Source organism: Achromobacter sp., from assembly GCF_050285585.1.
Taxonomy (GTDB): domain Bacteria; phylum Pseudomonadota; class Gammaproteobacteria; order Burkholderiales; family Burkholderiaceae_B; genus Achromobacter.
On the sequence record NZ_JBLZXF010000004.1, the window covers coordinates 277,311 to 326,559 of the forward strand.

Annotated in this window: 43 protein-coding genes (1 of these 43 running past the window's edge); 13 read left to right on the forward strand and 30 right to left on the reverse strand. The window is 67.1% G+C overall.

What is annotated here, in order from left to right; translation table 11 throughout:
• Positions 1 to 28, reverse strand: partial view of an iron donor protein CyaY gene (cyaY, locus tag ACN6PJ_RS08880; protein WP_043541608.1) — the start only. The gene continues 302 nt to the left of window position 1, outside the view; 28 of the gene's 330 nt are visible here — the first part of the coding sequence; the start codon lies at positions 26 to 28; its stop codon lies beyond the left edge, outside the window.
• A gap of 55 nt (positions 29 to 83) precedes the next feature.
• Between cyaY and lptM the strand changes: the two genes are divergently transcribed.
• Together lptM and lysA are read left to right on the forward strand one after the other, a co-directional pair.
• Positions 84 to 245, forward strand: a complete 162-nt coding sequence (gene lptM, locus ACN6PJ_RS08885; protein ID WP_255352843.1) for an LPS translocon maturation chaperone LptM — start codon at positions 84 to 86, stop codon at positions 243 to 245.
• A complete protein-coding gene (gene lysA, locus ACN6PJ_RS08890) occupies positions 242 to 1,534 on the forward strand; it encodes a diaminopimelate decarboxylase (RefSeq protein ID WP_427995495.1) in 1,293 nt (430 codons plus the stop codon). Before lptM ends, lysA begins: the two co-directional genes overlap by 4 nt.
• Before the next feature lie 36 nt (positions 1,535 to 1,570).
• On the opposite strand, the gene ACN6PJ_RS08895 is transcribed toward lysA, so the two are convergent.
• Genes ACN6PJ_RS08895 through tssJ form a run of 6 tightly spaced genes read right to left on the reverse strand, consistent with a single transcriptional unit; the run spans position 1,571 to position 10,532 of the window.
• Complete coding sequence (locus tag ACN6PJ_RS08895) at positions 1,571 to 2,905, reverse strand: hypothetical protein (RefSeq protein WP_427995496.1); 1,335 nt, start codon at positions 2,903 to 2,905, stop codon at positions 1,571 to 1,573.
• Between the two features lie 18 nt (positions 2,906 to 2,923).
• Positions 2,924 to 3,640 (reverse strand): type VI secretion system-associated protein TagF, encoded by a 717-nt coding sequence (gene tagF / locus ACN6PJ_RS08900; RefSeq protein ID WP_427995497.1) that lies wholly within the window; start codon positions 3,638 to 3,640, stop codon positions 2,924 to 2,926.
• 13 nt (positions 3,641 to 3,653) lie between these two features.
• A complete protein-coding gene (gene tssM, locus ACN6PJ_RS08905) occupies positions 3,654 to 7,283 on the reverse strand; it encodes a type VI secretion system membrane subunit TssM (RefSeq protein WP_427995498.1) in 3,630 nt (1,209 codons plus the stop codon).
• Positions 7,280 to 8,569, reverse strand: a complete 1,290-nt coding sequence (locus ACN6PJ_RS08910) for a DotU family type VI secretion system protein (RefSeq protein ID WP_427995499.1) — start codon at positions 8,567 to 8,569, stop codon at positions 7,280 to 7,282. Before ACN6PJ_RS08910 ends, tssM begins: the two co-directional genes overlap by 4 nt.
• A gap of 26 nt (positions 8,570 to 8,595) precedes the next feature.
• A complete protein-coding gene (gene tssK / locus ACN6PJ_RS08915) occupies positions 8,596 to 9,930 on the reverse strand; it encodes a type VI secretion system baseplate subunit TssK (protein WP_427995500.1) in 1,335 nt (444 codons plus the stop codon).
• 23 nt (positions 9,931 to 9,953) lie between these two features.
• Positions 9,954 to 10,532 carry a type VI secretion system lipoprotein TssJ gene (gene tssJ, locus ACN6PJ_RS08920; protein ID WP_427995501.1) on the reverse strand — a complete coding sequence of 193 codons (579 nt, stop codon included), beginning with the start codon at positions 10,530 to 10,532 and terminating at the stop codon, positions 9,954 to 9,956.
• A 119-nt stretch (positions 10,533 to 10,651) separates the two neighbouring features.
• Between tssJ and ACN6PJ_RS08925 the strand changes: the two genes are divergently transcribed.
• Positions 10,652 to 11,014: a TssQ family T6SS-associated lipoprotein gene (locus ACN6PJ_RS08925; protein WP_427995502.1), complete on the forward strand. Its 363-nt coding sequence runs from the start codon at positions 10,652 to 10,654 to the stop codon at positions 11,012 to 11,014.
• A gap of 27 nt (positions 11,015 to 11,041) precedes the next feature.
• A complete protein-coding gene (locus ACN6PJ_RS08930) occupies positions 11,042 to 11,809 on the forward strand; it encodes an FHA domain-containing protein (protein ID WP_427995503.1) in 768 nt (255 codons plus the stop codon).
• Between the two features lie 4 nt (positions 11,810 to 11,813).
• Here ACN6PJ_RS08930 and tssH read toward each other — a convergent pair whose 3' ends face one another.
• The 10 genes from tssH to tssA all read right to left on the reverse strand — a co-directional run bounded on the left by tssH (position 11,814) and on the right by tssA (position 23,274).
• Positions 11,814 to 14,426, reverse strand: a complete 2,613-nt coding sequence (gene tssH, locus ACN6PJ_RS08935) for a type VI secretion system ATPase TssH (RefSeq protein WP_427995504.1) — start codon at positions 14,424 to 14,426, stop codon at positions 11,814 to 11,816.
• 15 nt (positions 14,427 to 14,441) lie between these two features.
• Positions 14,442 to 15,545 carry a type VI secretion system baseplate subunit TssG gene (gene tssG / locus ACN6PJ_RS08940; RefSeq protein ID WP_427995505.1) on the reverse strand — a complete coding sequence of 368 codons (1,104 nt, stop codon included), beginning with the start codon at positions 15,543 to 15,545 and terminating at the stop codon, positions 14,442 to 14,444.
• A 4-nt stretch (positions 15,546 to 15,549) separates the two neighbouring features.
• The gene (locus ACN6PJ_RS08945; protein WP_427995506.1) at positions 15,550 to 16,206 is read right to left on the reverse strand and encodes a DUF3540 domain-containing protein; all 657 of its coding nucleotides are present in this window, start codon (positions 16,204 to 16,206) and stop codon (positions 15,550 to 15,552) included.
• A 25-nt stretch (positions 16,207 to 16,231) separates the two neighbouring features.
• Positions 16,232 to 18,136, reverse strand: a complete 1,905-nt coding sequence (gene tssF / locus ACN6PJ_RS08950; protein WP_427995507.1) for a type VI secretion system baseplate subunit TssF — start codon at positions 18,134 to 18,136, stop codon at positions 16,232 to 16,234.
• The gene (gene tssE, locus ACN6PJ_RS08955; protein ID WP_427995543.1) at positions 18,136 to 18,687 is read right to left on the reverse strand and encodes a type VI secretion system baseplate subunit TssE; all 552 of its coding nucleotides are present in this window, start codon (positions 18,685 to 18,687) and stop codon (positions 18,136 to 18,138) included. Before tssE ends, tssF begins: the two co-directional genes overlap by 1 nt.
• The gene (locus ACN6PJ_RS08960) at positions 18,687 to 19,502 is read right to left on the reverse strand and encodes a type VI secretion system accessory protein TagJ (RefSeq protein WP_427995508.1); all 816 of its coding nucleotides are present in this window, start codon (positions 19,500 to 19,502) and stop codon (positions 18,687 to 18,689) included. The genes tssE and ACN6PJ_RS08960 overlap by 1 nt, the downstream gene beginning before the upstream one ends.
• A gap of 12 nt (positions 19,503 to 19,514) precedes the next feature.
• Complete coding sequence (locus tag ACN6PJ_RS08965; protein ID WP_427995509.1) at positions 19,515 to 19,982, reverse strand: Hcp family type VI secretion system effector; 468 nt, start codon at positions 19,980 to 19,982, stop codon at positions 19,515 to 19,517.
• A gap of 70 nt (positions 19,983 to 20,052) precedes the next feature.
• Complete coding sequence (tssC, locus tag ACN6PJ_RS08970; RefSeq protein ID WP_427995510.1) at positions 20,053 to 21,555, reverse strand: type VI secretion system contractile sheath large subunit; 1,503 nt, start codon at positions 21,553 to 21,555, stop codon at positions 20,053 to 20,055.
• A 69-nt stretch (positions 21,556 to 21,624) separates the two neighbouring features.
• A complete protein-coding gene (gene tssB / locus ACN6PJ_RS08975; RefSeq protein WP_427995511.1) occupies positions 21,625 to 22,173 on the reverse strand; it encodes a type VI secretion system contractile sheath small subunit in 549 nt (182 codons plus the stop codon).
• A 42-nt stretch (positions 22,174 to 22,215) separates the two neighbouring features.
• The gene (gene tssA, locus ACN6PJ_RS08980) at positions 22,216 to 23,274 is read right to left on the reverse strand and encodes a type VI secretion system protein TssA (protein WP_427995512.1); all 1,059 of its coding nucleotides are present in this window, start codon (positions 23,272 to 23,274) and stop codon (positions 22,216 to 22,218) included.
• A gap of 512 nt (positions 23,275 to 23,786) precedes the next feature.
• On the opposite strand from tssA, the gene ACN6PJ_RS08985 reads away from it, so the two are divergent.
• From ACN6PJ_RS08985 to ACN6PJ_RS09005, 5 genes are read left to right on the forward strand one after another with little or no spacing between them, the layout of a single operon-like run.
• The gene (locus ACN6PJ_RS08985; protein WP_427995513.1) at positions 23,787 to 26,174 is read left to right on the forward strand and encodes a type VI secretion system Vgr family protein; all 2,388 of its coding nucleotides are present in this window, start codon (positions 23,787 to 23,789) and stop codon (positions 26,172 to 26,174) included.
• 7 nt (positions 26,175 to 26,181) lie between these two features.
• On the forward strand, positions 26,182 to 26,586 hold the full coding sequence (locus ACN6PJ_RS08990; protein WP_427995514.1) for a hypothetical protein: 405 nt from the start codon (positions 26,182 to 26,184) through the stop codon (positions 26,584 to 26,586).
• Positions 26,587 to 26,589: 3 nt separating this feature from the next.
• Positions 26,590 to 29,211, forward strand: coding sequence for a DUF2169 family type VI secretion system accessory protein (locus ACN6PJ_RS08995; protein ID WP_427995515.1), 2,622 nt, complete (start codon positions 26,590 to 26,592; stop codon positions 29,209 to 29,211).
• The gene (locus tag ACN6PJ_RS09000) at positions 29,208 to 30,266 is read left to right on the forward strand and encodes a pentapeptide repeat-containing protein (protein WP_427995516.1); all 1,059 of its coding nucleotides are present in this window, start codon (positions 29,208 to 29,210) and stop codon (positions 30,264 to 30,266) included. The genes ACN6PJ_RS08995 and ACN6PJ_RS09000 overlap by 4 nt, the downstream gene beginning before the upstream one ends.
• Positions 30,267 to 30,311: 45 nt before the next feature.
• The gene (locus tag ACN6PJ_RS09005) at positions 30,312 to 30,695 is read left to right on the forward strand and encodes a DUF4150 domain-containing protein (protein ID WP_427995517.1); all 384 of its coding nucleotides are present in this window, start codon (positions 30,312 to 30,314) and stop codon (positions 30,693 to 30,695) included.
• 14 nt (positions 30,696 to 30,709) lie between these two features.
• On the opposite strand, the gene ccsB is transcribed toward ACN6PJ_RS09005, so the two are convergent.
• The 3 genes from ccsB to ACN6PJ_RS09020 form a co-directional block, all read right to left on the reverse strand.
• Positions 30,710 to 32,077, reverse strand: coding sequence for a c-type cytochrome biogenesis protein CcsB (gene ccsB, locus ACN6PJ_RS09010; RefSeq protein WP_427995518.1), 1,368 nt, complete (start codon positions 32,075 to 32,077; stop codon positions 30,710 to 30,712).
• A gap of 9 nt (positions 32,078 to 32,086) precedes the next feature.
• Positions 32,087 to 34,165, reverse strand: a complete 2,079-nt coding sequence (locus ACN6PJ_RS09015) for a cytochrome c biogenesis protein ResB (protein WP_427995519.1) — start codon at positions 34,163 to 34,165, stop codon at positions 32,087 to 32,089.
• A gap of 117 nt (positions 34,166 to 34,282) precedes the next feature.
• On the reverse strand, positions 34,283 to 34,984 hold the full coding sequence (locus ACN6PJ_RS09020) for a c-type cytochrome (RefSeq protein WP_427995520.1): 702 nt from the start codon (positions 34,982 to 34,984) through the stop codon (positions 34,283 to 34,285).
• 221 nt (positions 34,985 to 35,205) lie between these two features.
• Between ACN6PJ_RS09020 and yihA the strand changes: the two genes are divergently transcribed.
• Both yihA and hemB read left to right on the forward strand, forming a co-directional pair.
• Positions 35,206 to 35,829, forward strand: coding sequence for a ribosome biogenesis GTP-binding protein YihA/YsxC (yihA, locus tag ACN6PJ_RS09025; RefSeq protein ID WP_427995521.1), 624 nt, complete (start codon positions 35,206 to 35,208; stop codon positions 35,827 to 35,829).
• Positions 35,826 to 36,842, forward strand: coding sequence for a porphobilinogen synthase (hemB, locus tag ACN6PJ_RS09030; protein WP_427995522.1), 1,017 nt, complete (start codon positions 35,826 to 35,828; stop codon positions 36,840 to 36,842). Before yihA ends, hemB begins: the two co-directional genes overlap by 4 nt.
• Positions 36,843 to 36,897: 55 nt before the next feature.
• Here the strand turns inward: hemB and ACN6PJ_RS09035 are convergent, their stop codons facing one another.
• From ACN6PJ_RS09035 to ACN6PJ_RS09065, 7 genes are all read right to left on the reverse strand, one after another.
• Positions 36,898 to 37,782: a DMT family transporter gene (locus tag ACN6PJ_RS09035; RefSeq protein ID WP_427995544.1), complete on the reverse strand. Its 885-nt coding sequence runs from the start codon at positions 37,780 to 37,782 to the stop codon at positions 36,898 to 36,900.
• A 133-nt stretch (positions 37,783 to 37,915) separates the two neighbouring features.
• On the reverse strand, positions 37,916 to 38,626 hold the full coding sequence (locus ACN6PJ_RS09040) for an ABC transporter ATP-binding protein (RefSeq protein WP_427995523.1): 711 nt from the start codon (positions 38,624 to 38,626) through the stop codon (positions 37,916 to 37,918).
• A gap of 37 nt (positions 38,627 to 38,663) precedes the next feature.
• Complete coding sequence (locus ACN6PJ_RS09045) at positions 38,664 to 40,436, reverse strand: ABC transporter permease subunit (protein WP_427995524.1); 1,773 nt, start codon at positions 40,434 to 40,436, stop codon at positions 38,664 to 38,666.
• On the reverse strand, positions 40,433 to 41,356 hold the full coding sequence (locus tag ACN6PJ_RS09050) for a branched-chain amino acid ABC transporter permease (protein WP_427995525.1): 924 nt from the start codon (positions 41,354 to 41,356) through the stop codon (positions 40,433 to 40,435). The genes ACN6PJ_RS09045 and ACN6PJ_RS09050 overlap by 4 nt, the downstream gene beginning before the upstream one ends.
• Positions 41,357 to 41,387: 31 nt before the next feature.
• The gene (locus tag ACN6PJ_RS09055) at positions 41,388 to 42,575 is read right to left on the reverse strand and encodes an ABC transporter substrate-binding protein (RefSeq protein ID WP_427995526.1); all 1,188 of its coding nucleotides are present in this window, start codon (positions 42,573 to 42,575) and stop codon (positions 41,388 to 41,390) included.
• Between the two features lie 69 nt (positions 42,576 to 42,644).
• A complete protein-coding gene (locus ACN6PJ_RS09060; RefSeq protein ID WP_427995527.1) occupies positions 42,645 to 43,412 on the reverse strand; it encodes an SDR family NAD(P)-dependent oxidoreductase in 768 nt (255 codons plus the stop codon).
• Positions 43,409 to 45,127 (reverse strand): FAD-dependent oxidoreductase, encoded by a 1,719-nt coding sequence (locus tag ACN6PJ_RS09065; RefSeq protein ID WP_427995528.1) that lies wholly within the window; start codon positions 45,125 to 45,127, stop codon positions 43,409 to 43,411. The genes ACN6PJ_RS09060 and ACN6PJ_RS09065 overlap by 4 nt, the downstream gene beginning before the upstream one ends.
• 153 nt (positions 45,128 to 45,280) lie before the next feature.
• Here ACN6PJ_RS09065 and ACN6PJ_RS09070 point away from each other — a divergent pair, with 153 nt between their 5' ends.
• Complete coding sequence (locus tag ACN6PJ_RS09070) at positions 45,281 to 46,132, forward strand: IclR family transcriptional regulator (protein ID WP_427995529.1); 852 nt, start codon at positions 45,281 to 45,283, stop codon at positions 46,130 to 46,132.
• Positions 46,133 to 46,216: 84 nt separating this feature from the next.
• On the opposite strand, the gene dsbD is transcribed toward ACN6PJ_RS09070, so the two are convergent.
• Positions 46,217 to 48,112 carry a protein-disulfide reductase DsbD gene (gene dsbD, locus ACN6PJ_RS09075; RefSeq protein WP_427995530.1) on the reverse strand — a complete coding sequence of 632 codons (1,896 nt, stop codon included), beginning with the start codon at positions 48,110 to 48,112 and terminating at the stop codon, positions 46,217 to 46,219.
• On the reverse strand, positions 48,112 to 48,459 hold the full coding sequence (cutA, locus tag ACN6PJ_RS09080) for a divalent-cation tolerance protein CutA (RefSeq protein WP_054457254.1): 348 nt from the start codon (positions 48,457 to 48,459) through the stop codon (positions 48,112 to 48,114). The genes dsbD and cutA overlap by 1 nt, the downstream gene beginning before the upstream one ends.
• A 122-nt stretch (positions 48,460 to 48,581) precedes the next feature.
• On the opposite strand from cutA, the gene ACN6PJ_RS09085 reads away from it, so the two are divergent.
• Positions 48,582 to 49,019: an HIT family protein gene (locus ACN6PJ_RS09085; RefSeq protein WP_427995531.1), complete on the forward strand. Its 438-nt coding sequence runs from the start codon at positions 48,582 to 48,584 to the stop codon at positions 49,017 to 49,019.
• Between the two features lie 107 nt (positions 49,020 to 49,126).
• Here the strand turns inward: ACN6PJ_RS09085 and ACN6PJ_RS09090 are convergent.
• A partial coding sequence (locus ACN6PJ_RS09090; protein WP_427995545.1) for a L17 family ribosomal protein occupies positions 49,127 to 49,249 on the reverse strand: 123 nt, incomplete at its 5' end.

Sequence of the window (49,249 nt, forward strand, 5' to 3'; positions counted from 1 at the left end):
TCAACGCAAGAAATTCGGTTTCGGTCATAATCGAGCCTGCAAGAATTACGGAGTTCCCAGTGTTCCAATTGGCATTTAGCCGCATGGCTCTTCGCATTGTAGCCACGCTAGTGACGACCGGCATGGTTGCGGCCTGCGGGTACAAGGGGCCGTTGTACATGCCGACGCCGGATGGCAAGCCGCCCTCGAGCTCACAGCCGCAGCAGAAATCGGTGCCGATACCGCCGGCGCCTCCGATTCTATGACCTCCCGATTCCCCGCGCAGCCTGAACTGGCCGGACATCCGTACTTCCAGTTCCGCAATAACGTCCTGTACGCCGAGGACGTGCCGCTGGACCACCTGGCCGAGCGGCTGGGCACGCCGCTGTACGTCTATTCGCGCGCCGCGCTCAAGGCCGCCTGGGAATCCTATCGCAGCGCCGTCGGGCGGCGCCCCGTGCTGGTGTGCTACGGCATGAAGGCCAACTCCAACCTGGCCGTCCTGAAGGAGTTCGCCCGCCTGGGCGCGGGCTTCGACATCGTTTCGGGCGGCGAGCTCAAACGCGCCCTCGCGGCAGGGGCCGATCCATCCAGGATCGTGTTTTCCGGCGTGGGCAAGCAGGCCTGGGAAATGCGCGATGCGCTCGCGGCCAAGGTCAAATGCTTCAACGTGGAGTCCGAGGCCGAATTGCGTCGGCTCTCCGAGGTCGCGGAGGACATGGGCGTGCGCGCCCCCGTTTCGCTCCGGGTGAACCCGGACGTGGATGCGCAGACCCACCCTTACATTTCCACCGGCCTGAAGGAAAACAAGTTCGGCATCGCCATCGGATCGGCGCTGGAGGCCTACCGTTGCGCGCGGTCGCTGCCGGCACTGGACATCGTGGGCGTGGATTGCCATATCGGCTCGCAGCTCACCGACATCAGCCCCTATTTCGACGCCCTGGAAAAACTGCTGGACCTGATCGAAAAGCTGGCCCAGGACGGCATCCGGATCAGCCATCTGGACCTGGGAGGCGGCCTGGGCATCCGCTATACGGATGAAACCCCGCCCTCGCCCAAGGCCCTGCTCGACCATGTCTTCACGCGCCTGGAAGCGCGCGGCCTGGGGGATCTGCACCTGGTGCTGGAGCCGGGCCGCTCGCTCGTCGGCAACGCCGGCGTGCTGCTCACGACGGTCCAGTACCTCAAGCACTCGGAAGCGCGCAATTTCGCAATCGTCGACGCAGCCATGAACGACCTGCTGCGCCCGGCCCTGTACGAGGCCTTCCACGGCGTGCGCGCGGTGCATCCCCGCGCCGGCGAAGAAACCCTGTACGACATCGTCGGTCCGGTCTGCGAAAGCGCCGACTGGCTGGCGAAGCAGCGCAAGCTGGCCATCGAGCAGGGCGACCTGCTGGCGGTGGAATCCGCGGGCGCCTACAGCATGGCCATGGCCAGCAATTACAACGCCCGTCCCCGCGCGGCCGAAGTCATGGTCGACGGCGACAAATACTACGTGGTGCGCCGGCGCGAAACGCTGGACGACCTGCTCAAGGGCGAATCCACCCTGCCCTGACCGGCGCCGTCCATGGGCGCCGCCGCCCCGGCCCGCTCATTCGAATTCGTGCGTAATCGCGGCGGGCCTGCCCGGCGCCACCGTCAAGGTCATGCGATGCTCTCCCGCAGAGGCGTTGCGCACCGTCACCTGATAGCGTCCCGGCGCCAGCGACAGCTGGCGCAGTGGCGGGCTCACGCCTCTCGAACGGCCATTGACCAGCACCTCGCCCCAGGGCCGCACCGCCACGCGCACCGTGACGGGCGCCGCCTTGGGCGGCTCCTGGGCCGCCGGCGCGGCTGGTTCGGCCGCGGCCGGGCCGGCCGCCTGCGGCGAGAGCGGGTCGGCAGCGGTTTCCGGATGGGCCGCGGCCTGCGGCGCGGCGCCGGGCGGATCGGCCGTGGCGCTGGCGTTGGTTTCTCCGGTAAGCGGAGCTGGCTCGGCGGCGGCGCCGGGCGGCGGCGCAACTGGCTCAACCGGCCGCTCGCCGGCAGGCGGGGCCGGGGGGGATTCGGGCGCGGCAGGAACCGCGGACGCGGGCGCAGCGGGAGCGGCGGGCGCCGGTTGCGCCGCCTGCGGCGCGGCGGCTAACTGCGCCGGCGGCTCGGTCCATTGGACCCAGCCATACGCTCCCGCCGCCAGCAGCAGGATCCCCGCCGCCGTCCAGGGCAGGACGCGCCTGCCGCCAGCGGGATGTTCCGGCCGCATCGCCGTCAGGCGCACCGCAAGCGCCGGGGAGGCCTCGCCGCCTGCGGGAACCTCCGCCATCAGCGAAGGCGTAGCCAGGCCCGGGTCCGCGACGGGAGCCTCCGGCGGCGGCAATGCCCCCATCGCCTCGGCCAGCGCCATCGCCGTCCGAGGCCGCGCGCGAAACGACATCGCGAGCCCCCTGTCGACGGCGGCGCCGAACGCTTCGCCGTACGCGCCGGGCATCCATTCCTCCAGCGGCTGGCTATCGTCCCGCACGCGGCGCGCCAGCGCGCTTGGCGGGGGGGTGCCCGTCGCCAGGAAATAGGCCAGCGCCGCCAGCCCGTAAACGTCGGTCCACGGGCCGCAGGGATAGGCGGGGTCGTCCGTGTACTGCTCGAACGCGGCATAACCGGCATGCCGGGGCGCGTCTTCGTCGTCCGGCCAGGCATCCGCCGGCGCGGCCACCATGGCCCCGCCGGATGCGTCCGGGCTCACGGCGTCCGGACCGATGCCACCGTGCGCCCGGCCCCTCTCATGCAGCGCCGCCAGGGACCTGGCCACGCTGGCGACGATCCCCAGGATCGCCTCCTGGCGCCGCGGCCCCGGCGGCAGGCGGAGAAGGTCGTCGAAGCGCGAGGCGCCGGAGCCGGAAGGAACGCCGGCCACGCCCGGGCCCGGCGGCACAGCGAAAGTTCGGAACATGCGTTTCTCCGACAGGGTTCAGGGGTGCCAGGTGGGCAGCGAGGAAAACAATCTGGCGAACAGGGTGGCGTTCAGCGCGCCTCCATGGACATAGGTCTGCAACGCCGCCCCGTCCGCCTGGTTGGTCCACCAATAGCTCGTATGCGAACTGGGATTGAAGCAGAACGGCAGGTCGGGCCAGGCGCCCAGCGCGCGCCGCGCCAGGGGCGCCGATTCCTGCTCCAGGCCCGCGCTCAGAATGTCCATGATGTCGCTGCCCGCGGGCCGCGGCGGCAGGCCGGACGCCGCGGTCGGCATGCGCACCTGCTGCAGGCTGCGGTCGAACTGTTCCGGCGGGCAGCCGTGGCGCACCGCAGCAAGCATGCTCGCGCCGATCTGCCGGTAGTAATCAGTGGCGCCGTCCAGGATACTGCTATGGTACTGCGCGGGCGGCAGCGCCATGACGACGCACAAGGGGTAGCCGCGGCCCACGCGGTCACGGCTTGGCGTGATGCACCCCAGTTGCGCAACGCCCGCGCCCGGCCCCGACGGAATGGCGAAGTTCCAGATCGGCGCCGACGCGAACCCGCGCGCCGCCGCGGCGTCCGGCGCCTGCTTGAGCGCCGCCAGCCCGAACTGCAGCCAGCGGTCCCACCAGGTGATCAGCTCGCGCGGCAGGCGCCGGTGCACGAAATCGCCCGCCGCGGGTATCTTGCCGTACCAGCCCACGCGTCCACGCTCCACTCCAAGCTCCATGTCCATGTCCTGTTCACGACGCGCCGGGGCAGGCAAAAGCCTGCATCTCGGCTAGATGAAACGGGCTTTTGACGCTGCTGGCGGTGATCTCCAGCACAACCTTGCGCCCGCCCAGATCGAAGGTGGCCAAGGTGACCTCCGGCGTTGCGCCGCGCTGCAGCTGCGCGCGGTCCAGCATGCGGTTCAGCGCCCATGGGCCCGACGTCGTCATGCCCGCCGCGCCCTCCTGCGGCGTCAGCTCGATGCGCACCTGGTTGCTGCCGCGCGGGCCCGGCCACTGTACGGTGGTGGCGACCTGCGGGCCATGCGCGTAGCGCACCGCCTGGCCGTCCACGTCCATCACGAACTGGGTGATACCCGCATCCATCTCCACGGGCCGGATGGCCACCCGGTACGACGGCATGGGATTGCCCGCCATGAAATACACATCGCGGATGACTCCCGCCCGCTGGAATGCATCCAGGGTGGCCGAATTCGCGCCCGACCGTCCGTCGATCCCCGGCTTGAAGCGCCAGCGCTGGCCGGACGCGTCGATCTGGGTCGCGAGGTTCTTCTGGAAAAAATCATCCATCAGGCCGTTGGGGCCGAACAGGCGCGCCATGTCGTTGGGCGCCACGTCGCGCGTCGACCTGCTGGAAAACGGATAGCGCCCGGCCACCGACTGGCCGCAGAACACCCCGATGGTGGCGGACACGGTTTCGCCCATGCGGGCCCTCGCCACGTCGGACACCTCGCCGGAGGCGTTGACGGACAGCGCATTGAGCACGTCGCGCAGCGGCCCCGGCAGACGCCCGGCCTCGGCGCGCAGCTTCGTCACGGCATCCGAACTGGGCGCGGGACTGCCGCTGCGCAGGGCCGCGTCCGCCGCGGTCAGATAGGTATAGAGCTCGTTGATGAAACCTGTCGTGGCCGCGATGGGCGCGGACGTTGCCGCGGCTCCGCCCTCTCCCTGCGCGAGCCGGCGATACGGTTCGAAATGCTGGTCCACGATACGCTCCAGCTTCTCGTCCGAGGCGTCCGCGCGCGTCGCGGCGCCCGGTCCCGTCGGGCCGAACATCTGCTCCAGTGCCTCGCGCGTGCTGCTGACGCGGTCGCGCGCCTGGTCGACCAGCGACCTGTCCTCCTTGCCCGAATCCCGCAGCAAGGAGGTTTCCCGCGCGACGCCCCGCACCAGCTGCACCAGGGGCGACTCCGGCGCCGACAAGGTGCGCGCCATCTGGATGTTCTGCAACAGCGACTTGCTGGGGGCCAGCTGCAAGTCGTTCAGGTAGCCGTCCCACTGCGTCACGTAATCGTTCATGTACAGGCGCTTGATGTCGATCACCAGCTGACGCTGCGCGGCCTGGTCCAGCCGTCCGCGCAGCGGGATGTTCAGTATCCACGCGTCATCCGAGCGCAGCACCTCCGCCACGCTCGCAACGCGCTTGTTGAACACGTCCCAGTAGCCGCGGTAGCTGTAGAGCGCCGGGATGCCCTGGCTCAGCGGCTTGCCGCTCTTGCGCACGAACACCGCGCTGGCCTGCGCGCCTCCAAGCGTCACCGCCGTGCTCTCGGCGGCGGCGTCGGTATTGGCCAGGGTGCGGCGCAACCGGCTGTAGGCCCGCTGCGCCAGCGTGTAGCGCGCCAGCTTCTCGCGCGCCTGCGCCACCAGTTCATCGTCCTTCGGAAACGGCGACGCCAGCACATGGCTTTGGGTCAGGTTGCGCAGGTGCAGCGACAGCTGTTCGTACTCGCGCCGCGTGTACCCTTCCGGCAAGGTTGCCTGCATGTCCGAAAGCAGCCACGCATGCATGAATTCCGCGTCGTAGCGGTCCGCCTCGTACAGCATCAGATAGGCCCGCAATGCCTCGTACGAGTACTCCAGGTCGCTGGCCGACGCATCCCGCAACGCGGCCTCGACGCGCCGCGCCACCTGCGGCAGCAGCACCTGGTCCAGGGTATTGCCGTACACGCCCTGGGCGGCCGCCTGCAGCTTCAGGCCCTGATAGAGGCCATAGCGGTAGCCCAGCGGCGGGCTCTCGATCTCGAAGCCCTCATGCTGCGGCAGGTACCAAAGACTGTTGAGGAAAGGCATCAGGCCCAGCAGATCGCCCGTGCGCGTGATCTTGATCTCGCGCGTCAGCGTCTCCACCGCCGGCACCCGCCGCGCGACCTCTTCGACATAGGCCGAGTTGTTGCGATAGCTCAGCGCCCAGCCCGCGATCAAGGCTACGAACGCCGCCGTGACCAGTCCGTATCCGGCCCAGTGCAGCTGCCGATAGCGGCGCTCCCACCGCAGATTCCGGCTGGCCAGGCCCGCTTCACGGAAGATGACGTCCTGCAACAGGTTCTTGAGGAAGTAGCTGCGGCCCTCCGCCTCGCCCGGCACGCTGGACGCCGGCATGGCGCCGCCGTCGATGCGCAGATAGCGCTTGAGATGGCCGGTCACCTGGTCGAAGGTCTCGCCTCCCTGCGTGCCGCTGGTGAAGTACACTCCGCGCGGAATGACCCGGGCCTCGAATTTCGACGTGGCGAAGACGTCGCTCAGGAAGTGGCCCAGGATGGCCTGCAGGCCGGCGAACTGCTGCGGCAGCATGTAGGCCAGCGCCCGCCGCGACGGATCGCTTTCGGCCGCCACCACTTCCGGCAAGGCATCGTCCAGGCGCCGCTGCAGCAAGGCGTATTCGGCATGAAAGGCCTCGTACAGGTCGAATCCCGGCTCCTGCGTATACGCGTATGGCAGGGTAAAGCCCCAGACCTGCGCCAGTTCATCGCGGCTGAACGAGGCGAAATACTCCTCGAAGCCCGACAGCAGATCGGTCTTCGTGACCAGGACATAGACCGGGAATGCGATGCCCAGTTGCTCGCGCAGTTCCTGAAGCCGGCGCCGCAGCACCGCGGCATGCTGCGCCCTTTCCGCGTCGGAGGCGGACAGCAGATCTTCCACGCTGACCGTCAGCATCGCGCCGTTGATCGGCTGGCGGCCGCGGTACTTGGCCAGCAGGCCGAGAAAGCCGCGCCATTCCTCCTCGTCGCCCGTGGGATCGCTTTCGTGCGTGGTGTAGCGCCCCGCCGTGTCCAGCAGCACCGCGTCGTCGGTAAACCACCAATCGCAGTTCCGGGTGCCGCCCACCCCGCGCAAGGCCACTTTCCCGTAGCGCTCGGCCAGCGGAAAGTTCAGGCCCGAATTCACCAGCGCGGTCGTCTTGCCCGCGCCCGGCGCGCCGATGATCACATACCACGGCAGCTGGTACAGGTACTGTTTGGAGAAACGGTCGAGCGCGCCGCGGCGGCCGCGATGCTCGAAGCGCGTCTTGCGCAGCAATTCCACGGCCTCGTCGAACCGCGTTTCCAGCTGGCGGATCTCGTCGTTCTCCGCCGCTTCCTCCTGCGGCTTATCAACGCTTGTCCGGGGCCTGCGCAATTGCCCCAGCAGCTGCGCATTCAACCGCCCTTCCCGCCACTTGCGCCACACGAGGCGCAGCAGCCAGATCGCGAACATCAGCACGATGACCGCAATGCGGACCGTCTCGCTTTCCAGCGGGCGCACCGCGCCGATCGCAATGAGCGGCCCCGCGATCCAGATCAGCACGGCCAGGGCGACCAGCCCCAGGAAGTTCCACACGCGCCGGCTGAAGAACCATCCGAACAGCTTGTAGATCATTCCTGGCCTCCCTGTCCGCCAAGCTCGTGCGGCGTGGGCGGCACGAGCACGGTAATTTCGACCCGCCGGTTCAACGCGCGGCCCGCGGCCGTATCGTTGGGCGCCACGGGATCGGCGTCTCCCCGGCCCTCGGCCCTGACTCGCGCCGTCTGCCCCAGACGCCGTTCCAGCATTTCCTTCACGGCGTCCGCGCGCGCCTGCGACAGATGCCAGTTGGACGGGAAGCGCGCGCTGCGCATCGGTGTGTTGTCGGAGTAGCCGCGCACCAGGATGCTGCCCTGGGTCTCGCGCAAGGCATCCGCCACCCGCGACAGGACGGGCAGGTACTGATCGCGCACGGAACTGGCGCCGGACTCGAACACGCCGTCGCCTCGCAGCACCACGACGCTGCGGTCCACCTCGTCGCGCACGCTCACCAGCTGATCGCGGATCTCGGGAGCCAGGAACACCGCCAGGCGCGGCGCTGGCGCCGGCCGCTTCACCACCGCCGGCGCGATCTGCACGGAGGGCGGTTTCAATTTGCCGATGGACGCGAATACGTCATCGGACTGGCCGCCGAGCCGCCAGCCCAGGCCCCAATACAGCGCCAGCGCGAGGACGGCCGCCAGCGCGCCGAATACCCACAGGGGCACGGGCAGGCGCCGCAAGGGCGTCTGCGCGGGCGCATCGCGCCAATGCGGCGAGAGCGCCAGCGGATAATCGCCGCGGGCGCCGCGCAGGATCCGGAGCAGCCGCTGGCGCAGCGTTTCCAGTTGCGAGCGGCCGTTGTCTATGACGCGATAACGACCCTCGAAACCCAGCAGCAGGCAGTAATACAGCAACTCCAGCAAATCCAGGTGCTGCGCAGGGTTCTGCGACAGCTTGGCCAGCAGCTGGAAGAATTTCTCTCCCCCCCACGTCTCGTTGTGGAACGTCACGAGGAGACTGTGCGCCGACCACACGCCGCCGCCGCCCCAGGGCGTAAGCGCCGCGGCCTCGTCCAGCGCGGTGCACAGGCAATAGCGCGCGCCCAGAATGGTTTCGTTGGCAATGCCCGCCTGCTGCGCGCGCAGCTCGAACTGGCGCACCTCGTCCAGCAGATGCTCGCGCAGTATGGCGGGCGACGGATGCGCCGCGGTCGCGCGGATCTGCGGGATCAGATCCAGCAAGGGGTTCGCCGCGGCCACGAGCGGGTTGGTCCCGCTGATCACGTAGTCGTGGGGCCGCAGCCTGCCCGCGCCCGGCGCGTTGCCTTCGCCCAGGCCGCCCGGCGGGGGGCCGGACAGGGTGTGATCCGAAGCATGCATAATCGTCTCCGCCTGGTTGGCTGCGCTCAGTCGCGCAACGCCCAGAACTCCATCGTCAGTCCGGGGAAGTCGCCCGCCAGATGCAGCGCCAGCGCGCCGGTGCGCTCCAGCTGCTTCCAGAATTCGCCGCCCTTATCGAGTTCGAAATACACGTGGCCGGCGCTGTAGGGAATCTGCCGCGGCGCCACCGGCAACGCCCGCACCGCCACGCCGGGCAGCTGCAGGTGCACCAAATCGCGGATGCGCTCGACCGGGCCGATCTTGACCTGGGCAGGAAAGCGCGTGCGCACCGTCTCGACCGCCAGGTCCGCGTGCACCGCCAGCACGAACCCGGCCGTGCGCAGCAGCTCGGCATCCTGGACCTGCGCCACGCGCACGCCCTGGCCCCGGTCCTGCAGCGGGATCTGCAAGGCGCGCTGCTCCAGCACGACCGACAGAGAACGGCGCAGTTCGTTCATCAACGGAGTGAAGCTGCCCTGCAGATCGTCGTGCACGTACTCGGGCAGCACGCCCGGACGGCGCGTTGCGGAGGTGAACGTAGCAAGATCGCAAGCCAGCATCAGCCAGTCGTGGAACAGGCGCTCCGGATGCTGCGCCGCGCTCTGGCGCGCATGCCAGAGCGCGCCCAGATAGCGGTTCACCGTCTCCAGGAGCATGAAATCCGACACCTCGGAAACGCCGCCGCGGCCGGGCTGCGAGAGGCGCGACGCCAGCGCCTCGCTGCGGGCGTCGAGCAGCCCCTGGAGTTCGTTGGCAAAACCCCGCAGCACGGGATGTTCGCCCGCCGCCAACCATGGCGCCACATAGCTCTCATCGAGCGCCACACGATTGTCCGCGCGGCGCTCGGCCACTTTCACGACGCCCAGGCCCAGCCAGTCCTCGGTCAGGTCGTCTTCCAGCATCAGGCGCAGCCGCAAGCGGCCCAGCTGCATCAAGGCCGGCTCCAGCGCCATCGAGCCGGTGTCTTCCACCTCCGCCTCATGCACCATGTAGCGGGCAAGCGTGTCCTCTTCGCCCTCGTAGATGACGTCGCTGGCGCCAGGCCGCACGCGGGGCACGGCAAGCATCACGCGCGCATCGTGGGTCTGCGGGGGCACCTCGAGCGCCGCGGGCGCCGCGTCCGGATGCGAGAAGTCGAAGGGCGTGCCATCGGGCATGATGCCCTGCGCCTGCGTCAACACCACTTTCCCGATCGCCAGGGCGTCCCGGTCCAGCGACAAATGGCTAAACCCCCAGAAGAACCCCTGGACGGCGGCGGCGCGCTGCTGCGCGGCATGCAGCATATGGCGCTCGAGCTGCTGGAAATGCTGAGGTCGCAGGAACATCCCCTCCGACCAGATCACTTTGTCTTTTGTCACCATGTCCGGTTCTCTTTCTTCCGCATCTAAAAGGGCCACCATGAACGGCTGCGATCCACTTCCTCCAGCCCGTCGCGCTTGACGGCGACCTTCACCGTCTCCTCGTTCGGCGAGAACTGCCAGACCTTGTAGATGTTGGTGTTCTGCGCCTCGGGCAGGGCCACCAGCAGGCGCCATTTGCTTTGTTCGAGATCCCGATAGGCCGCCACCACTCCCACGACGCGCGCCTCGGCATTGCCGGGGTACTGCACCACCTTTTTCTCGCCGGGCCGCAGGATCACCTGGTCCACGTTGAGCAACTCCGCGCCCAGCGCCGCATGCGCGTCGCCCTGCAAGGTGAAGAAATCGGTCGACTCGAAGATGCTGGACGACTTCAACTCGTAAATCGTCACCTGCACCGGCGACGGCCTGCCGCTGGCGTTCTGATTCACCTTCGGATCCGCGCGCAATTCAATGGCGTAGGGCACCGGAACCCGTTTGGCCGTCGACGAGCATCCCGCGAGCGCCACGGCGGCGGCCAGGCTCGCGACGATCGGCGCGATGCGCCGCAAGGGCCCACCCGCGCGGCGTCCCGCCAGGGCCGTTCGTTGAAATAGACCGCTCATAAGACCTCGGAAATAAAAACACACACGTCTGTTACGCCGCGACGCATACCTGCCGCGGCGGACCGCTATCATCGGCGGAATAAGCGCTTCCTCCTCTTTTCGAACGACACGCCCGTGCCATGAACAAGCCCGTCCGTATCAGCCTCATATCCAGCCTTGCGCTGCTCGCAGCCTGTGCTTCCACGCCCTCGCCGCAGGCCATCGACGCCTTGCAGCAGGTCCGCGACGAATATGCCGCCAGCCGTTTCGGCGCAGTGATCCGCACCGTGGCCACCTCCGACGCGCTCGCCACCGCGCCCAGACCCATGCGGGTCGAGGCGCTGAAACTGCAAGCCTTCAGCTACTGCGTCACCGACTATCGCGAGCTCTGCGAAGACAGCTTCATCCGCATCCTGCAGCTGCAACCCTCGTTCCAACTCGCACCCAACGAAATCGGGCACCCCCAATGGGGACCGGCATTCCAGGCGGCCCAGGCCCGCTGACGCGCCAACGGCGCCAAGGAGACAGGCGTGAAGCTCACCGTGTTCCAGCATGCCGGCGATCCGGCCTTCGAACCCATCCATGCCGTGTTCTCGGCACCGGGCGGCACGGTGGGCCGCAGCGCCGACAACCATCTGGCGCTGCCGGATCCCTCGCGCGCGATTTGCCGCGTGCAGGCGGTCATTCGCGTAAGCGGCCCGGATTCCGTGTTTCTCCTGAACCTGAGCGGCATGAGCACGGTCAGCGTCAACGGTCGGGCAGTGGCGCAGGATCAGGAAGTGCCGCTGAATCCAGGCGATGAGGTGGAAATCGGCGGCTACCGGCTGCGGGCGGAGGCCGCCGCGCCCAATGCCGAGGCTGCCGCTACCGCTGCGGCCGCTGTCGTCGACGATGATGTATTCGCCGACCTGATCGGGCCGGGCACCTTGCCCGTGGGCAGCGCGCCGGACGTGTCCTCGCACCCCTTCGATCTGGACTCCGCGCAGGCCCGCAACGCGGAAGATCCCTTGCAGCATCTGCCGCCGGGAGATGCGGAGGTGTCGCGTCCGGTCACCGATCCCCTGGCGCTTTTCGGCGCCCCCGGCGATGCCGCGCCCAGCATCTTCTCCGATGGCACGCCGTCCGCCCTGCCCGCCCACGACCCGCTGGCCGAGCACCGGGACCACCCGGTCGAAGAAACCCTTGCCGGCACCCGCCAGGCCCAGGAAAGCCGCAGCGCGCCCGATCATCTCCAGGAGATCGGCGGCTTCATGCGCCCGGCAGCCGTCAAGCGGACGCCTGACGGCCAGGACCGCTAGCGGCTCACGCGTAGTCATAGCGGAACTCCCCGTCGGCCGCGGACAGGCCTACCCGCCGCAGGCGGCGGTCCTGCATGGAGGCGCCCAACAATTCCCGGCCGATCTTCGGCAACACCGTATTCGTAAGCACGGCATCCACCATGCGGGCGCCGGACTCCACTTCCGCGCAGCGCGCGACAACCAGCGCGACGGCCTCCGGGGCCACCTCCAGCGCAATGCCGTGGTGCGCCGACAGGCGGCGGCGCACCCGCTCGAATTGCAGCGCCACGATGCGCTCCAGCATGGCGTCCGGCAACGGAAGGTAGGGAACGGCGACCAGCCTTCCCAGCAGGGCGGCGGGAAAGGCCTGCAGCAAGGGTTCGCGCAGCGCGGCCGCCAATCCCTGGGCATCCGGCATCAGCGCCGGATCCGAGCACAGGGCTGCGATCCGATCCGCGCCCACGTTGGAAGTCAGGATGATGATCGTGTTGCGGAAATCGATATACCGCCCCTCGCCGTCTTCCATCCAGCCCTTGTCGAAGACCTGGAAGAAAACCTCGTGCACGTCGGCATGGGCCTTCTCCACCTCGTCGAGCAACACCACGCTGTAGGGCCGCCTTCGCACGGCCTCGGTCAGCACGCCGCCCTCTCCATAGCCGACATACCCGGGCGGCGCCCCCTTCAGCGTGGACACCGTGTGCGATTCCTGGAACTCGCTCATGTTGATGGTGATCAGGTTCTGCTCCCCGCCATAGAGCGCCTCCGCCAGGGCCAGGGCGGTCTCCGTCTTGCCCACGCCGCTCGGACCGCAAAGCAGGAACACACCCACCGGCTTGTCGGGATCGGTCAGGCGCGCCCGCGACGTCTGGACCCGGCGCGCCACCGCCTCCAGTCCCTCGCGTTGGCCGATCACGCGCTTTTCCAGCGTATCGGCCAGGGCAAGCACCGCTTGCGCCTCGTCGCGCACCATGCGTCCCACCGGAATGCCGGTCCAATCGGCCACCACCGCCGCCACCGCCGCCGCGTCGACCGCGCAATGGATCATCGGAGCCTCCCGCTGGCTTCGCGCCAGCGCTTCCTGCGCCTGCGCCAGCGCCTGCCGCGGGTCTTCCTGTTCCTGATCCGATGCCTGGTCCAGCGCCTCGCGCATCGAAAGCACGCGCCCGGCCAGCGTCTTCTCGGCCTCCCAGCGCGCCGCCAGGATCTGCTCGCTTTCCGCTGCGGCGGCCAGCTCGGCCGCCAGGCGTTCGACCCGCTCCGCGTCGCCCGCGCCCAGGCGGCGCTCACGCTCGGCGATGCGTTGCGCGGTTTCCAGGGCCTGGATGCGCCTGCGGGCGTCTTCCAGGCTTGGGGGCACGGCGTGCTGGCTGACCGCGACGCGCGCGCAGGCCGTATCCAGCAGCGCGACGGCTTTGTCGGGCAGCTGGCGCGCCGGGATGTAGCGATGCGACAAGGTCACCGCCGCCTCGATCGCTTCGTCCAGCAGCAGCACGCCATGATGCGCCTGCAGGGTCTCGGCCAGCCCCCTCAGCATCCCGAATGCCCGCGTCTCGTCCGGCTCGTGGATCTGGATCACCTGGAAACGGCGGCTCAGCGCGGGATCTTTCTCGATGTACTTCTTGTATTCCGACCACGTCGTCGCGCCGATGGTGCGCAACTGGCCTCGCGCCAGCGCCGGCTTGAGCAGGTTGGCCGCGTCCCCCGTGCCCGCCGCCCCGCCGGCGCCGACCAATGTATGGATCTCGTCGATGAACAGCACGATCGGCCTCTCGCTGGCCTGCACCTCGTCGATGACGCTGCGCAGCCGCTGCTCGAACTCGCCCTTCACGCCCGCGCCCGCCTGCAACAATCCGATGTCCAGCAGATACAGGGAAACATCGCGCAGCTGCGGCGGCACGTCCCCGCCCGCCAGGCGCAGCGCCAGCCCCTCCACGACCGCGGTCTTGCCCACGCCCGCCTCGCCCGCCAGCAGCGGGTTGTTCTGGCGGCGCCGCATCAGCACGTCGATGATCTGGCGGATCTCTTCGTCGCGCCCGGAAATCGGATCGATCGCGCCCTCGCGCGCCCTGGCCGTCAGGTCTACGGCGAATCGCGCAAGGGCGGAAGCGCCCTCCCGATGCGTCGCTGCGTCGCCGGACGCCGCCTGCGTTTGCGCGGCGTCTTCCGGCGACCCGCGCACGATCTCGTCCATCTGCTCGAGCAGGGCGTCCGGCGGAATACGGGAGAACTGTGCCGACATGCCCAGCAGCACATGGCGCAAGGCGTACGTCCTCGCCAGCCCGGCCAGCAAGTGGGCGCTGCGGATGCGCGCCGCGCCGTAACGCAGCGAACCCAGCACCCAGGCCCGCTCGACCGCGTGATCGATGTGTTCGGACAGATCGGAAACCGAGCCCGCGCCAGCCGGCAGGCGATCCAGTTCCGCCGTGAGATCGGCTTGCAGCCGGGCCAGATCCAGGTCGAAATGCCGCCCGATCCTGTGCAGGTCGCTGTCCTGGGCGTGCAGGATCTGATGCAGCCAATGCACCAGTTCGACATAGGGATTGCCGCGCAGCTTGCAGAACGCGGTGGCGCCCTCCAGCGTCTGGTAGAGCAGCGGATTGAGCTTTCCGAAAAGATCGATGCGGCCGATATCCGACATGGTGTCAAGGCGCCTTCACGCGCGTGGGGTCGTTGAGGGTCCGGCCGATGGACGGCCACGCGCCGGGGTGCGTCCGCGGCGTTCATAATCCAGCAGCAGGTCGCGAGCGTCGCCTTGCGCGGGCCGGCGCTTGCCCAGCCACGCGGACAGCCCTAGCGGACGCTGCGCCCCCAGCGTCAGCCCGCGCGCGTCCTGCGAGCGCAGCACCGGCCTGAAGTCCCAGTCCAGCTCCATGCCGATGTAGTGCCTGACCCAATGCGTCAGTTGCCGGGCGCGGGAGCCGCCCGGAAGAAAACTCTGGTAGTCCTCCAGTTTCAACGGGCCGATCTCGATGCGGAACTTGTGCTGGGCGTCGCGCACCGCGATTCCGAGCACCGTGTCGCGCCCCAGGCCCACCGCGCTGCCCAGGCCCAGCTGCTGCGCGGGTTCCAGGCGTATCCACTGCGGCACGAACTCGTGAATGCGCACGGGCAGGCCGAAGAAGGATTGCAGGATGTGCTTCAGGCCTTCCGGATTGCGAGTCTGGCGCACGAGATGGCCGGCCATGAAATATTTGGCATGGTCCAGCACGGCATCGCGCCGCCGCATCGACGGCTCGCCCATGTGAAGCAGGCTGGCGACGTAGCGCGTGAAGCGTTCTTCCTTGCGGTCCAGGCTGACGGTGCTCTGGGCATCGGCCCAGGCCCTGTAGAAAAGCAGGATGAGCCGGTGATGGAACACATCGGCGAATGCCGACAACGTGCGGTCGCCGTGGTGCGCCAGCCGCTCGTGGACATGTTCGGTCAGGTGCAGGGGCAAGGGGCCGTTGGGGCCGAACAGGCCGAAGCTGTAGATCGACAGTTCCGCGGGCCGCCCTTCTCCGGCGGCGCGTGCGCGCGCAACGGTGGACGGCGCGAACGCCATCGACGGTTCCTGCCGCAGCCGCACAGGCTCATGGCGCGCCACGGTATCGCGTCCCAGCGGCTTGCGGGCGCCCGAATGCGCGTCTATCCAGCGCAGGGCATGGAACAGATCGTAGGCATAGGGCTCGCGCTCCAGGGCGCGCCACCATTGCGCAAGGGCGCCGGACGCGGCGAAGGGCGAAATCGCGGGAGCGGAGGCGGGCTGGGCGACGTCCACCGTCTTACCCCATGTGGATCTGCTTGGCGTCCACCTTGACCAGGTCTGCGCCGGTCACCAGCGTATAGGCCGCGTGCAGCCGCGCGCTCTGCTCGGCCTGGAAATCGATCGCCCCGGCGCGCATCTGGTCCATTTCGCTGACGCTGCGCATGGACAGGCGCGCCATCAGGGTGATGCGGTCCAGCGCCGCCTCGTAGCTTCGTCCCACCAGCCGCGTCTCGCCCACGGTGGCATGCAGCTGCCGCGCGACCACGCGCATGCTCCCGACGGCATGACGCGCCTCGTCCGCCTCCACGCTGTACTCCGGGGCCTGCACGCGCACGGCGGCCCGGCCCCGCAATGCCACGCTCCCGGCGCTTTCCAGCGACACGTCGCCCGTGCGCGACCGCAACACCAGCTCCCCCTGCGCTTCAAGCGTGGTGCGTCCCGGCTCTGCCTGCACCGTAACCGCGAGCAGGTAGACGCGGGCCGGATCGGGGCCGCTGATCAGCACCTCATCGCCCGGCATGGGTTCCAGCAGGCAGCTGGCGGCGCGCTGCGCGGTCCAGACGCGGCCGTCGCATGCGACCGCATAGCGGCCGTCGGATTCACGTTGCAACACCTCGCCCAGCAGATGGACGGGATCGTAGGCCATGCGGTTCGAATTTGCGGCGGATTTCATCGTGCGCTCCTGTTCGTGGCGGGACCTAGACGACGGGTCTGCGTCCCATGCGGGGCTTGAAACGGGCGACCTCGCCGCGCTGCAGGGTCGACAGGACCAGCTCCGACATCAGGTTGATCGATACATGGCGCGCAAAGAACTGTTCCAATACCGCGCCGAACAAATAGGGGCTGATGCCCGAGAAGGCGGTTTCATCCACCTGCAGCGCAATGCGCACGCCCCGCCCATGGACGATGGGGCCCGGCACGGGCAGGCGGTGGTGCACCGGCGTGGCGCTGACGTGGCGCAAGCCGGATATATGCCTGCGCGTGGCGGGATCCGCCAGATTTCCATAGACGTGTAGCATCTCCCGCAGCGTCTGCGCGCCCTGCTCGGCATCCAGGTCGGTCAGGCTCAGGTAATTCAGCCCCAGATGGCTGATCAGGTGCCAGGTGGCGGCGTTCTCGGCCAGGGCCGCGCAGGGCCGGGTGGGTCCGTGCAATACCTTCACGGCGCGGACGGGCGCCGACACCCGCAACGTCAGGTCGGTCTCGGCGCCCAGGGGCAACAGCATCGCCAGGTCGCGGTTCGTGCACAGCGCTTCCAGGGTCAGGTGCCGCAGGTCGCCGGAAAACGGCGCCTCGTGCCGGTCAACCAGAGACAGGAAAACCTCGCTTCCCGTATAGCCGGTGCGGGTACCGTTGCGCTGCGCCGTGTCGGAGATCAGGCGCGGCTCGCGGCGCATGGAAAAATACGCGCCGTAGTCGTCCGGGTCGCTGCCCAGCGATCCATAGAACGGACGGAACTCCTGCTCCTGCCGCTGCGCGGAGGCATGACCGGCAACGCGCGTTACGCTGAAGACTTCATAGTCCAGCGGACGGCTGCGATCAATGACCACGTGGTACTCGGACGTGCGCGGAGTAACCGCGACGCGATCCGCCCGCTTGGGGAACAGGTTGATGACCGGAACGCAATGCAAGGCCAGATTGCCGGCCGATATCGCCCCTTCCAGCTCCGGCGCCGCCACGGAAAACAGCAGGGTCAGGTCGAACGCGCGGGTATCGCGCTGCGCGCCTTGCGGTTGCGGCGGGGTGCGCAGCCCGCTCTTCAATCCGTTGACGCTGAAGAAAAGATATCGCTGCGCAAACGCGAAATACTCCTGCAGCAGGCGGTAGCCCTGGAATACGCGCGCGTCGCCGGGCAACAGCGCCTGATCGTCGGCAAAGCCCTCATGACGCACCGAGCCCGGGGGCAGCTTATTGATCCACGCGACCGGTCGCGCCGTGTCGTGCCCCAGGACCGCCACGGTGTGGCCCATGACCACTTCCAGCAGGCGCTGCATCTGCACGTCCTGGCCATTCAGGTGAAAGACCAGTTGATCTAGGTCCAGGTCTTCGAGCCTCTGGCCGCCACCCACCTCTATCCTGATGCGCAACGCGCTCAACACGCGTCCCGTCCGCCCCGCCAGCCCCAACCGCGCCAACGGCAGATCCTGCGGCGCGGCCGTGAACTCCGCCTGTGTGACCTGCAAGGGCCACAGGCGCAAGGCATGCCCCGTCGTGAAATCGCACGGCGTCTGTTCGCCACGCGCCACGCGCCCGCGCAGCAGCGTGCCGCGCGGCAGGTCGAAGCCTCCGGCCAGCGTGCCTTCATTCATGCTCGGAGAGAACTGCACGATCGCCATGGCGGGCGTGGGCGCCAGATAGTTCGGATACACCACCTCCAGCAGCCGTTGCGAAAAGCGCGGAAACTCCGCATCCATTTTCATATGGATGCGCGCCGTCAGGAAGCTGAAACCTTCCAGCAGGCGCTCGACATAGGGATCGGCCACTTCCGTGGCGTTCATGCCCAGCCGCCGCGCCACCTTGGGATGGGCCTGGGCGAATTCCGCTCCCAATTCCCGCAAATAGACCAGCTCGCGGTTGTAGTAGTCCAGCAATCGGTCGTCCATCAGACGCCACCCAGATCGCGCAGATCCATATGGCCGCTTTCCAGATCGATATCCGTGCGGAACAGGAATTCGAGCGGTTGCGGCACGCACCACAGCATGCCCCGTATCTCCAGGCTCAGGACGTTGTGATGCTCCAGCGTGCCGGCATCGGTCACGCAGCGGACCTCTACGGAAGAATCCAGTATGCGCGGCTCGAACGCCGAGATCGCGTCGCGGATCGACTCTTCCACATCGATCCAGTCGATCTCCGACATGCGCTTTCCCGCCATGGCGCGCACGCCGAAGTTCAGGGTGGAAAGCGCCACGGGCCGATGCGCCGACAGGTCCTGCGAAGCCTGCAGGTTCACCGTGTTGAGCAGCCAGCGCAGGTCGCGCAGCACCGCCGCGCGCAACGCTTCGTGCGTGAGCATGGCGTTCTCGCGCGGCTCTTCGCGCTTGGCGGGGTCGTTGTCCGTCAGGCGGTCCAGCAAGGACGGCTGCAGGCGGTCCCGCGCCGCGCGCTGGCTTCGCGCCAGCGGCTCCCATCCGCCGGGGCTGTCCGCGAGGCCCATCATTCGAGCTCCAGGCTGCGGACATCGAGCAGCGCGAACTCGCCGCTGTCGGTCAGCCACATTCTCTGCCCGACGCCAGCATAGGTGTCCCCGTGCAGCGCGCGCCAGTCGGTCATCCGTCCCAGCTTGGCCGGGTCGGACAGCTCGACCATGCGCTCTCCCGGCGCCGCCGGATAGCGGACCGGCACCAGGCCCTGCAGCACCCGGCCATCATTCAGCTCGATCTCGGCCTGGGCCCACACCAGATCGCACAGGCCATCCGGGCCGAGCAACCGCACCCGCTTGAGCGCCGCAAAGGGCAGCCACACATAGCGTCCGCCCGCCAGGAACTCGAAGACCGGGCCCAGCCGGCTGTCGCCGTCGCAAATCCACTGGAACGGCTGCGCCACATCCTGCGTGGCGAGGCCCAGGGCGCCCGCGCGCGCGCCGGCTTCCTGGAAGGCCAGGCCGCGCAGCTCCGCTGCCTGGGCCGCGGACTGCCCATCCAGGCGCAACGCCGAAACCAGGCGCCGCAGCCAATCCGCCGGCGCGTCCAGCAGCACCGGCTCGCCTCGCCCGCCCAGCACGGCTTCGCGTTCGCGCTCCGCCGCGATGGCGCTGGCGTAGAGCGCCTGCATGGGGCGCGCCTGGGCGTTGAGATGCGCGCAGACATTCAATTGCTCGGCCGCGCGCGCCCAATCGCCCTGCACCGCCAGCAACTGGAACAGCTGCGCGCGCAGGTCGGCGTCCGCTGGCCGCCGGCGCACCTGCGCCTGCACCTCGTCCAACTGGCCGGCAAGACTGATGGCGCCGAAAGGAACGGCTGCGATAGACATGGAGAGCCCGCCCTAGCCCACTTCCTTGTTCTGCTTGATGTCCCAGGCCACCAGGCTTTCGGCTCCCTTGCCGCCCTTGTCGGTCTGCTCCCAGTACTGCTGCTTGACCTTGGCCGCCTGGAACGCGAAGTTCACCACCACGCCTTCCGCGCCGCGGTCGCCCGAGATCTGCACCGAGGACACCAGCACGTCTTCAAGCGTGATCTTCGAATACTCGATCTGCTCGCCGCCCGCCTTGCACATGGACAGCTCGATCTTGCTGAGATGTTTGCCGCTGGCGCAGTGTTTCATCACGGCGGGCGCGGCCTTGTCGATGCGGGCCACCACGTGCAGGTCGTTGAAACTCGCCTTGCCCGCGCCCAGGCCGCCGCCGCTGGCCATATTGCCTGGCTGCGTGGCGCCCCACGAAAAGGACACGATGTCGGTCCAGTCCTTGTGGTTGGCATCCTTGGATTCGCCGTTGGCCCCATCGATTTTCATGAACATGTCCACTGCCACATCTGTCTCCTGGAGTTACCGGGCGCGGCTGCGCCCGTCTTGTCAGCTCCACTCAGCCTTCGTTCTGCTTGAGCGAAGGCAGCTTGGATACCAGCCGCAGCGACACCGTCAGCCCTTCCAGCTGATAGTGCGGCCGCAGGAAAAATTTGGCGGAGTAATAGCCCGGGTTGTCCTCGATCTCCTGCACCTGCACTTCGGCCGCCGCCAACGGCTTGCGCGCCTTGGTCTCCTGTGAGGAGTTCACGGGGTCGCCATCCACGTAATTCATGATCCAGTCGTTCAGCCAGCGCTCCATGTCGTCGCGCTCGCGGAACGAGCCGATCTTGTCCCGCACGATGCACTTCAGGTAATGCGCGAAGCGGCAGCATGCGAACAGATAGGGCAGGCGCGCGGCCAGCTTCGCGTTGGCGGAAGCGTCCGCTTCGTAGTAGTCGTGCGGCTTCTGCAGCGACTGCGCGCCGATGAAAGCGGCGAAATCGGAGTTCTTCCGGTGCACCAGCGGCATGAAACCGTTCTTGGCCAGTTCCGCCTCGCGCCGGTCGCTGATGGCGATCTCCGTCGGACATTTCAAGTCCACTCCGCCATCATCCGTGGGGAAGCTGTGGCACGGCAGGTTCTCCACCGCGCCGCCCGACTCCACGCCGCGGATCGACGTGCACCAGCCATAGAGCTTGAACGAGCGGTTCACGTTGGCCGCCATGGCATAGGCGGAATTGGTCCAGGTGTAGCGATCGTGGTTCGCGCCGTCGGTGTCCTCCTCGAAGTCGAACTCGTCGACGGGATTCGTGCGCGCCCCGTAGGGCAGGCGCGCAAGAAAGCGCGGCATCGCCAGCCCGATGTAGCGAGAGTCCTCGGACTCCCGCAGGCTGCGCCAGGCGGCATACTCGGTGTTGGTGAAAATCTTGGTGAGATCCCTCGGATTCGCCAGTTCCTGCCAGGAGTCCATCTGCATCACGTTCGGCGATGCGCCCGCGATGAAGGGGCAGTGCGCCGCCGAGGAGATCTTGGCGATCTCTCCCAGCAGTTCCACGTCTGGCGGACTATGGTCGAAGTAATAGTCGCCCACGAGGCAACCTATGGGCTCACCGCCGAACTGGCCGTATTCTTCCTCGTACACCCGCTTGAAGATCGGGCTCTGGTCCCAGCCCACGCCCTTGTGCCGTTTGAGCGTGCGGCCTAGTTCCGACTTCGACATGCACATCACGCGGATCTTCAGGAGCTCGTCCGTTTCGGTATTGGTGACGAGGTAGTGCAAGCCGCGCCACGCGCCTTCCAGCTGCTGGAAATCCGGATGGTGCATCACGCCGTTTATCTGTTCGGACAGTTTGCGGTCGATCTCGGCAATGATGGCCTGGATGGTGCGGTAGGCGTCCGACGACAGCCCCACGCCGCTGTTTTCCAGCGCCTGATGCGCCAGCGTCCGCACGGCATGCTCGACCGCTTCCTGCGCCTGTTCGGTCTTGGGTTTGAATTCCTTTTTCAGGAGCGCGGACAGGTCGTCCGCCTCCAGGGTCTCGACATCACGCGCGCCGGCGCGTTTGGCCACTACGGTCATGGCATTCTCCGAAAAGCGATTCGAGCGGAAGCTAGGGCCTATTCACCCTAAGGGGGTCTGATGCCGGCCCTAGGCGGCCGGAGCCGCGTCCGGGTCGTCGGAAGCGGGGGTTGCCTCCGGTTTCGGCGCGGCGGCCAGCGCATTCATCAACGCCGGATTCTTGAGCACGTTGCCGATCAGTTCCTCGGCGCCCGTCTTGCCGTCCATGTAGGTCAACAGATTCGCCAGCTGGGTGCGGGCGCTCAGCAATTCGTTCAAGGCGCCGACCTTGCGCGCGACCGTGGCCGGCGAAAAATCGTCGATGCTCTCGAACGTGATATCCACGTTCAGATTGCCTTCGCCGGTGAGCGTATTGGGCACCTGAAACGCCGCGCGGGGCTGGATGGAGCGCATGCGCTCATCGAAATTGTCGATATCGATATCCAGGAATTTGCGCTCGCCCACTTCCGGCTGGGGCGTCTCGGACTTGCCGGCCAGGTCCGCCAGCACGCCCATCACAAAGGGCAGCTGTATCTTGCGCTCCGCGCCGTAGATTTCGACGTCGTACTCGATCTGCACCCGCGGCGCGCGATTCCTCGCGATGAATTTCTGGCCGCTTCCCTTCAGGCTGGTCGCCATGGTGTCGTCTCCTCTTGTTGGTCCGGCGGCTGGTGGCCCGCCCTACGAGTCCTGCCGGCTTCCCGCTTCCCGCGGCAGCCATGCCTCGAATTGCTCCAATCCCTGGGGCGCCAGGTTCCTGATGATGTCGTGAAAGCTCATGGGGATGAGTTCCTGGGCGCGGCGGATGAGATAGGGCGCGGGATGGCCGGGCTCGTTGGCCTCGAAATACGCGCAGACCCTGGCCAGCATGGCCACGGCTTCCTCGCGCGATTGGATCGGCGTGTCCCGCCAACCCGTGCCCCCATCCGGGGAAATGGCATCGGCGCGCGCGCCCGGGGCGGGTGCCGCGCCCGCTTCCGCGTCGGCGGTGGAGGCTGCGGGCGACGATGCCGGCTGCGCGTCTCGCGTTGCATCCAGCACCACGTCCAGCGTGCGGAGGATGGCGGCATAATCGGGCGCCCACGCCGCGCCCAGCTTGTCTGTCACCAGTTTCTGCATGCGCCGCAGCGCTTGCGCGGCGGAGGCCAGCGCCATGACGTCGGCATTGCCCTGCGCCCAGGCCTGCCTCAGGCGCTCGACCAGGCGCGGGCGCCCTCCCGGATAGTTATCGGCATCCTGGCGGCTGCCATCGAGCAGCGCCTCGGTATCGCGCAACGTCAATTGCCCGTGCACCCCGCTGACCAGGTTCGCCGAGCGCACGCTGCGCGCGCAGCCCTGCATGTCGCCAAAGGCCGCCAGGGCGTTCATTCGAGGCATGGGGTCGTTTTCGCCGACGCTGTCCAGCCGGGGATGCACCGGCTCCCAGTAGCGTTCCAGGGTATCGACGGCAAGCGCCAGGCCATCGCTGTAGCCAGGCAGCCCGCGGATTTCGGTCCAGGCGGAGGTCAGAAGGCCGATGACGCGAAGGTCGCGCGTGCGTTCCAGCAGCGCGCGGGCCAGACGTTCGACTTCGCGCCAGTCTGGCGGCTGCGCGGCAATGATGGTCGAGCCGAACTGCTGTTCGTCCCGGCCCGCCGCGGCTTGCTGCAGCTGCAGGAAGTCTGCGTCGTATTCGAGGTCTTCCCCGCAGGGCAGACGTGAATCGAGTGTATTGAGGATATCGGCGAATTCCATAGTCATCACTTAAATGCCTGGGGATGCTGCCTTGATACAACCACTACGCTCCGCGCTGCGTCACGGAAGGGTGCATTCTAGGCATGTCTGTCCGCATGCAACGGCAACCTAACAACTACAGATTGTTCTTACAAACAGCTAACACCCACGTAAACAATTGAACACTTCGTCCCTCCTGTGTTGATCTTTTGACATATTTCTTACGCAACGCGGTTCGAGGGGCCCCGCGTGTTACCGAAGCGTAAAAAACACAAAAGCATGTGAGAGCGCTTCTCGGCCCTTTGGGGGCCTGCCTACAATCGGCGCTCACGCTGGCGGCAGACCGGCGCGCTTCCGATTCAGAGACAGACTTCCCCGGCGCCGGCACGCGCATTGCGACCGTGCCTGCCCTTTGCAAGCGGCCCCATTGCGTGGCCGATCATCCCTATGCAGTCATCGCGACCCGCCTTGTGCGCGGCCGCGAAACATCCAGAGCAGCAAGCGCAGCAACAGGCGAATTCTCATAAGGAGACGGTGAGATGGACCGCAACGTGCCAAGCGAACGCGTCGTCAAGGCGCATACGCCCCTGCCGCCCGAACAGCTGAAATTTCGCGGCATGCATGGCGCCGAGGGTCTTTCCCAGCTGTTCGAACTGGAGGTCGAACTGGTGTCGGAATCCTATTCGCTGGACATGAAATCGCTGCTGGGCAAGCCGCTCACGCTCGAGATCGAAACCTCGTCGGCCACGCCCCGCTACATCAGCGGACACATCACGCGCTGCGCGCTCGTCGGGCGCGAGAACAATACTTCACGCTACACCATCTATCGCGCCACGGTGCGCCCGTGGCTCTGGTACCTGACGCAGACCTCGGACAACAAGATCTTCCAGAACAAGAGCGTGCCGGACGTCATCCGCGAGGTGCTGAAGGACTATGACTATCCCGTCGAGTTCAAGCTCGTGGACAGCTACCGCAACTGGGAATACTGCGTGCAGTACCAGGAAACCGATTACGCCTTCATCTGCCGGCTGATGGAGCACGAAGGCATCTACTACTGGTTCAAGCACGACAAGGGCAAGCACACGCTGGTCCTTACCGACGACATCACCCAGCATGAACCCATGCCGGATTACGAGCAGATCCCCTATTACGGGCCCGATCGCATCACCACGCCGCGCGAGGATTACATCGATAAATGGGAAGTGGCCGAGCAGATCACGCCCGGCGCCTTCGCCACGACGGACTATCATCCGCTGACGCCGGCTGCCAGCCTGGAGGCGCGCCGCAACAATCCCGGCGCCCATGACCACGGCGACCTGGAAATGTATGAATGGCAAGGGGGCTACACCAACCCCGATGACGCCGAGCACTACACGCGGGTGCGGCTGGAAGACCTGCAATGCAGGAAGGAGCAGAACAGCGGCTCCTCCAACGCCCGGGGGCTTGCCCCGGGCCACCTCTTTACCCTGCGCAACCACCCGCGCCAGGCCGAGAACCGCGAGTACCTGGTCGTCAGCGCCTACTACCGGATCCGTGAATCGGGCTACGCCAGCGGCCAGCCCGATCCCGGCAGTTTCGAGCTGGAATTCGTCGTGCTCCCCTCCAGCACGCAGTTCCGCGCGCCGCGTCTCACGCCGGTCCCCCGCACGCACGGGCCCCAGACCGCCACGGTGGTGGGCAAGCAGGGAGAAGAGATCTGGACGGACAAGATGGGCCGGGTCAAGGTGCAGTTCCACTGGGACCGCTACGGCAAGAAGGACGAGAACAGTTCGTGCTGGGTGCGCGTGTCCAGCCCCTGGGCCGGCGGCGGCTTCGGCGGGATCCAGCTGCCGCGCGTTCGAGACGAGGTGATCGTCGACTTCATCGGCGGTCAGCCCGACCGTCCCATCGTGATCGGCCGGGTCTTCAACGCCAATAACCTGCCGCCCTGGGACCTGCCCGACAACGCGACGCAGAGCGGCTTCCTGAGCCGCTCCAAGAGCGGCACGCCCGCCACGGCGAACGCGCTCATGTTCGAAGACAAGAGCGGCAGCGAACGGATCTGGCTGCACGCCGAGCGCGAACTCTGCACCGAGGTCGAAGCCAACGAATTCCATTCGACGGACGAGAGCCGGACGACCACCATCGGCGACAATGACACCACCAAGATCGGCGGCAACCGCGACATCAAGGTCACGGGTACCGACAACCTGAGGGTCGAAAAGCGGCGCGACGTCTTCGTCAAGGGGCACGAGGAATACACCGTCAAGGCATCGCGCACCGTCAACGTGAAAGAAGGCCTGATGGACGAGAAGTTCGACAAGGGCTTGAAGACGACGGTCGCCGCGAAGGGCGAGGAGCGCGATATCACCGGGCCGTTCAAGGAAACGCTGAAGAACGGCGAGGAAGTCTACGTGGACGAAGGCGATTCGCTGCATCACGTAAAGACGGGCACCCTCACCGAGAAGGCCAAGGGCAAGGTCGAACTGCGTTCCACCGACGCGAACATGGACGTGAAGGCCAAGACCGCGATGCTGGTGCAATCGGAAACGGCCAATATGACGGCCAAGTCCAAGGGCGAGATGCATATCGAGTCGGAGTCCTCCTCTGCGAAGCTCAAGGCGAACGGGCAGATCACCCTTGAGACCCCCGCGGACATCGTGCTGGATGCGTCCAATGTCAAGGATCTGTCCAAGAGCAGCTGGCTGCAGGCGACGCCCTTTTCCGTCGGCTTGACCCTTGCCAAGGCGGAGTTTGGCGGATGGCGCGTCGCCTTGTTCCGGACCACCGTCATGCTGAACCTGTCGTTCACCAACTACGCCGTCGTCAGCAACATTGGACAAGTGACCTCGTTCCGGACCACGGGCCAGGGCTACCAGTTCGACGCGGTCGAGGCCAAAAAGGTGGGCCTGGGCGCGTCGATGGTGGGTCTCTGGAGCATACTCTGAGGCTGCCATGTCCGACTTCCTGGATGCCTGGCCGGGCTGGGCGAAATGGGTATGGCTAGTACTGCTGCTCTCCCTGGCGCAAGCGGCGTTCATGCTGTGGCGCGAGCGCCGGCGGCGCGCGGCGGGTCGCCGCGACGCGCAGCGACAGGCGTCCCTGCGCGGCAGCGGCCTGGCGAGCACGGCGCGCGTCGCCGCGGCGCGCGACACGCGCCGCCGCATCGGCGATACGCTGTACTTCATCATCGAACTGGACCTGGAGGTCGCCGCCACCGACGCCACTCCCGCGCTGACGCGCACGCTCAGCCTGCCGCTGTCGCCGCTGCATCTCGCCGACTTCAGCGCCGGAAAAACGATACGCGTGCGCGTGGATCCAGCGACGCATGACATCGCCGTGGACCAGGCCACCGGATAAGCCATGAAGACCCTCAAGCCGTTCCGCCTGGGCCTGCTCACCCGGCCCTACCGCTGGCAACGCCGCGACGTGCTGGGCGTGTCGGTATCCGCGCTGGTCGATATCGAGAAGTCGCCCATGCTGCTCATGGATCAGGAACTTTGGAAACTGGTAGGCGCGGAAGCCGGGGGCCTGCTGGATCTGGCCACCCCCAAGCGGCACCCGGAAGTGCTGGTCTCGGGCCATGCCTACCCGCATGATTCCAGCAACCCGGCAGCTTGCGCCGTGCGCCTGAAGGTCGGCGCCATAGACAAGTCGCTGCTGGTCTTCGGCGACCGCTATTGGCTCGATGGGCGGGCGACCGCCCCTCAGCCCTTTGAGCGCATGCGCCTGGACTGGAGCCGCGCCTATGGCGGCCCGGAGGTCGCCGAGAATCCGCTGGGCATCGGCGCCCGGGACGAAGACATCAACGGCGTGCGCGTGCGCCGCCTGCCCAATATCGAACACCCGCGGGAACGCATCCACGATCCGGCGCAGCGGGTGGCGCCGGCCAGCTTCGCGCCCTTGGCCATGGATTGGCCGCAACGAGCGGCGCACCTGGGCCGCGAGTACGGGCAACAATGGCTGGAGCATGATTTCCCCGGATTCGCGCCGGATATGGATTGGCGCTACTTCAACGCCGCCTCGCCCGACCAATGGGGGCCGGCGAACGCCGAGCTGGAAGGCGGCGCGGAGTATGGGCTGTGGAACATGCACCCCGAGCGTCCCGTGCTGCGCGGCCGGCTGCCCGGCTGGCGAGCCCGCTGCTTCGCCAGTCGAGAGGCAGACGGCGGCGCGCTTGAAGAAATTCCGCTGCGCCTCACCACGGCCTGGTTCTTCCCGGATCACTTGCGAATGGCGCTGATCTGGCATGGCGCCTTGTCCGTCCGCGAAGATGACGCCGCCGACATCCTGCACATCATGCCCGCCATGGAGCATGCCGGCCTGCCGCGCGACATGGCCCACTACGAGGCCGTGGTGCGGCAACGGCTCGATCCGGAGCTTGGCGCCGTCCACGCCCTTCAGGACGGGCAGCTCGTGCCGGAGGATATCTGCGGCGAACTGCCCCACGTCGATATGGACGCGGCGGTTCAGCGCCCTTCGAGCAAAAGAGTCTATGCAGGCGCGGCACGGCGCCATGCCAAGGAACGCGAGTCTTTACTCGCACAAGGACTGGATCCGGACTTATACATGCCGCCCCTGGAGCCGCCGCCCGCGTCGCCGAAACTGGCCGACATGCCGCAGACGGTCATGCGCTTGCGAGACGAGCTCGAAGAGGCCAAGCGCCTTGCCACCGGCCCCGCCGCGCGCGCGCTGGCCGATCCCAGCCTGCCGGCCATGGCTGAAGTGTCTGGCGTGGACGTCGACGCGCTGCGCAAGCTGGACGGCGAGGGCGAACCGTCTCCCGGTTTCGATCCCCGCAAGATAAGGCGGCATCTCGCCGAATTCGACGCCAGCCCCCACGCGCATGCCGGACCGGGCGCCGAAATCGGCTCGCCGCCTCCCCTTTCGCAGACGCTGACTCCCCAGGTTCATCAGGCCTACCAGCAGTCCGCGCACCATTTCGCCCCGCCCCCGCCCATGTCGCCGCTGCGCGCGCAACGCACCCGCCGCAAGCTGGAAGCACGCCTGAAAGGCGATCGGGACTGCAAGGACATGAATCTCACCGGTGCCGACCTGTCCGGCATGGATCTTTCCGGGGTCAACCTCCAACGCGCGATCCTGGCCGGCGCCAGGCTCATCGATGCCCGGCTGGACGGCAGCGACCTGACCGATGCCGTGCTGACCGGCGCCGACCTTACCCGCACGGGCATGCGCGGCGTCAACCTGACGCGCGCCAACCTGGGCCGGACCCGTTGCGTGCAGGCGGACTTTGCACAGAGCCAGGTCAAGGAGACGATCTGGGATAGTGCGGACTGCGAACGCTGCAGCTTCGTCGGCAGCACGTGGCAGCTGGGACGGCTGTACCAGGCGCGACTGCGCGATTGCGATTTTTCCCGCGCTTCGCTCGAACAATGGGCCGCCATGAGCGCCACGCTGGCGAGCTGCCGCTTCCAGCAGGCGCGGCTCGACCAATGCGTATTCATGCAGGGCGCGCTCGCCGACGCCGACTTCTCCCAAGCGGATCTGGTGCGCGTGAGTTTCATGGACGTGGATTTCTCGGGCCGCTTCAGCCTGGAAGACGCCACGCTCGACGGCTGCGCGTTTGCGGGGCGCGTCGAAATCCCCGGCGCCTGCCTGCGCCGCACGCGATTCAAGCAGGGCAGCGCGCGCGGCGCCATCCTCGATGGCGCCGACATGCGCGACGCCCAGCTGGACGCCAGCGACTTCTCGGCGTGCCGTCTGCGGGACGCCGACCTGACCGGCGTGACGGCGCCGAACACGCATTTCGTGCGCGCGGATTTCACGGGCGCCCGGCTGCGCAACGCCAACCTGATCAACAGCCTGCTCGGCAAGGCCGTCCTGTTGCACGCCGACCTGGCCGGCGCCAACCTCTTTCGCGCGGATGTTGCGCAAGCGCAGATGGACGGCAGCACCGGCCTGGGCGATACCTACACGCAGGGGGCCAAGCGCTGGCCAGCCCGGCAGCCGGAGAATGCCGCTTGAACCTCGACCGGTTGATGGACTGCGTGCAGCATGGCGAGCCAATAGAACACGTCAGCCTGGCCGGGGCGGAGCTTTCTGGCATGGACCTGTCGGGCGCCTTCTTCAATCACGTGGATTTCGGCGGCGCCAGGATGATCGACAGCCAGTTGCAGGACAGCCAGTTCCTCGGCTGCGACATGACGGACTGGAACGCGACCGGCGCCAACCTGGATATGGCGCGGCTATTCCGTTGCAACGCCCCTCGCGCGAAGCTCGATCGCAGCCGGATGCACGGCGCCAACTTCATGGAATGCGTGTTGGATGGCGCCAGCCTGGAGCGGGCCTGGCTGAAGGAATCCTCGTTCAACGCGACCTCGTTCGAGGGCGCATCGTTGCAAAGCGCCCGCCTGGACCGCGCGGTGTTCTCGAAAAGCGCATTGGCGCGCGCGGACCTGTCTCAGACCCAGGTGAGCTTTACGCTGTTCCATCAAATGGATCTGCGCAGTTGCATGCTGGCGGGCGCCAATGCGGAAAGCACCATGTTCATCGAATGCGACCTGAGCGGCCAGGATTTCGCCTCGCAAGCCTATCCGCTTTGTCATTTCACGGACTGCAAACTGGATGCGGCGGATTTCCGCAATACCGACCTGCGCCAGGCGGGTTTCAAGGGCGCCTCGCTGCGCGGCGCGCGCTTTGCCGGCGCATCGGCCCCGCAGAGCCTGTTCCCCCTGGCCGATTTGAGCGGGGCCGACCTGCAAGGAGGCCGCTTCGACGGCGCCATCTGGGTCGAGGCGACCCTGGACGGCGCGTCCTTGCGCGGCGCCAGCCTATGCCTGTGCGTGTTTCAGCGCGCGCGCTGCGCCGGCGCCGATTTCCGCGGCGCTCACCTGGCCGATGCCGATTTCTCGCTGGCCGATCTCGACCGCGCCGACCTGCGTGATGCAACGTTCATGCGCACGCGCATGCACCGGGCGTTGACCCAGGGCGCCCGGTGGACGCAACGCCACGGCATCATCGAAAACGACGCGCCCTTGCTCGAAGCCGAACTGTGGTCGGCGGGGCGCGCAACGGGCTGACCCGGCGCGGCACCGCCGCGCCGCCATCGAACTAGGAGGAATGACATGCTCGCCGTCTGCCAATTGCCCAGCCTGGCCGTGGGATTTCCCGACGTCTGCAAAACGCCCGTGCCGCCGGTGCCGCATATCGACACGGCGACGTCGTCGATGGGCGTCCCGGTGGTATGGAACGTATGGCTGATGTGCGCGCCCGTGCACAATCTGGCCACGCCGGTGCCCGTGACGCTGGGCGACACCGCGGGCGTGGGCGGCGGCGTGATCTCGCAGACCTTCATGGGCCAATCGCGCTATATGACCGGTGCGTACAGCATGCTCGTGCGCGGCGCGCCCATCGTCCGCATGACCAGCCTGACCCTGCAGAACAACATCAACGCGCCCGGCTTCAAGGCCTTCTCGTCGCAGCCGGTGATGGTCGTCATGACGGCGTGACGGGAAGGGCCCGGCTACAGCTCGCCGTAGGAGTGCAGACCCGACAGGAACATGTTCACGCCCAGGAAGGCGAAACCCGTGATCAGCAGGCCCGTCAGCGCCCAATAGGCCGCCATGGTGCCGCGCAGCCCTTTGATCAGGCGCATGTGCAGCCAAGCCGCGTAGTTGAGCCAGACGATCAGCGCCCAGGTCTCTTTCGGGTCCCATTGCCAGTATGCGCCCCAGGCGTCTGCCGCCCACAGCGCACCGAGAATGGTGGCAACCGTGAAGAACGCAAAGCCGACCGCGATGGCGCGATACATGATGTCGTCCAGCACTTCCAGCGAGGGCAGCGCCGCGGCGATGCGGCGGCGCCCCAGCAGGATGGCGCCCACGATCACCGCGCCCAGGCCGAAATACAGCATCCAGGTGGCCGACAGGCCGTCGGTGCGGAACACCATGGGTTCGGCGCAAAGCAGCACGCCCAGCACGAACAGCGGCGCCAGCCTGGCCCAGGAAGTGGTCTGCCCATGCTGCTTGATCAGGTAGGCGAAACCGACCATGGCGGCCAGCGAGAAGGTGCCGTAGCCAATGAAATTGGCCGGCACGTGCAGCTTCATCCACCAGCTCTTCAAGGCCGGCACCAGCGGCTGGATCTGCCCCGCGTCGCGCGTGAACGAGTACCAGAGCAGGAACACCACGGCGGAAGTCACCACCAGCAGCACGAAGCCGCCCAGCGCGCGCGTGGCGTACTTGCGTTCGTAGTAGAGGTAGAACAGCGCCGTGATCAGCGAAAAGAGCACGAACACTTCATACAGGTTGCTGACGGGAATATGGCCCAGGTCCGGCCCCATCAGGTGCCCCTCTCGCCAGCGCACCAGCAGGCCCGTGCAGCCCGCGAATACCGCCCCCCAGGTCAGCGCCGTGCCCAGCCAGGCTGCCGTGGGGCTGAAGACCCCGATCCAGTAGCAGACCATGGCCAGCGCAAACAGCGCGCACATCCAGAGAATCGCGGATTGCGACGAGAACAGGTACTTCAGGAAGAACACCTGCTCGGCGCGGGCCAGATCGTTGCCATAGAGCATCAAGGCAAGCCCGGCCGCGATGGCACAGGCCACCATCAGGCGGCGCAGCGGACGCCATAGCCAGCCCATCCAGGCCAGCGCCGGAACGGTGCCGCACAGGATGATCTTTTCGTAATAGTCCATCGCCCCGCTATAGCGGGTCAGCGCGAAGGCGGCGCCCGTCGCCAGCAGCAGGAAGAAGACGATGTCGGTCCAGTCGGGCTTGCCGCGCTGCGCGCGGCCGTCGCCCGTTTCGGACAGGCTGTCCTGCCAGAGCAGTTCCGGCGACGCGGTCAGCGTTTCCGGCTGCGTGGGATGCGTGGTGGTCGTCGTGGACATAGGGGAACCTTAAGACCTCTTCTGGCGCAGCAGCGCCTGCTTGAAGCGTTCGAACTCCTGATTGAAGTCCAGTGTACGCTTCTGGGACGTCATGGCCGCCAGGACGCTGCTGCCGCTGTCTTGCGGCTTGATCCAGATCCAGATGCGGCGGTCTCGAATATAGAACATCGCGAAAACGCCCAGGACGAGCAGGAGGCTGCCCAGGTACACGGTGTTCTTGCCCGGCGTGCGGCTGACCTGGAACACGCTGGCCTGCACGTGCTTGAAGTCCGCCAGCGACAGGAATACGGGCGCCGGATACACGGTCAGGTCCGACAGCGCGGCCACGGCCAGGCGCGACCAGACCGCGGCGCGCTCCCCGTCCTGGCCTTCGGCGGCCACGGGCGGCAGGCCGGCCCGCTCGCGCTCGATGGCGCGCAATTCGTTCATGCTGGCGCCGATCAGCCGTATCACCACGTCGGCCGCCCGCTCCAGGTCCTGGGAAGGCGTATTGGCCTGCAGGAACTGCGCCACGGCCTGCAGGCCGCCCGACGCGAAAGTATCCAGGGCCCGCTCCGCGGCCGTCTGCAAGGGCTGGCGATCCGTCCCCGACGGACTGTTGCGCTCCGCGAAGCGGCGGGCCGCCAGTTGCCGCGCCTCCGGATCGGCCAGGGTGGCGCGCAGGCGCATGAATTCGGCGATCGAGCTGTCCTCGTCCGCCGGGATGCGCAGGTAGCGGAACGGTTCGGACGCGTTGTTGCGCACGCCGGCCAGGAACACGCTGGCGCCGTCCAGCTGGACGGGCAGCATGTAGTTCTGGAATTCGTGGGCCTGGCCGGCGTCGTCGATCAGCTTGTACTCGATGCTGGGACCGACGTTGCGCAGGTTCTCGTTTTTCTTGCCGGCGGCGCTGCCGGACACCGACGCGACGTGCTCCGCGAAGCTCTGGCTGGCCCCTTTCGGTTCGCCACGGGTCAGGTCCTCGACGTTGATCGGCCGCAGGGCCGTGATCTCAACGCCCATGCCGCGCGGGCCGGAAGCCGTGTGAGCGGTCACTTCGGTTTTCTTGCCCACCGTGCCGTCCACGGTGAATGGGGTGTCATTGGAACCTACCAGCGGATAGCCTTTCAACGCGACCGTGCTGCCGCCATCGTCGAAACTCGATTGGTAGACCGTCATGCCCTTGAAGCGCAGCGGCTCGTTGACCTCGATGGTGGAATCGAAAGTCTTGCCGGTATCGGGATCGGTGACCTCTACCTCGCTCAGGAAGCGGCTGGGCATGCCGGTGGAGTAGTAATCCACCACGAATTTCTTGAGCTTCAGCGTGAACGGCATCGGCTGCACCAGGGCGCCGTCGCCCACCATCACGACCGCCGTGCTGGCCTGCCCGCCCTCGGGCACCAGCACGCTGGCGCGGAAACTGGGATTGTCGACCGACAGGCGCCCGCTTTCCGGGACCTCGGAGATGAGCATGTTCTCGACGATGGGCTTCTTGCCCCCGAACATGACCTGCAGGCGCACGGGCAGTTCGCTGTCCAGCAGGCCGCCGATGCAGATGATGACCATGGCCGCGTGGGCGAATACGTAGCCCAGGCGGTTCGCGCTGCCCTTCTTGGCCGCGAGCAGCACGCCGTCCTGGTCCCGGCGTTCGCGCACGGCGTAGCCCAGCTTGCCCAACAGGGCCTTCAGGCCCGCCACGGTCTGCGGCACGTCGGTGGGCGCTTCCGTTTCGACGCGATGCGGGAAGGCGCGCAGGCTGCTGGCCCGGACATGCTCGCGAAACGAACGCGCATCGCGCAGCATCTTGGGCGCGTTGCGGATCAGGCAGACCGAGGTCGACACGACCAGGAACCCCATGATCAGCAGGAACCACCAGCTGTTGTAGACGTGCCAGATCGAGAACTTGTCGAATACTTCGAACCAGAACGGCCCGAACTGATCGATATAGTTGCTGGACGAGCGGTTCTGCTGCAGCACCGTCCCCACCAGACTCGCCACGCAGATGAACATCAGCAGGCTGACGGCGAAACGCATCGAGCCCAGCAATTCGAAAAAATCGCCGGGCAGGGTGCGGAAAGAGGGGCGGGTATGTGTTCGGGTCGAATTCATGAAAAAAGGGGGGCCGCGCTGTCGGCTACCCCCCTCATAGACAACGCGTAGCGGAACGAGGTTCCGCTACGCTCGGTTGCAGAACGCGGACCGGCCGCGCACGTTGCGGGCAAGCGCCTACCGCAAGCCGGCCGCGTAATCCGACACCGCCTTGATATCGGCATCCGACATGCGGTCGGCAATGGCGAACATGATGTCGTTCTTGCGGTCGCCGCTGCGGAACAGCTTCAGCTGCTCTTCGATGTACGTCGGGAACTGGCCCGACAGGCGGGGGTACTGGGCGGGCATGCCCGCGCCATTGGCAGAATGGCATGCCGCGCACGCGGGGACATTGCGTTCGGGCAAGCCGCCTCGCCAGATTTTTTGACCCAGATCAACCAGGTTCTCGTGGCCGGCCGTGGCCGGCTCCTTGAGGGGTTGCTGCGCCAGGTACAGCGCGATGTTCTGCATGTCGGCCGGCGTCAGGTTCTGCGCCATGGCCGTCATCGGGGTGGGATTGCCTTCCGGGCCGTTGCGCACGGGCACCTTGGCGCCGGGCTTGACCTGGAAGTCGGCCAGCTGCTTGGCCAGGTATTCGTGCGGCTGGGCAGCAAGATTGGGATTCACCGGTATGGTGCTATTGCCCGCCGCGCCATGACAGGACGCACAGGCAATGATGCCCCTGGCCGCATCGCCCTGGTCAAACAGCTGCCCGCCCTTGGCGGCATCTGGTTTTACCGGGCCCGCGGCGCCTTCGGCGGCGAAACTCGTAGTAGATAAGGCGGAGGCGCCGAGCAACAGCCCGCTCGCAACCAACATCCGGGACAGCACACGCTTCATGAAGACCTCGACGATCACATCGATCAAGGCGCAAAAAGGCGCCCACGCCTGCCCCGCACACCCTGGAAAACCGTATCGAACCTCATTTGCCCATTCTGCCTGCCAAGTTGCCGCTGGCACCTAAACAGTAAGCAAAAAAGACGGCTCCGCGCACGGGGACCACTGTTGCAAACGCCGGATTATACAATAGGGCTCGAAACCAACCGTATCCAAAGCCATCCGTGTCCCTCCTACATCGCGCCTCCTTCTTCACTTCCGCGGCTCGCCTCGACCAGCTGCCGGCCGCCGGCGCCCCCGAGGTCTGCTTTGTCGGCCGCTCGAACGCCGGCAAATCCACGGCCATCAACGTGCTGTGCAACCAGCGCCGCCTTGCGTTTTCCAGCAAGACGCCGGGCCGCACGCGGCTGATCAATATGTTCGGCCTGCCCGACCCCCTGGATCCGGAAGGCCACATCGGCTTTCTCGTCGACCTGCCCGGCTACGGCTATGCGTCCGTGGCCCGCGACGAAAAGGAAAAATGGGCGGACATCCTGGGCGGCTATCTGCGCGACCGCGAATCGCTGGTCGGCATCGTGCTGCTCATCGACATCCGCCGCGGCGTCACCGAACTGGACCGCCGCCTCGCCAATTTCATCGCCCCCACCGGACGCCCGGTGCTGGCGCTCCTGACCAAGGCCGACAAGCTGCCCTACGGCCAGCGCATGCGCACCGTCTTCTCCGTGCGCAAGGACCTGGCCGACATCGGCGCCCTGCACACCGTTCCGTTCTCGGCGCCCGAGCGCATCGGCCTGGAAGAGGCCGGCACGCACATCGAAAACTGGATTTCCCCCAAGGTCGTACCATGAACCCGCAGATCATCTCCCCTGAATTCCCGGTATCCCGCCCCCGCCGCCTGCGCCGCGACGATTTCACCCGCCGCCTGGTGCGCGAGAACGCCCTGACGGCCAACGATCTGATCTATCCCGTGTTCGTGGCGGAAGGCACCGGCCTGCAGCAAGCAGTGCCGTCGCTGCCCGGCGTGGTCCGCTATTCGCTGGACACGCTGCTGCCTGTGGCCGAGGAATGCGTGGAGCTCGGCATTCCGGTGCTGGCGCTCTTTCCCGCGATCGACCCCGCGCTCAAGACGCCCGACGGCATCGAGGCGACCAATCCCGACGGCCTGATCCCCCGCATCGTCCGCGAACTGAAGCAGCGCGTGCCCGAGCTCGGCGTGCTGTGCGATGTGGCGCTGGACCCGTACACCAGCCACGGCCAGGACGGCGTGATCGACGAGAACGGCTACGTCATGAACGAGCCCACGGTCGAGATCCTGGTCAAGCAGGCGCTCACCCAGGCCGAGGCCGGCGTCGACATGGTCGCGCCCAGCGACATGATGGACGGCCGCATCGGCGCCGTGCGCCGCGCGCTGGAAGCCAAGGGCCACATCCACACCCAGATCATGGCCTACTCGGCCAAGTACGCCAGCGCTTTCTACGGCCCGTTCCGCGACGCCGTCGGCTCCGCGACCAATCTGGGCAAGTCCAACAAGATGGCCTACCAGATGGATCCGGGCAACCTGGACGAGGCGCTGCGCGAAGTCGCGGCCGACCTGCAGGAAGGCGCCGACATGGTCATGGTCAAGCCCGGCATGCCGTACCTGGACGTGCTGCGGCGCGTCAAGGACACCTTCCGCGTGCCCACGTTCGCCTACCAGGTCAGCGGCGAATACGCGATGATCAAGGCCGCCGCGGCCAATGGCTGGCTGGATCACGACAAGGTGATGATGGAAGCCTTGCTGGCGTTCAAGCGCGCGGGCGCGGACGGCATCCTGACGTACTTCGCGATCGAAGCCGCGAAGCTGCTGAAGAGCCAGCGCTGATCCCGCCGCGGGCAGCGGGCCGCCTTCGCGGGCGTCGCCCGCGACGCCCGCCGCATTACCCCTTCGCGGCCGCCTCGCCGCGCGCCACCGGCGCGGCGCGCCGCAAGCCCAGCCACGTTCCGCCCAACACGCAGGCCAGCCCGGCCACGTGCGTGGGCGTGACGTGCTCGTCGAGGAACAGCGCAGCGAACAGCAATCCGAAAATCGGCAGCCAGTTCACGAACAGGGCCGCGCGGCTGATGCCCAGCCTGGCGATGCCGGCATTCCACATGATGTTGCTGACCCCCGACGCGATCACGGCCGAGAACAGCAGGACCAGCCACGGCCACCAGGCCATCTGCCACGTATCGGCCTGGTACGACGCCGGCGTCAGCGCCGCGTGCACGACCAGCATCAGGCCGCCGGCCAGGTACATGTACCAGAGCATCCCCAGCGGATCCATCATGCGCGACATGCGCTGGATCACCAGGCCGCCGCAGACGAACACCAGGACGGCCAGGAACACGATGGCGTCGCCCCACCCCGTCAGTCCGAACTGCGCGCCGCTGCCCGCCACCACCATCCCGACGCCGAGCAGGCCCAGCAATGCTCCCGAGATGCGCACCAGCGTCAGCTTTTCGCGGTAGAACAGGGCGGCGAGCAATGCGGACAGCAAGGGGCTCGTGGCCATGATTAGCGTGCCGTTGGCGGCCGAAGAGAACCGCAGGCCCGACACCAGCGCCACCTGGTGCGCATACACCACGAGGAACCCCGCCAGGGCGACCCAGCCCAGCTCCGCGCGGCCCAGCTTGGGGACGCGGCCGCGGCGGGCCTTGATGATGAGGGTGACGGTGATGAACGCGATGACGATCCGCACGGCGGCCAGCGCCTGGATGTCCATGTGCAGCGTCAGGTATTTGACCGAGACGATGTTCAGGCCCCACGTGGCCATGACGAACATCAATTGAAGATAGATAAGACCTGTTCGGTCCTGGCTTGCATCAACTGTTGGTGACGTCACGGCGCCGGCCTGAGGGGTTGGACGCGCCGCCCACGCGGCGCAGCGGACATGGTAGCGCGCCTCGCGCGCGGACTCAATGCGCGCCGAGGTATGCCGCGCGCACGCTGGGATCGCGCAGCAGCGCCGCTCCGGATCCGCTCAACGTGATGCGCCCCGTCTCGAGCACGTAGGCCCGGTCGGCCACGCCCAGCGCCTGGTTGGCCATCTGTTCCACCAGCACGATTGTCAGGCCGTCGTCGCGCAGCTTGCGGATCGCGACGAAGATGTCTTGCACGATCAGCGGCGCCAGGCCCAGGGAAGGCTCGTCCAGGCACAGCAGCCGCGGTTCGCTCATCAAGGCGCGCGCCATCGCCAGCATCTGCTGTTCGCCGCCGGACAAGGTGCCGGCAAGCTGGTCCCGGCGTTCGCGCAGGCGCGGAAACAGCCGGTAGCCGCGCTCCACCCCTTCGGCCACCGCCGCCGGTTCCCGCCGCCGCAGATAGGCGCCCAGCACCAGGTTGTCGTAAACCGTCTGGTCGGCGAATACGCCCCGGCCTTCCGGCGACAGGGCCAGGCCCAGGCCGACTCGCAGGTGGGCCGGCACCTGCGTGATGTCGCGCCCGTCGAACGTTACCCGGCCGCCCTGCAAGGGTTCCAGCCCCGCAATGCCCTTGAGCAGGGTGCTCTTGCCCGCCCCGTTGGCGCCGATGATGGTCACGATCTCGCCGGCGCGGATCTCCAGCGACACGTCGCGCACCGCCTGGATGGCGCCATACGAAATCTGCACGGATTCTAGTTTCAGCATCGTCTTACGGCCTGTTCATGCGCATTGGGGCCTGGCCTCAGGCCATGCCGGTCCCGAGATAGGCTTCGATCACCCGCTTGTCCGCCTGTACCTGCGCAGGCTTGCCCTCGGCGATCTTGATGCCGTAGTCCAGCACGATCACGTGATCCGAAATAGCCATAACCAGGTCCATGTGATGCTCGACCATCAGCAGCGTGATGCCGCAGGCGGTGCCGACGCGCACGAGCAGTTCGCCCAGCTCCGCCGTCTCCTGCGGGTTCAGGCCCGCCGCCGGCTCGTCCAGCAGCAACAGCGTCGGCTCCGTCGCCAGGGCGCGCGCAAGCTCGACCCGCCGCTGCAGCCCGTAGGGCAGGCTGCCCGCGGGCGTGCCGGCCAGATGAGCCAGGCCGACCATCCGCACCAGCCTGTGCGCGTGTTCGCGCGCCCGGCGCTCTTCGGCGCGAGCCCCCGGCAAGCCCAGCAGCGACGCCCAGAATCCGTTCTTCATGCGGCTATGGCGGCCCAGCAGCACGTTGTCCAGCACCGATAGATCGCCGAACAGGCGCAGGTTCTGGAAGCTGCGGCCGATGCCGAGCGCGCAGATGGCATGCGCACGCTCTCCCGCGATATCCGTGCCGCGGAAACGGACGACGCCGGCATCCGGAACGACCACGCCGCTGAGCATATTGATGAGCGTGCTCTTGCCCGCGCCGTTGGGGCCGATCAGCGCATGCACGTGGCCGCGCCTCAGGCAAAAGGAAATGTCCTGCGCGGGCTTCACGCCGCCGTACGCCTTGGAGAGATTCTCCACCACCAGAAGCAGGTCCTCCTGGGAGGGGGCATGCCGTTGGCGCGCGACCGGCGGCGCCGCCTCGCCGCCTTTCTCCGGCTGCGCATCCGCGGCGCGGCGCGCTCGGGGCGAAAACAGTCCCATGACGCCGCCTGGCATGAAATAGAGCGCGAACAGCAGCAGCGCGCCATAGAAGAAGTGCTGCACCGACGGCCAGCGCGCGAGCAGCGCATCGATGATGGTCAGCGCGATGGCGCCGACAGCCGGCCCCGCCTTCGACCCCGCGCCGCCGAACAGCACCAGCAGCAGGATGAAGATAGACAGATTGAAAGTGATGAAGTCCGAATTGATGTATTGGTTCTGCTGCGCCACCAACGCGCCGGCGATTCCGCAGGTGACGGCCGCCACGACGAACGCGATGACCTTGACGCGGTATACCCGGACGCCCACGGACGACGAGGCGATTTCGTCCGCCTGCACCGACAGCAGCGCCCGGCCGAAACGCCCGTCCAGCGCGTTGCGCAGCAGCAGCTGCGTCGCCACGCAAAGCGCGAGCGCGAACCAGACCCACTGCTGGTTGGTGAACGGATCGCCCCGCCAGGTCAGCGGCATGATGCCGAACAGCCCCGACGGCCCCCCGAAGACGTCTACCCATTCGGTGACGATCTTCTCCACGACAATGCCGAACGCCAGCGTCACCATGGCCAGGTAAGGTCCCTTCACGCGCAACGAGGGCAACGCGATCAGCACGCCGAACGCGCCGGCCACCACGGGCGCGGCCGCCAATGCAAGCCAGGGGTCGATCTGCCAGCGCGAGGTCAGCAGGGCCGCCGTATAGGCGCCCGCCGCGAACAGGCCCGCCTGGCCCAGCGACTTCTGGCCCGCATAGCCCACCAGCACATTCACGCCCGCCGCGCACAGGTAGTACACGCAAGCCATGAACACGATGCGCAGGTAGTAATCGTTATCCACCAGCGCCGCGAACACCGCGAACGCCGCCGCCAGCGCCACGGTAATCAGGGTTTGTCCGTGCCGCTTCATACCTTCTCCACCAGTCGCTTGCCGAACAGGCCGGTTGGCCTTACCGCCAACACCAGTATCACCAGTCCGAAAACCGCGACCTCGCGCCACTGCGACTGCCACAGGTTCACATACGACTCCAGGATCCCCAGCACGAAGCCGCCCAGCACGCAGCCGCGCGGATTGGACAGCCCCCCGATCATGGCGCCGGAAAATCCTTTGAGCCCGATGGCCAGGCCCATGAAGATCGACGCGGAGGTGATCGGCGCGACCAGAAACCCCGCCAGCCCCGCCAGCGCCGAGCTGGCGAAGAACGCCCCCGTCATCACCGCGTTCACATTGATGCCCATCAGGTTGGCCACCGCCGGATTCGCGGCCACGGCCCGCATGGCTTTGCCCAGCACCGTGCGGTTCATGATGCGGTCGAACAGCACCATGATGGCCACCGCCACCGCCAGCAGCAGCAGCTCCTGGCTGCGCACGCCGGCGCCGAACACCCGGATGACCTCGTCGCCGAACGGCGCGGGCACGGTGACGGGCGCCGGCCCCCAGACCGCGAAGGCCGCGCTTTGAAGCAGGATGCCGAAGCCCAGCGTGCTCATGACCCAGGCCATCCCGGGCCGGGAGGCGAACGGCTTCACGCCGAACGCATACAGCAGCACGCCCAGCAGGCCCATCGCCAGCACGGCGGCCAGGCCCGCCAGCAGATACTGCCAGCCGCTCAGTTCCAGGCCTGTGAAGGCCGCCGTCGTAACCGGCTTCCCCGCGAACAGGAACAGGGCGCCCACCCCCACGAACGCGCCCACGGACACGAACTCCCCATGCCCGAAGTTCAGCGTCCGGGTGGTGGTGAAGGTAATGCTGAATCCCAGCGCCACCAGCGCGTACGCGCCCCCCACGGCCAGGCCGCTGACGAGCGCCTGCAACAATGTCGCCAACATGATGGCCCCTTGTTCCTGTCGCTGCCCGCGCCTACTTCGAGGCGGCGGCGGTCACGTCGTCGGCGTAGGGAACCAGCTTGCCGTCCTGCCAGTGCGCCCACTTGTAGTCGCCCACCAGCAGCGCGTCATGCACGGTCGCGGAGAAGGGCTTTTCGTAGGTTTTCATGGCGCCCTCGTAGGTGCCCTGCAGGTTCTCCAGCGCCAGGCGCACCTTCTCCCCATCGGTGGAATTGGCCTGTTTGATCGCGATGCCCAGCAGGTTCATGCCGTCGTAGGCGTGCGCCAGAAAGCCGAAGGCGGTGGGCGAGGTCATCTTGGCCGACACGCGGTCGTACAGCTTCTGCTGCGCGGGCGTGCGGTTGTCGGTGATGGTCCGCAGGAAGAAGGGCTTCTCCGACAGCGTCTTGCCCGCCGTATCGTAGAACGCGATGTTGTCCGCCGCCCACGAGGTCAGCGTCAAGGGGAACCAGTCGATCTTCTCCATGCTGCGGAACACGTGCGCGATCGGCGTGCTCTGCGCCCAGATCACCACCGTGTCCACCCCCGCCGCCTTCAGCTTGTTCAGCTGCGACGTCATGTCGGTGTCGGCCACGCCGAACTTCTCCACGGCAACCGCCTTGACGCCCTGCGCCGCCCCGACCTCCTCCAGGTCCTTCAGCGCGCTCTGGCCATAGCCGGTGGTCTCGATCAGGAAGCCCACGTTCTTGACCTTGGGATTCTTCTTCAGGTAGCCGATCACGCCGTCCACTTGCTCGCGGTCCACCATGCCCACGCGGAACATGTAGTTGGCGGCGCCCGCGCGCACGGGCTTGGTGATGTCGGTGCCCGAACCGATCGCGCCCATCACCGGGATCTTTTTCTGGTTCGGAATGTGCTTCCAGGCCAGCGCATTGCCGGAATTGGTCGGCCCCACGATCGCCACGACCTTCTCGTTGTCGATCAGGTCCGTCATGTTCTGGATCGACTTGGGCGGCTGGGACAGGTCATCGCGCACCACCAGCACCAGCTTGCGGCCCAGCAGGCCGCCAGCCGCGTTGATGTCGTCGATGGCGGTGCGCAGCCCCAGCACCGCCGCCTGCCCGCTTTGCGCCGACGGCGAGGCCGACAGATCGCCGTTGAAGCCGATCTTGATATCCTGGGCCTGGGCCTGCGCGCCGATGGCCAGCGCGCATAGCACGGCGGCCTTCGACAAGGTGGAGAAAATCCCCGTTGCTTTCATCGCTGTCTCCTGTGTTTTTCAGATGTGCTGCAAGTCGATGATGGGTTCGGCGCCTTCCGCGTGGCGCCGCTATACGGCGAGGTAGCCACCGTCCACCGGCAGCGACACGCCCGTTACGTAGGCCGCCATGGGCGAAGCCAGGAATACGACGGGTCCGGCCAGGTCCTCCGGCTGCCCCACCCTGCCGAGCGGAATGCGCTGCATGAAGCCCGCCAGGCGCGCGGGGTCGTCCCGCGTGTACTGCGTCATCGGCGTCTCGATGACGCCAGGCGCGATCGCATTGACGCGTATGCCGTCCGGCGCAAGATCGCGCGCCATCGCCTGCGTCATCATCTTCACGCCGCCCTTGGACGGCGAGTACCCCAGGGTGGATCCCACGCCCGCGAAGGATGCGATGGAGCCCACGTTGATGATGACGCCGCGCGTGGCGCGCAACGCGTCCAGGAAGGCATGGATCATGTTGAAGCCGCCGTTCAGGTTCACGTCGAGCACCCGGCGCCAGTTCTCGGCGGCGCGCGGGCTGTCGATGCCTTCCCGGATGAGGATGCCGGCGTTATTGACCAGCACGTCGATGGGGCCCTGCTCTTTCCGGATGGCCGCGGCAATGGCCGCGCAGGCCTGGGGGTCGGTCACGTCCAGCGCATGGGCGCAGGCCTGGCCGCCTGCCGCGGCGATGTCGCTGGCCGTCTGCGCGGCATTGCCGGCGTGCACGTCCGTGGCCACCACACGCGCCCCGGCTGCGGCCAGGCCCAGCGCAATCGCGCGTCCGTTGCCCTGCCCCGCGCCGGTGACCAGCGCCAGCTTGCCCTGCAGCAATCCCGCTGGGGCGCCGTTCATGCCGCCCCCTGGACCGCCGCGCCGGCGGCGATGCTCTGGCCGGCGATGTAGCCGAACGTCAACGCCGGTCCCAAGGTGATGCCGGCGCCAGGATAATTGCCGCCCATGATGCTGCAGGCGTCGTTGCCCACGGCGTACAGGCCGGGGATGACCTCGCCCTGCCCGCTCAAGGCCCGGCCCTCGCCATCCACTTTCAAGCCGGCGAAGGTGCCGATATCGCCGATCATCATCTTGATCGCGTAGTACGGCCCCTTCACGATCGGCGCCACGCAAGGGTTCGGGCCATGCAGGGCGTCGCCCTGGTAGCGGTTGTAGGCCTTGCTGCCCTTGCCGAATGCCGGATCGCGTCCCAGCGCGGCTTCTCGATTGAACGCCTCGATGGTCTGCCGCAGGCTGCCTGCGTCGATGCCGGTCTTCTGCGCCAGTTCCGCCACCGAGGCGGCCCGCGTCAGGTAGCCGGTATCCAGGTAGCGCTTGATGGGCAGCGGGAACGGCGCGACGCTGCCCAGGCCGTATTTCCGCAGCGTCTTGTGGTCGCAGATCAGCCATGCGCAAACTTCGCCCTGCCCCTGGCACGCCCGCACCATCTCCTGCACGAAGTCATGGTAAGAGCTGCCTTCGTTGGCAAAGCGCCTGCCATTGCGCGTCACGGCGATGACGCCCGGTTTCGCGCGGTCGATGAAGTGCGGCATGTATCCGGGGCTGCCGTCCTTGCGCGTCACCACGGACACCGGCACCCAGGCGGCGGCGTTGGGCAGTTCGGCATTCACGCAGGCACCCGCGCTTTCGGCCATGCGCAAGCCGTCCCCGGTGTTGCCGGAGGGCGATGGCGAATAGTGCTCCATGCCCGTCGGCGCATGCGCGTAAAGGCGCTTGCGCCGTTCGATGTCGTAAGGAAAGCCGCCCGAAGCCAGCACCACGGCGCGGGCCGCGCGCACGCGCACGGTGGCGCCATCGCGCTGCACGGTCGCGCCGCGCACGGCGCCATCCTCGATGATGAGCGACTGGGCCGGGGCGCGCAGCCACAACGGTATCCCCAACTTGAAGGCGGAAGCCGCCAGGCGGCCCGCAAGGGCATTGCCGTTGGTCAGCGTCATCCCCCGGCCGTGCCTGGCCACGTCCAGGAAATGCTTGGACAGGCGTTTGGCCACGTACCAGGCCGAGGCCAGCGAACGCGTCGCGCGCATGAAATGCACGATCTCTTTGCCCGACCCCAGCATCATGCCGAATACCGTCAGCTCGGGCAGCGCCGGCGCCAGGTCCCGGATGTGCGCGCCAAGCTTGCGCCCGTCATAGGGCCGCGCCACCATCGAACGGCCACCCTGTTTCCCCCCCGGCGCCTCGGCGTGATAATCGGGAAACACCAGCGGCATGTCGAATTGGACTTCGGTTTTCGAGGTGAAGAAATCCACGGCCCGCGGCCCGTGCTCCAGAAACGCGTCGACCCGTTCGGCGTTGTAGCTGGCGCCGGCCTCATGGCGCAGATAGGCGCGCCCGTCATCGGGCGTTTCATGTATTCCCTGCACCTTGGCCAGGGATGTGCCCGGAATCCAGAGCCAGCCGCCCGAACGCGCGGTGGAGCCGCCGAAACGCGGCTCTTTTTCAACGATCAGGACCTTCAGGCCTGCCGTGGCGGCGGTGATCGCCGCCGCCATGCCGGACGCCCCCGACCCGACGACCAGCACGTCGCAGTCGTATTGACGAGAATCTTCCACGTTGTCTCCATACCCATGGGGTGGCCTTGTCCCGATCTGGGTTTCGGGATGGCTTTCTTGTTGTAAGGACTGTAGATAAGTGATTTGATAGTGTCAATATGGTTCGCTATTAGCGAAAGTACTAACATAGGCAATCTCGTTCGATAAAGAAAAATGACCGCCAACGCAAACTCCGGCAAGCGCAATGCCGCCCAGCCCTTAGCCAAACCGTCGCCGCGCAGACGCGGTATCCAGTCCATCGAGGTCGGTGGCAAGCTCCTGCTCGCGCTGCTGGATCACTCGTCCTCATTGCCCCTGGGCGCATTGGCCAAGGCTGCCGGCATGTCGGGCGCCAATGCCCATGCCTATCTCGTCAGCTACGGCAATCTGGGTCTCGTGCGGCAGGATCCGAACTCGGGCGAGTACGAGCTCGGCCCGCTTGCGCTCCAGCTGGGGCTGGCGGCGCTGCACAGGCTGGATCCCATCAAGATCGCGGTGCCGATCACCCGTGAACTGGCGGAGAGAACGGGGCAAACCATCGCCATCGCGGTGTTGGGCAATCTGGGCCCCGTCATCGTGCACCTGCACGAATCCAACTACCCGATCCACGTCAACATGCGTACCGGCACGGTGATGTCCCTGACGAACACGGCCACGGGCAAGGTTTTCGCGGCGCTGCTGCCGCCCAAGAAAATCGAGAGCCTGTTGCACGAGGATTTTCTGCGGCTGGGCGCGGTGCCCTCACTGAGCAAGACCGAGAAATTCGAGCGAACCTTGCGGGAAGTGCGCCAGCGCGGGATCGCGCGCGCCGTCGGCGACCCCATTCCCGGCATCAACGGCCTGAGCGCGCCGGTGTTCGATTCGAACGGCAACGTCGTCCTCGTCGTCACGGCGATCGGCGCGGCCGGCGTATTCGACGCCCGCTGGAGCAGCCCGCTGGTCGCCGACATCAAGCAATGCGCCGATACGATCTCTGCGGAGTTGGGCTGGCAGAATCGCGACGTGCGCGCCACGAGCCGGGGCTAGACGTACAAAGGCCGCGGCCCGGGAATCCCCGCGCCGCGGCCTGCATGCCATTCGAACGGCCTTGCTCGGCAAGGCCAACGCCACTCAGCGCACCAGCACCTTGTCCAGCGATTCGGTGAAGCGCTTTGCATCCTGGAACCCTACCACGCGCGCGTCGGGCAGTTCCTTGCCCCCAGGCTCGAAGAACATGATGCCCGGCGGGCCGAACAGGCGGAAGCGCTTGAGCAATGCGCGGTCGTCGGCGTTGTTCGCCGTCACGTCCGCCTGCACCAGGACCATGCCCGCCATGCGTTGCGCGACGCCTGGGTCCGTGAAGGTGAACCGCTCCATTTCACGGCACGACACGCACCAGTCCGCGTAGAAATCCAGCATGACCGGCTGCTGGCTTTGCGCCAGCACGGCATCCAGTTCGGCGTTGTTGCGCACGCGGGTAAAGCGCAGTTCCCCGCCGGCGTTCGCCGCGGCGGCAGGCGTATCGCCGCGCGACGCCAGGTGCGACAAGGGCTGCAGCACGTCCCGTCCTCCGCTGGCGGCTCCCACCAGCCAGGCGGCGGCCGCGAGCGCAAGCAACAGCCCCACGCCCTTGCCGAACATGCGCGCTGCGCCGGCGCCCTCGGGCAAGGCATCGAAGGCGCGCAGCATCACGGCGGAAACCACCGCCAGGAATGCCCAGCCCGTCATCTGCACCCAGGTCGGCACCACGGGTATCAGCATCCACCATGCCGTCGCCAGCAACAGCATGCCGAACAGGCGCTTTACGCCGTCCATCCAGGGGCCGGCCTTGGGCAGCAGGGCTCCCGAGGATGCGCCGACGATCAGGAGCGGAACGCCCATCCCCCACGCCATCGCGAACAACGCCGACCCGCCCAGCACCACATCGCCGGTCTGCGAGATATAGAGCAGCGCGCCCGCCAGCGGCGCGGCCACGCATGGCCCGACGATGAGTGCCGACAGGGCGCCCATCACCAGCGCGCCGGTGTAGCGGCCTCCCGGAATGCGCGACGAGCGTTCCGACAGCCGCGCCTGGATGCCCGAAGGCATCTGGAAGGTGAAAGCGCCGAACATGGCCAGCGCCAAGACGGTCAGCAGGATCGCGAACAGGCTCAGGATCCAGGGAGTCTGCAGCCACGCGGCCAATCCCGCGCCGCTCAATCCGGCGGCGACGCCCAAGGCGGTATACACGACGGACATGCCCAGCACGTAGGTCGCGGCCAGTGCCAGGCCGCGCCCGCGCGAAGGCCGCGCCTGCGCCGTGCCGCCCACCACGATGGAGGACAGAATGGGGATCATCGGCAGTACGCAGGGCGTAAACGCCAGCAGCAGGCCCAGCACCAGGAATACGCCGGCCGTCTTCACCCAGCCCAATCCGCCCAGCGCGTCGGCCAGCCCGGTATCGCCGGCGTTGACCAGCGCGCCGAGGCCGCCGGCGGCGCCGGACGCGGCCGGCGCGGCGCCCGCCGGCCCGGCCAGCGCATAGCCGCCCGCAACCGGAGTGAGCTTCACGCTGCTGTCCATGGGCGGATAGCACAGGCCGGCGTCCGCGCAACCCTGGCCGGTCAGGGTCAGCGTGAATGCTTGCCCGCCCGCGGCGATCGGCACGCGTATCGCCACGTCCTTGTGGAAGACTTCCATGTCTTTCTCGAAGGTTGGGTCGTACTTGACCTCGCCTTTGGGATAGACGGCCTCGCCCAGGGTGGCGGCGCCGATGGGGCTGATGGCGATGCCGAAGCGCTCGCGGTACATGTAGTACCCGGGCGCGACGCGGTAGCGCAGCTCAAGTGTTTCGGGCGCCACCATCTCCGCGCTGAATACGAAGGCCTTTTCCGGATCCAGGAAATCCGCCTCGGCGCGCGCGGAGGCCTGCCAGCCCAGGAGGAGCATCAGCGCCACGGCCAACAGGGCGAGGCATCGCCCGAACGAAGCGCGGACTGCGCGAGGCTGACGCCTCGGCGCGCTGACGATACCGGCAAATTGCAACATCAGTCTCTCTTGTTCTGCGTGACGGCCGTCTGTTCGCGCACCCAATCCAGGTAGGGCGCGGCGCCGCCGATGACCGGCAGCACGATGATCTCGGGCACGTCGTAGGGATGCATCTGCGCCAGGGCCTGCACAACGGCCTGGTGGCGCGCGTAGGTGGTCTTGATGTGGATGGGGATTTCCTCGGCCCCTTCGACTTCTCCTTTCCACATGTAGATGGACAGGCCCGGCGCGCCAAGGTTCACGCAGGCGGCCAGCCCGTCTTCGACCAGGACATGCGCGATCCGCTTGGCCAGAAGCAGGTCGGGCGCATTGCTGATGACCAGCACAACGTCGTCATCGCGCAACATGAGGCCTCCTTGGAATACCCGTATGGGACGTAACTCGGGGTATTTTATCGGTATTGCGGCCATCGCCCGGATCCTCCGGGCCCGCAAGCGCCGCCATGCAACCCGTTTTCACCGAGGCACGCATGTCCGATAACTGTCTGTTCTGCCGCATCGCCCGCCACGAGATCCCCGCGCACATCATCCACGAGGACGAGCGCCTGCTGGCCTTTCTCGATATCCAGCCCGTGCGCCCCGGCCACACGCTGATCATCCCCAAACAGCACTACCCCTATTACGAGGACATGCCGGCCGATCTGGCGGGCCACATTCTCAACCTGGGCCAGAAGCTCGGACGCCACATGAAGCGCCTGTATCGCGTGGACCGGGTCGGTTTCGCCTTTACGGGCATACACGTGGCGCATGCGCACGCGCACGTCATCCCCATGCATCATCCGCAGGACGTCACCTCCACGCAGTACATCGAGCAGCAGGACCTGACGTTCAAGATGCCGCCCCAGGCCGCGCCGGAGGCGCTGGCGGCAACCGCCGCGCAGCTGCGCGGGGAACTGCACGCCTCCTGAGGCCCCGATGCGTTCGCCCCGGCGCCTCCATCCCGGAAAGCGCCCGCGCAAATAAAACAAGGGCGGGTCCGAAGACCCGCCCTTGTCGCTTATCGCTCTGCCGAAACTTACTCGGCAGCGCTGTCCTCAGCGGCTTCATCGACTTCCGGACGGTCAACCAGTTCCATGAAAGCCATGGGAGCGTTGTCGCCTTGACGGAAGCCCATCTTCAGCACGCGGGTGTAGCCGCC

Bases quoted from the DNA above. Each gene is read 5' to 3' on its own strand.
- lptM (WP_255352843.1), top strand. From the start codon at position 84: ATGGCTCTTCGCATTGTAGCCACGCTAGTGACGACCGGCATGGTTGCG.
- lysA (WP_427995495.1), top strand. From the start codon at position 242: ATGACCTCCCGATTCCCCGCGCAGCCTGAACTGGCCGGACATCCGTAC.
- ACN6PJ_RS08895 (WP_427995496.1), bottom strand. From the start codon at position 2,905: ATGTTCCGAACTTTCGCTGTGCCGCCGGGCCCGGGCGTGGCCGGCGTT.
- tagF (WP_427995497.1), bottom strand. From the start codon at position 3,640: ATGGAGCTTGGAGTGGAGCGTGGACGCGTGGGCTGGTACGGCAAGATA.
- tssM (WP_427995498.1), bottom strand. From the start codon at position 7,283: ATGATCTACAAGCTGTTCGGATGGTTCTTCAGCCGGCGCGTGTGGAAC.
- ACN6PJ_RS08910 (WP_427995499.1), bottom strand. From the start codon at position 8,569: ATGCATGCTTCGGATCACACCCTGTCCGGCCCCCCGCCGGGCGGCCTG.
- tssK (WP_427995500.1), bottom strand. From the start codon at position 9,930: ATGGTGACAAAAGACAAAGTGATCTGGTCGGAGGGGATGTTCCTGCGA.
- tssJ (WP_427995501.1), bottom strand. From the start codon at position 10,532: ATGAGCGGTCTATTTCAACGAACGGCCCTGGCGGGACGCCGCGCGGGT.
- ACN6PJ_RS08925 (WP_427995502.1), top strand. From the start codon at position 10,652: ATGAACAAGCCCGTCCGTATCAGCCTCATATCCAGCCTTGCGCTGCTC.
- tssH (WP_427995504.1), bottom strand. From the start codon at position 14,426: ATGTCGGATATCGGCCGCATCGATCTTTTCGGAAAGCTCAATCCGCTG.
- ACN6PJ_RS08945 (WP_427995506.1), bottom strand. From the start codon at position 16,206: ATGAAATCCGCCGCAAATTCGAACCGCATGGCCTACGATCCCGTCCAT.
- tssF (WP_427995507.1), bottom strand. From the start codon at position 18,136: ATGGACGACCGATTGCTGGACTACTACAACCGCGAGCTGGTCTATTTG.
- tssE (WP_427995543.1), bottom strand. From the start codon at position 18,687: ATGGGCCTCGCGGACAGCCCCGGCGGATGGGAGCCGCTGGCGCGAAGC.
- ACN6PJ_RS08960 (WP_427995508.1), bottom strand. From the start codon at position 19,502: ATGTCTATCGCAGCCGTTCCTTTCGGCGCCATCAGTCTTGCCGGCCAG.
- ACN6PJ_RS08965 (WP_427995509.1), bottom strand. From the start codon at position 19,982: ATGAAAATCGATGGGGCCAACGGCGAATCCAAGGATGCCAACCACAAG.
- tssC (WP_427995510.1), bottom strand. From the start codon at position 21,555: ATGACCGTAGTGGCCAAACGCGCCGGCGCGCGTGATGTCGAGACCCTG.
- tssB (WP_427995511.1), bottom strand. From the start codon at position 22,173: ATGGCGACCAGCCTGAAGGGAAGCGGCCAGAAATTCATCGCGAGGAAT.
- tssA (WP_427995512.1), bottom strand. From the start codon at position 23,274: ATGACTATGGAATTCGCCGATATCCTCAATACACTCGATTCACGTCTG.
- ACN6PJ_RS08985 (WP_427995513.1), top strand. From the start codon at position 23,787: ATGGACCGCAACGTGCCAAGCGAACGCGTCGTCAAGGCGCATACGCCC.
- ACN6PJ_RS08990 (WP_427995514.1), top strand. From the start codon at position 26,182: ATGTCCGACTTCCTGGATGCCTGGCCGGGCTGGGCGAAATGGGTATGG.
- ACN6PJ_RS08995 (WP_427995515.1), top strand. From the start codon at position 26,590: ATGAAGACCCTCAAGCCGTTCCGCCTGGGCCTGCTCACCCGGCCCTAC.
- ACN6PJ_RS09005 (WP_427995517.1), top strand. From the start codon at position 30,312: ATGCTCGCCGTCTGCCAATTGCCCAGCCTGGCCGTGGGATTTCCCGAC.
- ccsB (WP_427995518.1), bottom strand. From the start codon at position 32,077: ATGTCCACGACGACCACCACGCATCCCACGCAGCCGGAAACGCTGACC.
- ACN6PJ_RS09015 (WP_427995519.1), bottom strand. From the start codon at position 34,165: ATGAATTCGACCCGAACACATACCCGCCCCTCTTTCCGCACCCTGCCC.
- ACN6PJ_RS09020 (WP_427995520.1), bottom strand. From the start codon at position 34,984: ATGAAGCGTGTGCTGTCCCGGATGTTGGTTGCGAGCGGGCTGTTGCTC.
- hemB (WP_427995522.1), top strand. From the start codon at position 35,826: ATGAACCCGCAGATCATCTCCCCTGAATTCCCGGTATCCCGCCCCCGC.
- ACN6PJ_RS09035 (WP_427995544.1), bottom strand. From the start codon at position 37,782: ATGTTCGTCATGGCCACGTGGGGCCTGAACATCGTCTCGGTCAAATAC.
- ACN6PJ_RS09040 (WP_427995523.1), bottom strand. From the start codon at position 38,626: ATGCTGAAACTAGAATCCGTGCAGATTTCGTATGGCGCCATCCAGGCG.
- ACN6PJ_RS09045 (WP_427995524.1), bottom strand. From the start codon at position 40,436: ATGAAGCGGCACGGACAAACCCTGATTACCGTGGCGCTGGCGGCGGCG.
- ACN6PJ_RS09050 (WP_427995525.1), bottom strand. From the start codon at position 41,356: ATGTTGGCGACATTGTTGCAGGCGCTCGTCAGCGGCCTGGCCGTGGGG.
- ACN6PJ_RS09055 (WP_427995526.1), bottom strand. From the start codon at position 42,575: ATGAAAGCAACGGGGATTTTCTCCACCTTGTCGAAGGCCGCCGTGCTA.
- ACN6PJ_RS09060 (WP_427995527.1), bottom strand. From the start codon at position 43,412: ATGAACGGCGCCCCAGCGGGATTGCTGCAGGGCAAGCTGGCGCTGGTC.
- ACN6PJ_RS09070 (WP_427995529.1), top strand. From the start codon at position 45,281: ATGACCGCCAACGCAAACTCCGGCAAGCGCAATGCCGCCCAGCCCTTA.
- dsbD (WP_427995530.1), bottom strand. From the start codon at position 48,112: ATGTTGCAATTTGCCGGTATCGTCAGCGCGCCGAGGCGTCAGCCTCGC.
- cutA (WP_054457254.1), bottom strand. From the start codon at position 48,459: ATGTTGCGCGATGACGACGTTGTGCTGGTCATCAGCAATGCGCCCGAC.
- ACN6PJ_RS09085 (WP_427995531.1), top strand. From the start codon at position 48,582: ATGTCCGATAACTGTCTGTTCTGCCGCATCGCCCGCCACGAGATCCCC.